The 57,671-nt window shown below is 41.3% G+C and carries 51 protein-coding genes, 1 other RNA gene and 1 pseudogene (2 of these 53 cut by a window edge); 25 read left to right on the forward strand and 28 right to left on the reverse strand.

Annotated features, from left to right (window positions below; all coding sequences use genetic code 11):
* Positions 1-396, forward strand: partial view of a PDC sensor domain-containing protein gene (locus tag ACSFVZ_RS13055; protein WP_435559020.1) — the end only. The gene continues 549 nt to the left of window position 1, outside the view; 396 of the gene's 945 nt are visible here — the last part of the coding sequence; the start codon falls outside the window, past its left edge; the stop codon is at positions 394-396.
* 22 nt (positions 397-418) lie between these two features.
* Here ACSFVZ_RS13055 and ACSFVZ_RS13060 read toward each other — a convergent pair whose 3' ends face one another.
* Together ACSFVZ_RS13060 and ACSFVZ_RS13065 are read right to left on the reverse strand one after the other, a co-directional pair.
* Complete coding sequence (locus ACSFVZ_RS13060) at positions 419-571, reverse strand: hypothetical protein (RefSeq protein WP_168246724.1); 153 nt, start codon at positions 569-571, stop codon at positions 419-421.
* The gene (locus ACSFVZ_RS13065) at positions 571-1,413 is read right to left on the reverse strand and encodes a VOC family protein (protein ID WP_435559021.1); all 843 of its coding nucleotides are present in this window, start codon (positions 1,411-1,413) and stop codon (positions 571-573) included. The genes ACSFVZ_RS13060 and ACSFVZ_RS13065 overlap by 1 nt, the downstream gene beginning before the upstream one ends.
* Positions 1,414-1,801: 388 nt before the next feature.
* Here ACSFVZ_RS13065 and ACSFVZ_RS13070 point away from each other — a divergent pair, with 388 nt between their 5' ends.
* Positions 1,802-4,024: a TonB-dependent receptor gene (locus tag ACSFVZ_RS13070; protein ID WP_199525955.1), complete on the forward strand. Its 2,223-nt coding sequence runs from the start codon at positions 1,802-1,804 to the stop codon at positions 4,022-4,024.
* 41 nt (positions 4,025-4,065) lie between these two features.
* Here ACSFVZ_RS13070 and ACSFVZ_RS13075 read toward each other — a convergent pair whose 3' ends face one another.
* A complete protein-coding gene (locus tag ACSFVZ_RS13075) occupies positions 4,066-4,434 on the reverse strand; it encodes a hypothetical protein (protein WP_138556968.1) in 369 nt (122 codons plus the stop codon).
* 44 nt (positions 4,435-4,478) lie between these two features.
* On the opposite strand from ACSFVZ_RS13075, the gene ACSFVZ_RS13080 reads away from it, so the two are divergent.
* Together ACSFVZ_RS13080 and ggt are read left to right on the forward strand one after the other, a co-directional pair.
* The gene (locus ACSFVZ_RS13080) at positions 4,479-5,045 is read left to right on the forward strand and encodes a GNAT family N-acetyltransferase (RefSeq protein WP_253038134.1); all 567 of its coding nucleotides are present in this window, start codon (positions 4,479-4,481) and stop codon (positions 5,043-5,045) included.
* A gap of 64 nt (positions 5,046-5,109) precedes the next feature.
* Positions 5,110-6,768, forward strand: coding sequence for a gamma-glutamyltransferase (gene ggt / locus ACSFVZ_RS13085; protein ID WP_435559022.1), 1,659 nt, complete (start codon positions 5,110-5,112; stop codon positions 6,766-6,768).
* A 62-nt stretch (positions 6,769-6,830) separates the two neighbouring features.
* Here ggt and ACSFVZ_RS13090 read toward each other — a convergent pair whose 3' ends face one another.
* Entirely contained in the window at positions 6,831-8,033 is a 1,203-nt protein-coding gene (locus ACSFVZ_RS13090) for an aromatic amino acid transport family protein (RefSeq protein WP_138556966.1), read from the reverse strand.
* A gap of 405 nt (positions 8,034-8,438) precedes the next feature.
* On the opposite strand from ACSFVZ_RS13090, the gene ACSFVZ_RS13095 reads away from it, so the two are divergent.
* Positions 8,439-9,344, forward strand: a complete 906-nt coding sequence (locus ACSFVZ_RS13095) for a DMT family transporter (RefSeq protein WP_135924091.1) — start codon at positions 8,439-8,441, stop codon at positions 9,342-9,344.
* 24 nt (positions 9,345-9,368) lie between these two features.
* On the opposite strand, the gene ACSFVZ_RS13100 is transcribed toward ACSFVZ_RS13095, so the two are convergent.
* Positions 9,369-10,247 (reverse strand): flagellar protein MotY, encoded by an 879-nt coding sequence (locus tag ACSFVZ_RS13100; RefSeq protein ID WP_199525985.1) that lies wholly within the window; start codon positions 10,245-10,247, stop codon positions 9,369-9,371.
* 216 nt (positions 10,248-10,463) lie between these two features.
* Between ACSFVZ_RS13100 and rnt the strand changes: the two genes are divergently transcribed.
* The gene (gene rnt / locus ACSFVZ_RS13105) at positions 10,464-11,144 is read left to right on the forward strand and encodes a ribonuclease T (protein ID WP_135924092.1); all 681 of its coding nucleotides are present in this window, start codon (positions 10,464-10,466) and stop codon (positions 11,142-11,144) included.
* On the opposite strand, the gene ACSFVZ_RS13110 is transcribed toward rnt, so the two are convergent.
* Positions 11,128-12,753, reverse strand: coding sequence for a flagellar assembly protein A (locus ACSFVZ_RS13110; RefSeq protein WP_435559023.1), 1,626 nt, complete (start codon positions 12,751-12,753; stop codon positions 11,128-11,130). The genes rnt and ACSFVZ_RS13110 overlap by 17 nt on opposite strands.
* 277 nt (positions 12,754-13,030) lie before the next feature.
* Here ACSFVZ_RS13110 and ssrA point away from each other — a divergent pair.
* From ssrA to ACSFVZ_RS13140, 6 genes are all read left to right on the forward strand, one after another.
* Positions 13,031-13,388, forward strand: a transfer-messenger RNA (tmRNA) gene (gene ssrA / locus ACSFVZ_RS13115).
* A 185-nt stretch (positions 13,389-13,573) separates the two neighbouring features.
* Positions 13,574-14,806 carry an integrase domain-containing protein gene (locus tag ACSFVZ_RS13120; protein ID WP_435559024.1) on the forward strand — a complete coding sequence of 411 codons (1,233 nt, stop codon included), beginning with the start codon at positions 13,574-13,576 and terminating at the stop codon, positions 14,804-14,806.
* A gap of 1 nt (position 14,807) precedes the next feature.
* Positions 14,808-15,581: a hypothetical protein gene (locus tag ACSFVZ_RS13125; RefSeq protein WP_435559025.1), complete on the forward strand. Its 774-nt coding sequence runs from the start codon at positions 14,808-14,810 to the stop codon at positions 15,579-15,581.
* A gap of 96 nt (positions 15,582-15,677) precedes the next feature.
* Positions 15,678-15,959 carry a helix-turn-helix transcriptional regulator gene (locus ACSFVZ_RS13130; RefSeq protein WP_435559026.1) on the forward strand — a complete coding sequence of 94 codons (282 nt, stop codon included), beginning with the start codon at positions 15,678-15,680 and terminating at the stop codon, positions 15,957-15,959.
* The gene (locus ACSFVZ_RS13135; RefSeq protein ID WP_435559027.1) at positions 15,952-16,452 is read left to right on the forward strand and encodes a hypothetical protein; all 501 of its coding nucleotides are present in this window, start codon (positions 15,952-15,954) and stop codon (positions 16,450-16,452) included. The genes ACSFVZ_RS13130 and ACSFVZ_RS13135 overlap by 8 nt, the downstream gene beginning before the upstream one ends.
* A 385-nt stretch (positions 16,453-16,837) precedes the next feature.
* Complete coding sequence (locus ACSFVZ_RS13140; protein ID WP_435559028.1) at positions 16,838-17,359, forward strand: YagK/YfjJ domain-containing protein; 522 nt, start codon at positions 16,838-16,840, stop codon at positions 17,357-17,359.
* Positions 17,360-17,674: 315 nt separating this feature from the next.
* On the opposite strand, the gene ACSFVZ_RS13145 is transcribed toward ACSFVZ_RS13140, so the two are convergent.
* Positions 17,675-17,887: a hypothetical protein gene (locus ACSFVZ_RS13145; protein WP_435559029.1), complete on the reverse strand. Its 213-nt coding sequence runs from the start codon at positions 17,885-17,887 to the stop codon at positions 17,675-17,677.
* 566 nt (positions 17,888-18,453) lie between these two features.
* Between ACSFVZ_RS13145 and ACSFVZ_RS13150 the strand changes: the two genes are divergently transcribed.
* The 3 genes and pseudogenes from ACSFVZ_RS13150 (at position 18,454) to ACSFVZ_RS13160 (ending at position 20,409) form a co-directional block, all read left to right on the forward strand.
* Complete coding sequence (locus ACSFVZ_RS13150; RefSeq protein ID WP_435559030.1) at positions 18,454-18,633, forward strand: phospholipase effector Tle1 domain-containing protein; 180 nt, start codon at positions 18,454-18,456, stop codon at positions 18,631-18,633.
* Positions 18,630-19,991: pseudogene (locus ACSFVZ_RS13155) on the forward strand (T6SS phospholipase effector Tle1-like catalytic domain-containing protein); the annotation flags it as partial. The gene ACSFVZ_RS13150 and the pseudogene ACSFVZ_RS13155, both read left to right, overlap by 4 nt.
* A 10-nt stretch (positions 19,992-20,001) precedes the next feature.
* Positions 20,002-20,409 carry a hypothetical protein gene (locus tag ACSFVZ_RS13160; RefSeq protein ID WP_435559031.1) on the forward strand — a complete coding sequence of 136 codons (408 nt, stop codon included), beginning with the start codon at positions 20,002-20,004 and terminating at the stop codon, positions 20,407-20,409.
* 85 nt (positions 20,410-20,494) lie between these two features.
* On the opposite strand, the gene ACSFVZ_RS13165 is transcribed toward ACSFVZ_RS13160, so the two are convergent.
* Complete coding sequence (locus tag ACSFVZ_RS13165; protein WP_435559032.1) at positions 20,495-21,211, reverse strand: enoyl-CoA hydratase/isomerase family protein; 717 nt, start codon at positions 21,209-21,211, stop codon at positions 20,495-20,497.
* A gap of 205 nt (positions 21,212-21,416) precedes the next feature.
* Here ACSFVZ_RS13165 and ACSFVZ_RS13170 point away from each other — a divergent pair, with 205 nt between their 5' ends.
* Positions 21,417-22,190 carry a sulfite exporter TauE/SafE family protein gene (locus ACSFVZ_RS13170; protein WP_435559033.1) on the forward strand — a complete coding sequence of 258 codons (774 nt, stop codon included), beginning with the start codon at positions 21,417-21,419 and terminating at the stop codon, positions 22,188-22,190.
* Here ACSFVZ_RS13170 and ACSFVZ_RS13175 read toward each other — a convergent pair.
* The 4 genes from ACSFVZ_RS13175 to mnmC form a co-directional block, all read right to left on the reverse strand.
* Positions 22,180-23,658 (reverse strand): methyl-accepting chemotaxis protein, encoded by a 1,479-nt coding sequence (locus ACSFVZ_RS13175; RefSeq protein WP_435559034.1) that lies wholly within the window; start codon positions 23,656-23,658, stop codon positions 22,180-22,182. The two genes, ACSFVZ_RS13170 and ACSFVZ_RS13175, sit on opposite strands and share 11 nt — an antisense overlap.
* A gap of 7 nt (positions 23,659-23,665) precedes the next feature.
* On the reverse strand, positions 23,666-24,502 hold the full coding sequence (locus tag ACSFVZ_RS13180; RefSeq protein WP_435559035.1) for a substrate-binding periplasmic protein: 837 nt from the start codon (positions 24,500-24,502) through the stop codon (positions 23,666-23,668).
* A 245-nt stretch (positions 24,503-24,747) separates the two neighbouring features.
* A complete protein-coding gene (locus ACSFVZ_RS13185) occupies positions 24,748-25,383 on the reverse strand; it encodes an SDR family oxidoreductase (protein ID WP_435559036.1) in 636 nt (211 codons plus the stop codon).
* Positions 25,384-25,509: 126 nt separating this feature from the next.
* On the reverse strand, positions 25,510-27,558 hold the full coding sequence (mnmC, locus tag ACSFVZ_RS13190; RefSeq protein ID WP_435559037.1) for a bifunctional tRNA (5-methylaminomethyl-2-thiouridine)(34)-methyltransferase MnmC2/FAD-dependent 5-carboxymethylaminomethyl-2-thiouridine(34) oxidoreductase MnmC1: 2,049 nt from the start codon (positions 27,556-27,558) through the stop codon (positions 25,510-25,512).
* A gap of 180 nt (positions 27,559-27,738) precedes the next feature.
* Here mnmC and fabB point away from each other — a divergent pair, with 180 nt between their 5' ends.
* The 5 genes from fabB to ACSFVZ_RS13215 all read left to right on the forward strand — a co-directional run bounded on the left by fabB (position 27,739) and on the right by ACSFVZ_RS13215 (position 36,336).
* Complete coding sequence (fabB, locus tag ACSFVZ_RS13195; RefSeq protein ID WP_135924110.1) at positions 27,739-28,953, forward strand: beta-ketoacyl-ACP synthase I; 1,215 nt, start codon at positions 27,739-27,741, stop codon at positions 28,951-28,953.
* A 188-nt stretch (positions 28,954-29,141) separates the two neighbouring features.
* Positions 29,142-30,263: a 4-phosphoerythronate dehydrogenase gene (locus tag ACSFVZ_RS13200; RefSeq protein WP_435559038.1), complete on the forward strand. Its 1,122-nt coding sequence runs from the start codon at positions 29,142-29,144 to the stop codon at positions 30,261-30,263.
* A 32-nt stretch (positions 30,264-30,295) separates the two neighbouring features.
* Positions 30,296-31,312 carry an aspartate-semialdehyde dehydrogenase gene (locus ACSFVZ_RS13205; RefSeq protein WP_135924112.1) on the forward strand — a complete coding sequence of 339 codons (1,017 nt, stop codon included), beginning with the start codon at positions 30,296-30,298 and terminating at the stop codon, positions 31,310-31,312.
* Positions 31,313-31,633: 321 nt separating this feature from the next.
* On the forward strand, positions 31,634-35,629 hold the full coding sequence (locus ACSFVZ_RS13210; protein WP_435559039.1) for a FimV/HubP family polar landmark protein: 3,996 nt from the start codon (positions 31,634-31,636) through the stop codon (positions 35,627-35,629).
* Positions 35,630-35,796: 167 nt separating this feature from the next.
* A complete protein-coding gene (locus ACSFVZ_RS13215; RefSeq protein WP_435559040.1) occupies positions 35,797-36,336 on the forward strand; it encodes a hypothetical protein in 540 nt (179 codons plus the stop codon).
* 85 nt (positions 36,337-36,421) lie between these two features.
* Here the strand turns inward: ACSFVZ_RS13215 and ACSFVZ_RS13220 are convergent, their stop codons facing one another.
* Entirely contained in the window at positions 36,422-38,047 is a 1,626-nt protein-coding gene (locus ACSFVZ_RS13220) for a M28 family metallopeptidase (RefSeq protein ID WP_435559049.1), read from the reverse strand.
* 126 nt (positions 38,048-38,173) lie between these two features.
* Positions 38,174-39,193, reverse strand: a complete 1,020-nt coding sequence (locus tag ACSFVZ_RS13225; RefSeq protein ID WP_435559041.1) for an MBL fold metallo-hydrolase — start codon at positions 39,191-39,193, stop codon at positions 38,174-38,176.
* Between the two features lie 175 nt (positions 39,194-39,368).
* Between ACSFVZ_RS13225 and ACSFVZ_RS13230 the strand changes: the two genes are divergently transcribed.
* Complete coding sequence (locus ACSFVZ_RS13230; protein WP_435559042.1) at positions 39,369-39,962, forward strand: TetR/AcrR family transcriptional regulator; 594 nt, start codon at positions 39,369-39,371, stop codon at positions 39,960-39,962.
* Between the two features lie 57 nt (positions 39,963-40,019).
* On the opposite strand, the gene lipA is transcribed toward ACSFVZ_RS13230, so the two are convergent.
* From lipA to leuS, 13 genes are all read right to left on the reverse strand, one after another.
* Complete coding sequence (lipA, locus tag ACSFVZ_RS13235) at positions 40,020-40,985, reverse strand: lipoyl synthase (RefSeq protein ID WP_130051157.1); 966 nt, start codon at positions 40,983-40,985, stop codon at positions 40,020-40,022.
* Positions 40,978-41,634 carry a lipoyl(octanoyl) transferase LipB gene (gene lipB / locus ACSFVZ_RS13240; protein ID WP_135924117.1) on the reverse strand — a complete coding sequence of 219 codons (657 nt, stop codon included), beginning with the start codon at positions 41,632-41,634 and terminating at the stop codon, positions 40,978-40,980. Before lipB ends, lipA begins: the two co-directional genes overlap by 8 nt.
* Positions 41,635-41,653: 19 nt before the next feature.
* On the reverse strand, positions 41,654-41,932 hold the full coding sequence (gene ybeD / locus ACSFVZ_RS13245) for a DUF493 family protein YbeD (RefSeq protein WP_135924118.1): 279 nt from the start codon (positions 41,930-41,932) through the stop codon (positions 41,654-41,656).
* Between the two features lie 184 nt (positions 41,933-42,116).
* Complete coding sequence (locus tag ACSFVZ_RS13250) at positions 42,117-43,277, reverse strand: serine hydrolase (RefSeq protein ID WP_435559043.1); 1,161 nt, start codon at positions 43,275-43,277, stop codon at positions 42,117-42,119.
* Positions 43,278-43,331: 54 nt separating this feature from the next.
* Positions 43,332-44,096 carry a septal ring lytic transglycosylase RlpA family protein gene (locus ACSFVZ_RS13255; protein WP_135924120.1) on the reverse strand — a complete coding sequence of 255 codons (765 nt, stop codon included), beginning with the start codon at positions 44,094-44,096 and terminating at the stop codon, positions 43,332-43,334.
* Positions 44,096-45,202: a rod shape-determining protein RodA gene (gene rodA / locus ACSFVZ_RS13260; protein WP_135924121.1), complete on the reverse strand. Its 1,107-nt coding sequence runs from the start codon at positions 45,200-45,202 to the stop codon at positions 44,096-44,098. Before rodA ends, ACSFVZ_RS13255 begins: the two co-directional genes overlap by 1 nt.
* Positions 45,199-47,079 carry a penicillin-binding protein 2 gene (mrdA, locus tag ACSFVZ_RS13265; RefSeq protein WP_435559044.1) on the reverse strand — a complete coding sequence of 627 codons (1,881 nt, stop codon included), beginning with the start codon at positions 47,077-47,079 and terminating at the stop codon, positions 45,199-45,201. The genes rodA and mrdA overlap by 4 nt, the downstream gene beginning before the upstream one ends.
* A 7-nt stretch (positions 47,080-47,086) precedes the next feature.
* Entirely contained in the window at positions 47,087-47,557 is a 471-nt protein-coding gene (gene rlmH, locus ACSFVZ_RS13270; protein WP_036967350.1) for a 23S rRNA (pseudouridine(1915)-N(3))-methyltransferase RlmH, read from the reverse strand.
* A gap of 27 nt (positions 47,558-47,584) precedes the next feature.
* Positions 47,585-47,902: a ribosome silencing factor gene (gene rsfS / locus ACSFVZ_RS13275; RefSeq protein WP_054551669.1), complete on the reverse strand. Its 318-nt coding sequence runs from the start codon at positions 47,900-47,902 to the stop codon at positions 47,585-47,587.
* A 55-nt stretch (positions 47,903-47,957) separates the two neighbouring features.
* Entirely contained in the window at positions 47,958-48,593 is a 636-nt protein-coding gene (gene nadD, locus ACSFVZ_RS13280) for a nicotinate-nucleotide adenylyltransferase (RefSeq protein WP_435559045.1), read from the reverse strand.
* 9 nt (positions 48,594-48,602) lie between these two features.
* A complete protein-coding gene (gene holA, locus ACSFVZ_RS13285; protein ID WP_138558625.1) occupies positions 48,603-49,643 on the reverse strand; it encodes a DNA polymerase III subunit delta in 1,041 nt (346 codons plus the stop codon).
* Positions 49,643-50,131, reverse strand: a complete 489-nt coding sequence (locus ACSFVZ_RS13290; RefSeq protein WP_138558626.1) for an LPS-assembly lipoprotein LptE — start codon at positions 50,129-50,131, stop codon at positions 49,643-49,645. Before ACSFVZ_RS13290 ends, holA begins: the two co-directional genes overlap by 1 nt.
* Position 50,132: 1 nt before the next feature.
* Positions 50,133-52,721: a leucine--tRNA ligase gene (leuS, locus tag ACSFVZ_RS13295; RefSeq protein WP_138558627.1), complete on the reverse strand. Its 2,589-nt coding sequence runs from the start codon at positions 52,719-52,721 to the stop codon at positions 50,133-50,135.
* 186 nt (positions 52,722-52,907) lie between these two features.
* Between leuS and ACSFVZ_RS13300 the strand changes: the two genes are divergently transcribed.
* From ACSFVZ_RS13300 to bamJ, 3 genes are all read left to right on the forward strand, one after another.
* Positions 52,908-53,366, forward strand: coding sequence for a zinc ribbon-containing protein (locus ACSFVZ_RS13300; protein ID WP_135924127.1), 459 nt, complete (start codon positions 52,908-52,910; stop codon positions 53,364-53,366).
* A 70-nt stretch (positions 53,367-53,436) separates the two neighbouring features.
* Positions 53,437-55,839, forward strand: a complete 2,403-nt coding sequence (locus tag ACSFVZ_RS13305; RefSeq protein WP_135924128.1) for a Lon protease family protein — start codon at positions 53,437-53,439, stop codon at positions 55,837-55,839.
* On the forward strand, positions 55,836-56,312 hold the full coding sequence (gene bamJ, locus ACSFVZ_RS13310) for a BamJ family beta-barrel-assembly machinery protein (protein ID WP_435559046.1): 477 nt from the start codon (positions 55,836-55,838) through the stop codon (positions 56,310-56,312). Before ACSFVZ_RS13305 ends, bamJ begins: the two co-directional genes overlap by 4 nt.
* A 38-nt stretch (positions 56,313-56,350) precedes the next feature.
* On the opposite strand, the gene lnt is transcribed toward bamJ, so the two are convergent.
* A protein-coding gene (gene lnt / locus ACSFVZ_RS13315; protein ID WP_435559047.1) for an apolipoprotein N-acyltransferase crosses the window boundary here: on the reverse strand, positions 56,351-57,671 show its 3' portion. The gene runs 227 nt beyond the window's last position; 1,321 of the gene's 1,548 nt are visible here — the last part of the coding sequence; its start codon lies beyond the right edge, outside the window; it ends in the stop codon at positions 56,351-56,353.

The following is a 57,671-nucleotide window of genomic DNA, read 5'->3' on the forward strand; positions in this document are numbered from 1 at the left end:
ATCGGTATGCTAGAACTGTTAATGAGTGAGCAGCCTCATTCTGATCCATTAAAACCTTTTACAATCATCATTTTCGTTACTCTTGCATTAGCCATTTTTGATTTAGGAAAAACAATTCTCGAGGAAGAAATTTTGATGCATAAAGATATCTTCCGCCATAGCTCGACTCGCCGCACTATCACGCGTTTTATTTCAACTATTCTGATTGCAGTATCGATTGAGGCATTATTAACTATGTTCAAGGCTGCGCTTGGTCAAACTGAGTATGTTATTCCTGCTGTGCTGATGATGTTTGCTGTGGCGGGGCTGTTATTGGCTTTAGCTATTTATGTTTATTTAGGTGCAAAAGCTGAAGACGTGCTTTCGCACGTCCAGCGTTTAAAGATAAAACATTAATTAAGGGCGGAGACTTTTATTTTTAAAGCGTCCCACCAATGCCAATACTTGGGTTTACATAGACAGGCCCAACTTTAAAAGGGGCATTAATATCAAGGCTAGCATAAGGTGTGCATGCATTTAGTAGCACTAAGGTGGCTGCTAGCGTGGCTATTTTTAGAATGCGTTTTTTCATTACATTTGCTCCTGAATTACAATACCTGCGCCAGCAGGATCACGAATAATGGCTACACTGCCATTTCGCACTTGTTGAGTCGGCGCCATAAGAACTACACCACCTGCGGCTTTTACTTTAAGGAGTATGTCGGAAATATTGGCAACTTTAATGTAGTTAACCCAGGTATTGCCAATGTTAGTGTCAGGCTTTTTAACAAAACCAATAGCCGGTTTATTATCGGCTGTTAGATATTTATAGTTATTCTCACCCAGTGTTTTAGTCTGAACAGAATAATTGCCAAGCGATTGATAAAAAGACTGACTTTGCTCAGGGTTGTCAGTCCAGACTTCTTGCCATATCCAACGATTATCACTGTATGTAGCAGCTGGGTCACCATTAACTGTGTTGATCAAAGAAAATACCGCGCCTTGCGGATCTTCTAATACTGCTATGCTGCCTCGTCCTTTAATTTCTGTACTAGCAATTAAAACTTTACCGCCAGCGGTGACTGTTTTTTCGCTTATTGCAGCGATATTGTCAGTACTTAACATGCTCAGCCAATGACTGGCATTTTGCTTATTATCAAGCTCAGCCATACCTGCAATTAATTGACCGTCTGAGGTAGCGAGTAAATAGCTGTCGTTAACCTGCTTAAACTGCCAACCAAACACATCGCCATAGAAGGCTTTAGATTGTGCTAAATCAGGGGTAATAAGATCGTGCCAAACTACATGACCAATATGCTTGGTACCTGTATCGCTAATAGCAGGTAGTTCGCTAGAGGTGAGTTGACAGCCTGTAAGTGAAATCGCAGTGGCTGCGGCTAAAATGGCAACACGCAAAGGGGTAGGTAATTTCAAAGTTTGCTCCTTGCAAAATGGGGTCAACTAAAAGCATAGACTATTTATTGTTTGTTATTCAATCAAAAGTAAGAGGAGTTAATGAAGATTTAATTGCTTTTAGCTAAGCGCTACAGGTTTACTTTCTAAAAATTTTAACCTTGTCTGTTTGCATGCAAATGAATGGTGAGATCAAGGAAGGAGTTGTTTTGGGTAAAATTATGCTATTTGTAATACATATTAAGGAGGATGTTATTTAAAATTAATAAAAAATAAAATAATTATACATGTTTTCACAAAACTGACATATAATGCCCTTCCAGAGGAAAGATGCTTATAGCTAAGCGTCTTTTTTTATGCCTGAAATTTATGGGCGAAAATACACACACGGTATCCTTTGGAGTTTTAATTGAAATTACGTCATCTCTCACAGTTAACTGTGGCCATTGTTGCTGCATTATCTACTTCAGCGTTTGCTGAGCAAGAAAAAACCTCTGCTAAACAAGATGCTTTCGAGAAAATCGAAGTAACAGCGCGTAAGCGTACAGAAAGCATTTTTGAGTCGCCAACAGCGGTGACATCAATCGGTGAAAACCTGATTGATAAAGCAAACATGAGCAACCTAGAAGACATTGGTAAATACGTACCTAACCTAAACATCACCCGTTATGGTGTAGGTAATGCGGCCCATGCATCCGTGTTTATTCGTGGTATTGGTTTACAAGACCACGTGATCACAACCGATCCGGGCGTGGGTGTTTACCTAGACGGTGTTTACCTTGGTCGCCAAATGGGCTCAAACTTATCATTACCAAATGTTGAGCGTGTAGAGGTGTTACGTGGTCCACAAGGTACTTTGTACGGTCGTAACACATTAGGTGGTGCAGTAAATATTATTACTAAGCAACCTGGTGATGATGGCATTGTAACGACAACGGCAAAAGTAGGTAGCCGTGGCCGTTTAGCGGGTGACGTTTACTTTAATAACAGCCTCACCGACACTGTAAGCATGTCTGCAAGCGTGTCTTATAAGCAACGCGATGGTGTAGGTGAAGCGATCAACCTTGCTAACCCAGAAAAAGAAATCGGTGAAGAGCAAGAGTTAAGCGGTCGTATGGCGCTTAAATGGCAAGCAAGCAGCGACTTATCTTTTGTGTTCTCAATTGATGGTGTTGATAACGAATCAGGCCAATCACCATACACAATTGAACTAACAGCGCCACTGGATCCGAATGACCCATTCAATGGTGATTTCCCATTACTAACAGAAGATATGTTACCAAGCGATCCTGATGATTTAGCATCAACCGTAGCAGGTATTGAGTCGACAGCTTACTCAGGCTGGGGCACGTCTTTAACCGCTGATTGGGACATCAATAATACGTATACAGCAAAGTTCATCACTAGCTACCGTAGCTCAGAATACGAAGGGGGTCTTGATGATGACGCTGTTGCCCTTAACTTATCTGAATTCCCTGAAGAAGGCGGCGCAGATCAATATTCATTCGAAATCCAGTTAAACGGTAGCTTCGATAACATGGACTTTGTATCAGGCTTATACTTCTTTAATGAAGATGGTTTCACAAGCTCTGGCCCGTTTGTATTTAGCCCATTCAACACACCTGATGGCCTTTTGAATGATGGTACTACAGCGTCTTTTGGTGATTACGGTTACTTTGATATCAACCAAGAGACTAACTCATACGCAGCTTATATCAATGCGAGCTATGACCTAAGCGACGATTTAACGGTGGGCGGTGGTCTACGTTATTCGAAAGATAAAAAAGAAGCCGATGCCTTATTCCCAACGTTTGCGACACGTAAATACGTAAGTGCTGATTTTGATGCAGTAACATGGGATTTAAACGCGTCGTACCAGCTTAGCAATAACATGAATGTGTATGGCCAAATCCAAAAAGGTTATCAAACAGGTGGTTTCCCACCGCGTCCATTTGGTGGTCCTGATCAATTTGTTTCTTTCGATGAAACCAAAGCTATTAACTACGAACTAGGCCTTAAAGGTCAGGTACATGAAGATGTATCTATGATGCTTGCTGTGTTTGTTACTGACTACACAGACCTTGCATTACCATTCTCAGATCCAACTGCAGGTGGCGGTTTCGTTACTATCGTAGAAAATGCGGGTGAATCTAAAGCACAAGGTATCGAGCTTGAGACAACAATTGCATTTACTGATGACTTTACGCTACGTAGTGCTATTGGTTACCTAGATTCAGAAATCACAGAAGTAGATGACGGTGTATTAGGTATTGGTAAAGGTGATTCACCAGCACTAACACCACGTTGGACTGTGATGGTCGCACCTTCTTATTTCATTGATTTAAGTAACGGTGGCACAGTGGCAGTAAACGCAAACTACTCTTACCGTAGCGATATGCAAGGTCAATCAGTTTTCAACCAAAGTGAACACATTGATTCACGTGAATTAGTTGGCTTTAACATCTCTTACTTAAACCCGAACGGTGACTTTGAAGTGACTCTTTACGGTGAGAACGTGTTAAACGAAGTTTATGATGTAGGTCGCTTACAACAATCTGGCTTTGTTGGCGTGATGCGCAGCAACGACCGCAGCGAATTTGGCTTAAAATTCAAAAAAGAATTTGAGCTTTAATTACTAACAAAAAAGGGCAAGTAAATACTTGCCCTTTCTTTTTAATTATTTTTCTCTTGTTCGCGCTTTTCGCGCGCTTCTCTTAATTCTTCAGCCAGTTCTTTTGCTTTTTGCTTGGTTTTTTCGGTAAGTTCACCTGCTGCTTCTTTGCTTTCAATCCATGCGTCTAAGGCAATCTCTTTACCGTCGTCATACATGTTTAAGCCCATTTTTTTACTCTCTTCGAGTAATTCTTGCAGCGAGTCATCATTAAACTCATTGGTGGCGTCTTTTACGTCGCCCCAAGCGTCATTAAGAGCTTGCTTTACTTCTTCTTTTGCTTCGCTAGCATCTTTCTTTGCTTGCTCGGCATCGTCACATCCTGTTAAGGCTATACAGCCTAATAAAACTAAGCTTGCTAATTTTTTCATAATTTTCTCTAATGGTTATCCAACTCCACAAGCAGTATAAACAAATAAAAATGAACATAGCTAGAACAACACGTTTAAGTTTTCGATTAATGGATGGCAATGATGCCGAGCTTTTATATGAGCTCGATAACGACCCAGAGGTAATGAAATATCTAACTCGTGGCAAAATATCCAGTATGCAGACCATCAAAGAGGTATTTATTCCACGCTTGAATGCATATCGTAATGAGCAAAAAGGGTGGGGGCTTTGGCAGGTAAATATCATCGAGAGCAATACATTTATCGGCTGGGTATTAGTACGGCCTATGGGCTTTTTTGAACAGCCTGATTACAGTGATTTAGAAATTGGTTGGCGCTTTAAACAAATGAGCTGGGGTAAAGGTTATGCGTCTGAGGCAGCATTAGCTGTTGCCCATGCGGTATGTCAGGATCCAACAGTTAAATCGCTCTCAGCAACAGCACTGAAGGATAACATCGGCTCTATTAAAGTGATGGAAAAGCTGGGGCTTAAATTTATTAAAAACTATAACCATACAGATGAGCACGGCCAATTACCTGCGGTGCTCTACTCTTGTCCAAAAGAGCAATTAACACCATTTGAACACAACTGATTGACCCAACCAGCTTTAACATGCGTAAATGGGTGAAAGTTTCATCAATAAAAAAGGAAGTTCTATGACTCATATAGTTAAGTATGCAGCGCGATTATGTTTCGTAGCCGTATTATTTTGTCATCAGTCACTACTTGCTAAGCAAGCAGCTGTGGCTATGCCTGATAGTTACAGCAGCGACACCGCTCGTGCCATTTTAGAGCAGGGGGGTAATGCAGTTGATGCAGCAATTGCTGCACAATTCGTATTAGCAGTTACTTTACCTGAAGCCGGTAATATTGGCGGTGGCGGTTTTATGCTGATCCAAAAAGATGGCAAGGGTGATTTTATTGATTACCGTGAGACGGCTCCAGCTGCTGCACACAGAGATATGTATCTTGATGAAAAAGGAAATGTCATCGATAACATGTCGGTATACGGTATTCACGCAAGTGGTGTACCGGGCAGTGTTGCAGGTATGTGGCTTGCGCATCAAAAGCATGGCAGTTTAGAGTGGAAGACTCTGCTAGAGCCTGCAGTTAAGTTAGCAGAGCAAGGTTTTGTGGTTCATCCAAAATTAGCCGCTAGTATTGAGCGTTACATTGCGCGAATGGCTAAGAAGTCGGTTAACATTAACTTTTCAGATTACTTTGCTGATGCCAAAGCAAAAAAGGTTTTCAAGCAGCCTGAACTTGCCGCCACATTAAAGCGTATTCGTGACCAAGGTAAAGCAGGCTTTTACGAAGGTGAGACTGCGAAAATCATTGCGACGTTTATGAAGCAACATGGTGGTATTATTACTGAGCAAGACTTAAAAGCTTATGAAGCTAAATCGCGTACACCAATTAAAGGTAACTGGCGTGGTTACGAAGTGCTCACATCGCCACCGCCAAGTTCAGGTGGTATTGCTATTTTACAGTGGCTAAAAATGTACGACCTTGCAAAGCCAAAAGGAACACTTGAGCACAATTCAACAACCTATGTCCATATTTTGGCTGAAGTAGGTAAACGCGTATTCGCCGACAGAGCTGAATATTTAGGCGACCCAGATTTTTATGAAGTGCCAAAAACTGCATTGCTTGCAGATGATTATCTCGCCAAGCGAGCAAGTACAATTCGTCCAGATGCCATTTCAACTACCGAGAACATCAAACCTGGTTTACACGAAAGTGAACAAACAACGCACTTTTCTATTCTAGATAAGTGGGGCAATGCGGTAGCGAATACCACGACGATAAACTTGAGCTTTGGTAGTGGCGTTGTTGTTTCTGGTGCAGGATTTATTTTAAATGATGAAATGGATGACTTTAGTGCCAAGCCAGGTGTGATGAATGTATTTGGTGCAATTGGTGGTAAAGCTAACGAAATTCAACCACATAAACGCATGCTAAGCTCAATGACACCGACCATTCTACTTCAAGATAACAAAGTTAAAATGGTAACTGGTTCGCCGGGTGGCACCACGATTATTAGCTCTGTGTATGAGTCTATTTTAAATGCCATTGAATTTGATATGACTGCAGAGCAAGTGGTAGACAGCCCACGTTTTCATCACCAATTATGGCCTAAAAATGTGATTCGATACCACACAGGTCTTGAACCAAAAGTTGTCAAAGCCCTTGAGAAAATGGGTTATACACTTGATGAGCGCCATTTTGGTGATATGCATGTGATCATCAATAAAGACGGTAAATTAGATGCAGCCTCTGAAGCATCTGGCCGCGGTAAGGCGATGGTGTTTTAATTTCACCTTAACCCAGGCACAAAAAAAGCACCCTCGGGTGCTTTTTTGATTTGATTAGTTGTTTAACCAATCGCTGGAATAAGCCCCGCCATTTGTAAACCTTGAGCACTAATAATAAGCACACCAAACAAGGCGGCCAGTGCTAAACCAATATTACCGCCTTTGACTTGATAACCCGCGTCAGGCTTGCTGCTTCGTTGCTTATAGACCATAGCAACCGGTAAAAACACCGCTAAAATAACCAGCGCGATGGCGGCGTAGCCAAGCGCCATAATAAACCCTTGCGGGTAGAATAGCGCAAAACCAAGCGGTGGAATAAAGGTGATCAAGGCTGTTTTGATACGATCTTTACTGCCATCACCTTTTTTAAATGCATCAGCAAAAAAGTCGAATAAGCCTAAACTCACCCCTAAGAAAGACGTGGCCAACGCTAAATCAGCAAAAATGTTTACTGCTGTGGCAACATGCGGGCTGTGAGCAATGCTAGCGACACTGCTTACGAATCCAGGTAACCCTTGGCTTTGTAGCAAGTCGCTTTGACTCATCATGCCTTGGCTAAGTAACTGCCAAAAAATGTAAATCACTAAAGGCAGGGCTGCACCAGCCACCATCACTTTACGAAGTGTTTTGATATCTAAACCCACGTATTTCACGATCGACGGAATAGAGCCATGAAAACCAAATGAAGTAAATACCACCGGGATTGCAGATAAAATCAGACCTTGTTCAATCGGCATTTCAAGTAAGTGTTGGCCGTGAACATATGGTGTCAGCATATAAAATAAGCTCGCTAGTACGCATACCTTTATAGTGAAAAGTACGCGGTTAAGTTTATCAACTTTACTAGTGCCGAGCGTAACCACCGTACCAATTACCACAGCCAGAATGACTGAACCAACTTGCGGCGCTAAAGACAGAGATAAACCAGAGTTAAGCTTTTCTTGTAATTGTGCACCGCCACCTGCGATATACGCCGCGCATAATGCGTAAAACAAAAACATCACTGAAAAGTTAGCCACCCATTGTCCACGTTTACCCAACCATGATTTAGCTAAGGTATTGAGGGTTGCGTCTCTGTCGGCATATTGATGTAGCTCTAGCATCAATAATGCTGTGTAGGTCATTAAAATCCATGTAAGTAAGATAAGTGATAACGCTGTTGTGAAACCAAGCCCTGCTGAGGCGATAGGCAATGCCAGCATCCCTGCACCTATGGTGGTGCCAGCAACAATTAACATGCTACCTATTGTTTTATTTTTAAGCACTTTTTGCCCCTTAAACTTCGTGAGAGGCAAGCAAGATATAACTTGTTTAACAAAACTTAAATAGTTTTGTTATAAATCAAAGAAATTAAATGTAACTTATGATTTACATGTGCAAACAGGCCGTTGAAAACGCCTAGAAACTTTATGGAAAATTGTCTGAGTTTTAGTGTTGACAAAATCACCATTTGGGTGGATTCTTAAGCTTCTTCAACTTACTTTTTAAATACCATGATGCAGCTAAACCAACGACCAACAAACAATTGTATGCGCCTGACCTCATCAGTCGTATGGTCTGTTATGTGCTGCGGTTAATTAAGTAAGTTTTACTAACCGCGTTCTAAGCGGTTGGTTATTTCTCTTTTAAATTCTCTTCCGCTTTTTTCGCCTTTTTAAAGGAATAAGCTTGTGCCTGTTAAAGCCTCATATTTTTTAATGGTGGTGATTTGGTCAACAACACCACTGGGTATTGTTTGGAGTAGTGAAACGGTAGCGCCGACCCTAGCCGTGTTTTTACGCATGCTGGTGGGACTGGTGTTGGCTGCCTTTGTCGTTGCTGTGGCTAATATCCGAGTGCCTTGGCATCGCCGCGCTTTGTTCCTCTATGGCTATTCGAGCATTGGTATTTTTGGTGGCATGTTATTAAGCTACATGGCCGCTAAAACGGTGCCTTCAGGGTTAATCTCGTTGATGTTTGGCCTTGCGCCAATTTTGTCGGGCTTACTTGCGCAAAAGATCTTGAACGAACCTAAGTTCAGTGCGGTTAAGCTTGCGGCACTTGGTTGCGCCTTAATTGGCTTATTTTTAGTGAGTCAGCGCCATATTCAAGGTGGGGTAGAGCAGCTTAGTGGTCTGCTATATGTATTTATGGCAGTGTGCTTTTTTAGTTTAAGTGGCGTGATGATCAAACGGGTAAGAATTGCTATTCACCCAATGGCCACCACATTCGGTGCTTTAGTATTTGTAACGCCACTGTTTTTTATTACTTGGTTGCTGGTAGATGGCCAACTTAATAGCCAGATGTGGAGTGCAAAATCACTGTACTCAATTGTTTACTTAGGCGTGTTTGGCTCACTAATTGGTGCGCTGGCGTATTTTCATGTATTGCAAAAATTGAACGCGAGTACAGTAGCATTAACAACGTTGATCACACCGAGCTTTGCAATTGCCATAGGCGGCTTATTAAACGATGAACCAATTGATCAAGAGCTGGTAATTGGTGCAACGGTTATTATGATAAGCCTAGCGTTCTTCCAGTTTGGCGATAAATGGATAAAACGTTTTAAAGGTATCAAGCCATTAGAAATGGGTTAAAGCGAGTAGCCGCAATAGCGGCTACTACATTTTAGCAATTTGAATCACTAAACGGCGGTTTGTGTTCCGGCCAAGAATGTTGTCGTTACTGGCAACATGGCGTTTTTCACCGTATCCTTCAGTATCAATTTTATTTTCATCAATACCTAAGCTAACTATATAGTCTTTAATCGCTTTTGCGCGCTTTTTAGATAATTCGAGGTTATTCCAGCGGCCGCCGTAACTATCGGTGTAAGACGAGATTGATATAGAGGCAATACTCGTATCGTACTTTAAGTATTCAGCTATTTTCTCCAAGCGCTTTTGCGATGTCTTAGTTAAGTTGCTGCTGTTTGGTTCGTAATTCATTACAGTGAACGAAATATCTTCGAAACTGTAGGGCAACATGGCATCGCGACATTGTAAAAATGCCCAGTAGGCTTGCTTGAAGTTAACACTTGATAAGCCAACGGCAATTTTATCGGCACTGTTTTGCCAGTCTTGGTAATAAAATGTCGGTTGGTAACCTTTTTCAAGTTCTGTGAGCATCTCCCACGCAGTTTTATTACCCAGTTCGCCGTCAAACTTTCTTAACAGCTTCATATTAGCTAAATCACGGGCTGGGATGCCTGCACGCCAGTGTGGTGGCACTGCTTTTAAGCCTGCAATGCTGTAGTTATCTGGCCTAACAACCATATCAAGATTAAAGTTAACGTCTTTATTTTTACTGGCCGTGGTGCTAAAAATAGCCTCACCATAGTAAGGAACTTCATGATTTAATTGGCATTCTAAGCGAGATGTTTTAACCATATTCCAGTTAGAAGTATCTGCTGTTGCAGTGTACTCACGCATAGCTGCGCTTGTATGTGTGGCAGCAAATAGCGACATAAGGCTTAAACTTAAAGGGAGTAATGAAAACTTCATCACGGTAAATCTCCAACAAATCATCAATGCCAATTAATTGGCAAGTTTGTGTGCTAAATAGTTAAAACTGCATAGCACAGCGCTAGCTGATTAGTTTAAAGCAAATAATGTGCCTAAAAACTTGTTAAGAATATACGATTTCAGTGTATTACCCCTAGCAGAGCAGCCGTGGTTTTTGACATAATAGCCAGCTTACACTGGCAAACCAAGAAGACTATGGAAAATACTGAACAAACTCTTTTCGCAAAACGCTTTCGTGGCTTTTTTCCTGTTGTGATTGATGTTGAAACTGCAGGCTTTAATAAAGACACCGATGCGCTATTAGAAATTGCCGCATCTGTATTAAAAATGGATGAACACGGTGTGTTAAGTATTGATCACACAGTTCATTTTCATGTTGAGCCATTTGAAGGCGCGAATATCGAGCAAGCGGCTATTGAGTTTAATGGTATTGATCCGTTTTCAGCTTTACGTGGTGCTGTACCAGAAGAAGAAGCGATTAAAGAGATCTGTAAAGTTGTGCGCAAGGCACAAAAAGCAGCAGGTTGTCAGCGTTCAGTGGTTGTAGCACATAACGCAGCGTTTGATCACGGCTTTCTAAATGCAGCGATTGAGCGTTGTAAAATTAAGCGTACACCATTTCATCCATTTGTTAGCTTTGATACCACTTCACTTGCAGGGCTTGCGTTAGGGCAAACCGTTTTAGCCAAAGCATGTAGAGCTGCTGGCATTGAGTTTGATAACAAACAAGCTCACTCAGCGCTTTATGATACCGAACGCACCGCCGAGCTATTTTGTTTGATCGTTAATCGCTGGCAGCAACTTGGTGGTTGGCCACTACCAGAAACCGAAGTAACTGAAGAAGAACAAGACTCAGCCGCTAAAACGACTGAGTAATTTTTCCTTCAACATAGCGCAGCATATTAGGAGGGTAGATACGTGAAAACTGTTTACTCTCTTGCGCAATCTTAAGCTCCACCCCTGGGTGCATCAACTCATTTACTTTAAGCCTGCTTGTTGCTAGTAATCGTGAAATTTTTAGTTTGACCAAATGCTTTTTCTTTTTCGTACTGGCCGTTTTTAACTTAATTTGCTGCTCACTTGCAGTAATCTTATTAATGTAATGAGCCCGTTGTGTTGCATCTGGGATCTTGTTGGCTTTTTTGCGTGCTTGCTGAAGGGCAGCGGCTTTTGTTGCTAATAACTTTTCAAAGTCATTAATTTGTTGCTGCTTTTGGCGTAAATCATGCCAGTACTGCGCTATAAAAACACGAGTTTTGGTGCCTGATGGCGCACCAAGCTCGCCTGTTTCAATTCGCATAGCATCTAAAATATTGCCACCAATAATTTTGCCGCGAGGATTGTTCGCTTTGCCCACACGAATAAGTCGTCTAGCACTTAAATCACAGTGCAATGCTTGGCGCTCTATAAACAGATCTTGCTGTGTTTTAATGTGGCAATATTGTGCATAACCAACAGAAATAGTGCGCTCGGCAGTAATATTGCAAGTAAAGGAATCTGCATTATCACGTTTACGACCAATCGCACCTAGCATAATTGTCACTTCGCTCTTGCTTTCAATAGTCGCTGATTCGACAAAACCTAAGACTGTAATATCGCCCGTTGCTTTAACGAACATACCATCTTTAACATCACCACTGATAATAACACTGCCATCAAACTCAACATGACCTGTACTTACATCAACATGATGAAAACACAATACATCATCAACACGCATACCACGGGGTAGGGCAACAGGCACCCCTTTAGCATCCGCGATCAGCATATTGCTATTAGCTGGGTCAATTCGTGTGCCTTCGAATGGTTCAAGAGGGAGATCTTTTCCGGGTTTAGCGGGTAAAACATCACCAAATACAGTAAAGCCATCTTCTCCACCGGTTGCAGGAACTCGTTGCATTAACGGCGTCCCAGGCTTAACTGTGATAATGGCACCTAAGTTGCGCATATCCACTTTACCGCCAGTGGTTTCTTGTGGGCTTAATACACGGTCTTGTGCTGTTGAGCATAAACGCACGAATTTAGCATCAGTGCCTTCTTTGGGCATTCTGCCATGTGCAATAATAGCGGAGTAATGGGCGCCGGGAGGCTGTTTAAATTGTTGCCCTAAAAATGTATCAAGCGCACGGATACTAACACCTTTTACAACACCGGCTTCAGCCAGCATTGCTTTAGCACAATCCATGCTGATAATTTTTCCACCGCGGGCAGTTGTTATACTTGCTTCAACCACCATGTTTTTTTCATCAATGCTAATTTTTAACTGTGCATCTACAGCTTTAGCAACAATCAAAGACTGAGTTTGGTAATGGCTACTTGGCGTGAATAGCTTGCCGATATTGGCATCTACTAACTCAAAATTAGCATAAGGCGATTGTTCAATCGCTTCTATCAATTGTGCACTATTGATAGGAAAACCCGCATCTCGTGGGTGTTTTTGCAAAGAGACATCACCACTTTGCTTATCGAAGGTAAACATCGACATTTAGTAAGTCCTGTAAAATACGGCTTGTTATTATAGTTATGTGTTGCTACAGGATTTTTATAGTAGAAGTAACAACAACGCCCATTTCAGCACAACTTTTGTACTATGTTAAGATAATGTATGCATTAAATGTAAAAATATGTATAAAAACTGATATTTCCTGTTTGAAATTTCAGCACTCAAAGGGACTTAGCAAAAATAACCTCATTAATGCCTTGAGTAAAAACGACTTACTCAGTTATACTGCTTGCACACTCTGAATGAGATACCAAATTCAGGGGCTGATTAGGATTCGACGGAATTCAAGACGCCCGAGGTGCATGTCGAGGTGCGGTTGGCCTCGTAAAAAAGCCGCAATTTAAAGTAATCGCAAACGACGATAACTACGCTCTAGCGGCATAATAGCCCGCTAGCACTTCTCCGGTGTATGTCTGTGGACCCGGTTCTGAAGTGTCACCCTACACAGACTCGCTGCGGAAACCCTGGCCGGGGTTGAAGGGCTAAAACTAAGCGGCCTCGCCTTTGCAGATCGTGTTCGTCCGAGCTGTAAAGGTTAACTAAAAGACGATACTAAGCATGTAGTACCAAAGGTCGAGGCTTTTCGGACGGGGGTTCAAATCCCCCCAGCTCCACCAATACAGGTTTTTAGATACGTTGCTAAAAACCATTAAAGACCCGCAGAGCTAGTTAATTCAAGCCTTGCGGGTTTTTTTATGCCCATCGTATAACCATTAATGACCGTTTAAAACTTGTAACAACCGCGATTTGTTGTAACACTAAACGTAACAACTGAAAAATAACGTAGGGATCGTTGTTACAAATGGCTATTCACAAACTCAATGCAAAACAAGTTGAAGCAGCTAAAGCAAGAGCCGAGGAATACCACCTTTCTGATGGTGGTGGCTTAAGGTTACGGATAAAACCCAGCGGTGGTAAATTTTGGATATATAACTACACCGTACCCGTGATAAAAAAGCGTAGCAATATGGGGCTTGGCTCATATCCAGATGTTAGTCTTGCTAAAGCTCGCGAAAGTCATAAAAAATATAAAGCCTTAGTGCTTGATAATATCGATCCTATCCACCAGCGCCGGCTAGAAGAAAAGCAAGAAAAAGAAGCTCACTTGCAAACATTTAAAGCGGTTGCTTTAATGTGGTACGAAAAAAAGAAAACAGAAATAAAACCACAAACAGCACAAGCGGCTTTAAATTTATTAACTAATCATGCTTTTCCTGCATTTGGTAATGAGCCAATAAGCCAATTAAAAGCGTTTCAAGTAATAGAGCTAGTGCGCCCCATAGAGGCTAAGGGCAGCTTAGAAACGGTTAAGCGCTTATGCCAACGTATCAACGAAGTAATGGTATATGCGGTGAACTGTGGGCTTATTGAGGCTAATCCACTTACAAACATTCGACAAGCATTTCAAGCACCGAAAAAAACAGCTATGCCGTCTATTAACCCTGATAGGCTACCCGAGCTAATGAGTGCGTTAAACCGCGCTAGCATCAAGCTACCAACACGTTGTTTAATAGAATGGCAGTTACACACCATGACGCGCCCAAATGAGGCTGCAACGGCTAAATGGCAAGATATAGACTTTAATACAGGCGTTTGGGTTATCCCCGCCGAGCAAATGAAAAAGGGCATTGAACAACGTATACCGCTGACCCCGCAGGTACTCGCCTTACTCGATGTAATGAAACCTATTAGCCAACATCGCGAATATGTATTTCCCGCTGATAGAAACCCCCGCAGCCATGTAAATGTGCAAACCGCAAACGCAGCAATTAAGCGCATGGGCTTTAAAGGTGAGCTGGTGGCGCATGGTTTACGCTCACTTGCTAGTACAACCTTGAACGAACAAGGCTTTGATCCTGATGTAATCGAGTCAGCACTGGCGCATGTTGATACAAACGAAGTTAGACGCGCATACAACCGTACAGACTACTTTGAGCGTAGAAAAAAAATGATGTGTTGGTGGTCTGAACACATTGAAAGTGCAGCGCAGGGCAGTAGCTCTCTGGCAGGAATTAAGGGATTAAAGGTGGTTTGATATGTATGAGGATAAGCTACTAATAGAAGCAAACTCTTTGATTAATACCATTAAGGCATCTAGAAATAAGGCTTTATCTGAAAAAGACTTTAGAAAGAAACTATTTGATTTAGATATATATTGCACTATGCATGGTAAAGCTAGCTACAAAGAAATAACTGATCATGAAATGCTCGGTTTGTTACTCATGGAGTTGAGTGAGTATGTTTCTGATGGAACTATAACATTTAAAGAGTTTAACTATGTTCTCGCTAATGTCAGGGTTTGGGTTAACGCTAAAAGTGCTAGTAAAAATCCTATTAACATTGATTTGGCTAGAGAAGTGTTTGATTCAAAATACTTTCCGCCTCCAAGGGCTTTTAGTAGGTTCAGTAACCAAGCAAACCAGTTGAGATTAAAGGGATTACAATTTAATAGTATTAAAATTTATAAGAAACAAGCTGAGAGTTTAGCTTTTAAATTTATGGATGGGTTTCTTGCTGTTGGCGCAACTAAAAAAGATGCTTCTATTTTTAGTGCGTATTTAGTCAGTAAGATTTGGGGTGGTAAATGTGGTCTAAAACAAATACCTTACAAAGCAGCTGTGATAAAGAGAAATTATAGTAAGACAGCTAAAGTTATGATCATTGAGGGCAAAAGTAGAACAGATTACATGAAAGCATTAATTGATAGTGAGCCAGAATATAAAAAAGGGTGGCTTTATGAGTTGGATAGTTTAAGAGAGAACGTTGATATAAATAGCCTTCATGAAGACTTGGTCGGTGATGATTACTGATGTAGGAATTTTTTTTTTTTTTTATTCCTCCAAAATAAAACCAAACACCTTGAAAATTGACCTCGAACTTTAACGAACCGCAACAAACGAGGTTATATGAAAAACTCACTTAGATTAATCCGTAAATCACAAGTTCAAGAACGCTATTCATGTGGCAAAACCCTTTGCCAGAATAAAATCAATGAGGGTTTAATCCCACCACCTCTAAAACTAGGTAGTCGTGGTGTAGCGTTTTACGAAAGTGAAATAAACGCAACACTCGCTGTCACAATCGCCGGCTACACCGATGAGCAAATTAAACAGTTTGTTCGTGACCTAGTAGCCAAGCGCAAAGACCTACTTAAACAATACACTCACTTGGAGGCAGCTAATGATTAATTTAAACGAGCTACCAACACCAATTACATTAGATGATTTAGAAAAATTAGCGCCAGCGGCTTTTGAGGAGTTAGTTAGAATGAACATTATTCACCGTTCTATTGTGCTTTCTTGGCTTAATGGGCTTTCAACAAGTCCAGTTGGTAGAGGCTATGCAGATGTTGAAATTGATAAAGAAGATGCAAAACATAGCCACCTTAAAATGAAATGCTTTATTGACTATAAAAGTAAGCGTGAAGTAGGGCGCAAAGTGTCACACTCTATGACTGAGTTACAACGATATGAGTTTTTTAACAATCGTGAAGAGCAGCGCGAAAAGGTGAAGCGTAAAGTGAAAAGGGAGAGAGAGCAAAGGGCAAAGAAGAGCCTAATCAAAATCCTTGAGCAACTAGGCATTGAACAAGTGCAAACCATTATTGTGACCGAGCATTTAAAGATTACTGGTGCGGCTAATGATTCAATATTTGATATAGAAAAGCCGACTAAGGACTAGTTAGACGGCTTAAAATTTTTGTTATATCAACTAGGCTGGTGCATGGCTAAATATGCACCAGCATTTACACAATACATTAAACGATACTGAATTGCTAATGAGCATTTTTTAAGTTATGTAAGTATGCACTATCGCTGGTTTGATTGCTCTACAAAGGCTCTTTTGGTTGCTGAATAACTTGCGGTCGCTAACGGCATTGAAAAATAGGTTTAGAAAGTCAGTATGTTAGTCATTGCAAACCTTACTTACCATAACAGCACTGAGATCTAATTGTTCGCTAATGCCTTTTTAGTATCGGTTATTTATATTATCTAAGGTCTATCTTTTGACAAGCTACCAATACAAGAGCTATTCACCAGTAATCAATCATAATGGAAATATGTGGATGGTTAATGCAGAGCCAAGCGGCATATACACCAACCAAATGAAAAGCATTTTAAATCAACTTGAAGCTGTTTTAACACACTATACCCAAGTCTTAATTATACGATTTGATATTGGCGTTCCTTATCAAACAAATGACAATCAATTTATCTTATTAGTATTTGAACGGTTGAATAAATACATAAAAAAGAACTATCAGATGCCAGTTTTCGGCTATCACTGGACAAGAGAGCAGGAGAAATCAAAGAAACAACATTATCATGCGGCTTTAATGCTAGATGCAAATAAAATCCGTCACCCTAAGAAGTTAAATAATTTTATTTTAGAGCTGGGCAACATTTTAAACGTTCGCCCATGGATACCCAAAAACTGCTTTTATAGATTTAAACGAATTGAGCATGACAAAAAGCAAGGTGCTATATATCGTTTGTCCTACTTAGCAAAAGCGCGTGGGAAAGGCTACAAGCCATTACAAACTAAAAATCATGGTAGCAGTCGAATAAAGAACAAAGTTAGCGCCTAGGCTTATAAAAAGCTCTAAAATTGTACTTCCCGTCTATAAAAGAACCTATCAAAACCTAACATTGAAAAGAGTTTTCTGACTCTTAAAAAGTAATCAAAACTTAATTTATAAACACCTTTATTATTTAATATAGACTTAGCAAAACTTAGCTTTGTGTTAAGTTCTGTTAAGATTAAGACAGTTTTGCGACTAATACGCATTAGTGAATGTACCTTTGCAACATTGTTACTAGGCTTTTGATGCATCACTTGCGCCCCTTAATCCTAAATTTTCCTAGCTTACGAACCTGATATTTTTTTCAATTGCATGAATGAATTACTCGCAGATTGAACATTTCCAGCCACCAATGGGTTTATTTATTATTTTCCAAACTATTACAAGGAGAAGCCATATCCCAGCAGTGGCAATAGTTAAAATAAGGTGAATGAGCAGCATAAAACCACTTGATTTAGAGCTGTTACGATGATGTTTTGTCGTTTTTCTACATCTACTACATTTCATTAATTTTTCTTCAATGATTACTGGCATATTAGTTCCTTTAAGTTAGTAAGTGCCATATAGTGATTAAAAAGTTCATAGTTGTAAGAGTAAAGCAAGGGTTTTAATAGTATCACTAATGCTTGTATTAGAATGACAAATGTTTAATTTTTTAGCAATGTAAATAGTTGGTATTTATTAAGCGTAAGATATTAAGTGACTAATGGGGTAAAATCATAACTACGTTAATGATTAACTTGTGATATTGGTTCAGAGGCAAAACAGGAAGTTGAACCTACGCAAAAATAAAAAGTAACAACAATCGTAACAACTCACACTGAGAATGTGGTGGATTGTATTGTTTTTCAATGGGTTAATGGTTGGGTTAAGACTCCCCCAGCTCCACCAAATATGAAAAAGGCTGCTCTCAGAGCGGCCTTTTTTATTTCAAAAAAACCAAACGGTTACAAAAGTTTATCAAAAAATATTAAACTGTTTCTTCTTAAAAGTACCTTCTCAGAAAATTCCTAAATTACATTATTGAAGTGGTTAAATTTTGACTTTATAGAAGCCGTTGCCTAGATAAGTTAGACAAATGAACACACAAGGATGTACTTATGGCTAATTTAATTATTTGTTGTGACGGAACCTGGAATAACCCAAGTCAAGAAGATAACGGCATACCCGCGCCCACAAATGTTGTAAAGCTTTACCATGCTCTAGCAAAAAAGGATGGTATGGGGAGTTACAAAAAGCATATTACCACCCAGGGCTTGGTGGTGAAGAAACAGGTTTAAAAGATTCGATTGTTGATGGAGCTTTAGGAAAAAGCATTAAGCGTCATATTTGTAGTGCCTATTACTGGTTGGCAAATAACTATTGCGATGGTGATAAGGTTTATATATTTGGTTTTAGTCGCGGCGCATTTACAGCAAGAAGTTTAGGCGGGCTACTTAATCTAGGCTTGCTTGATTTTAGCAAAATAGATAAAAGTGAGGAACAATGGGAGCATGTTCATAAGCATTTTGATAACTATAAATCAGGTGTTAAAACCATCAAACCCAGCCAGTTTTTAAATCAGAAAGCTGCTCTACCGATTCATTTTATTGGTGTATGGGATACCGTAGGGGCGCTAGGTATTCCTAATGATATGGAGCTTTTTAACTTATTAGATAACCCTGCCTCATGGCGTTTCCACGATACCACGCTTGGCAAACATATAAATATTGCTAGGCATGCAATGGCTATGGATGAAAAAAGGAGTAGCTTTTGTGTAACTCGCTGGACTGAGTATGCAAGTGATCGTGACGTTAAAGAAAAATGGTTTCCGGGCGTGCATTCTGATGTGGGCGGTGGATACAGCGATACTGACTTATCAGATATAACACTTGAATGGATGTTAAAAGAAGCAGCCGAAGCTGGATTAGTTTTTAGAGACGGAATATTTGAGCAATTGAAGCCAAATCCCGCAGGTGTGTTACACAACTCTTATAAAGGCATTTTTGCTAAGTTTAGATCACGACCTCGAAATATAGACTGTGTTGTTGCTGAAAACCAAGCGCACTTCCATGAAAGTGTGTTTCAACGACAAGCAGTCTCGCCTATAGAGCATCCTGAATATTGGCCAACAATAAAATTAGCAAAAAATGAATCTTCACAAGTAAATATCTTTGCAAAGCAGCATTGGACTCCTACCTATATTTATATGGAAAAAGGGGAGAGATATATTTTTGAATCTGAAGGATGTTGGCAAGATAGCAAAGATGTGTGCGACTGGTTAGGGACAGAAGATGGTAAGTTAACAGCTGGCGATATTATTAGATTTGCATCGTCTATTTGGGGGATGACAGAGCGCAAATTTAAGCAAGCAACAGAAAATAGATCTACAGATTTTTGGGGAACCAAGCGTGTAGAGCATATGCCTTGGTTTATCGCCGTGGGTTGCATTGCTAATGACTCAAACCAAGAAAAAGCAGTACCAAATGATGGTAGTCCTCATCCGCATCAGTATGTTGCGCTTCCTAGGCATCAAAATAAACCTAACGCTTTAAAAGTTGAATCTTCAGGGTATTTTTATGCTTTTCCAAATGATGTTTGGTCTCTGTACCGTAATAACCAAGGAAGTATTCAACTTAAAGTAACGCGTGTTGCTTAGGGGGCTATAAATGGATAATTCAGTTAATATGGTAGAAATTTTCCAAATGTTTCAGGCTCAATACTCACAAGTTGATAAGTTATGGAACTACTTCGGGGTCGTCAGCCTAGCTGTTGCAGGGTTTACCATAGGTAATGAGAAAGCGACTCGAACAATCAAAGAGCCTATAGCCATTGTTATTGGTTATTTAGCTTTTTGTGTGGGTAACTATACAGCATTGATTTATAGTCACAAATTCCTAGTTGTTTTAGCCAATAGATATAATGAAAAGGCATGCTCTAATGCGCTGAACCATTTAAAAGTAATTACCGTTGAGCGTGTTTCTGTGTTTTATATTTTAGTTGTAATTACATTTACTTTGACTATTTTAGTAGTCTCGTATTCGAGGCTCAAACTTAAGCAACATGGTGAAGGCTAAATATCAATTAGGCCTTATAAGAGTAATTTAATGTAAAAGATTAAGATAAGAACCCTTAAGTTGTAACTTAAGGGTTTTTTATTTATCAAACAACCAACTGAACGGCATCAATAATCGGTTTGTTTTCGATATCTATGGTGTCGATGATGTGTTTGTGTAGGCGCTTTTTGTGCTCGGCGAAAATAGCGCGTTTTTTATCGAACTGGCTGGCAAATTCGAGGGCGGTATTTAACAAGGCATCACTGTTTGGGCAGGCTTGTTCGATAACATGATCAGCGGCAAGTTCGTCTGCAGTAACACGGCGGCCCGTTAGCATCATCTCGTTAAAACGATAGTCTGGAATGGCTTTTTTAATGAAGGCGAGCATGCCCGGTAAAAACGGAATTGATAAGTCCACTTCGGGGAAGCAGAAGAAACCACGATCGCTTTGCATAAACCTAAAATCGCAAGCGCACGATAAAATTGCGCCATTACCAAATGCATGGCCGTTTATCGCTGCGATTACTGGCATTGGGAACAGTAATAGGCGTTTAAATACCGCGTCCATTGAGTGCATAAAGCCACTTACTTCTGCAAATTTCTGTGTTTTTAATGCGGGCATAAGCCAATCGGTGTCTATGCCTAAACTCCATGATTTTTCGCTGCTTGAAGTGATCACTAGAGCTTTGTGTTCAGGGTTACGTTCGATTTCGTCAAGGCAATTTAAAAAAGCCTCTGCAAAAGCAGGGTTATGGCGATTTTCAGCTGTTGTCATAGTTAAGATAGCAACAGATCCTTGTGTACTTACATTCATCAGTGTCATGCTGTGCCTTTAATTTTATTGTGTTGTGGGCATAGTTATAACCCATAGGTTTAACAAAATAAACCACAAGTCTGACCAGTTGTGAATTTAGGGGCACTTCTCTTTTGGTTGATATGGTCTTTTAGTCGAAAGGTTTTTTCGAATTGTCGCTAATAGTGGTGAGTCATGGTAGCGTTAGATCAAACACACTATTTAAAGCATAACAATGGATTTGATCAGTTGGCAGTTTTTGGGTGGAGATTTATTAAGTCCGATCAGCACAATAATGCTCATTGTGGTTGCGGGCTTTACTTCAATGATTTCAGCAGCTTTTGGTGCGGGTGGCGGATTAATGCTGCTGGTGATCATGGCATCTATACTTCCTATGAGTGTGGTTATTCCTGTTCATGGCTTAGTGCAGTTAGGCTCTAATGCAAACCGCTTTATGTTCACGTTTAAACATATTGATGGTGCTATGTTTGTGTACTTCTCTTTAGGGGGAGTCATCGGAGCATTGGTTGCTTCAACGATTGTCACATCAATTCCGCTTGAATTAATGAAAATAGTGGTCGCTGCATTTGTGCTTTATTTACTGTGGGGAGTTACGCCAAAGCTTAGAGAAACCTCAAAGTTATGGCGTGTTCTCGCTGGGCTTTGGACCACGTTTATCTCGATGTTTGTGGGGGCAAGTGGGCCTTTGGTTGGCAGCTGCTTATATGTAAATAATTATAATAAGCTTAAATTTACCGCCACATTCTCAAGCTGCATGACAGTGCAACATACCTTAAAAGCGATTTTATATGGGGCTGTCGGGTTTGCATTTTGGCAGTGGTTGCCGCTGGTTATGCTCATGATAGTGAGCGGTGCTTTAGGCACTTGGCTTGGCCTTAAGTTATTGCACCGCATTTCGTCAGATAAATTTAAAAAGATTTTTCGTTTAGTGTTAACGGTGCTTTCCCTGCAACTTGCGTGGCAGGGGATCATGGCTTTTAATATTTAAATAAACCTAGTTTAGCAACGATGCCGCGCTCTAATTCGTTGAGCTGGCCTATGGTGTTATCAAGGTGTTGAGCTTCTTGCGATAGGCTCTTAGCGCCTTGGTTAATGAGTTGCATGGTATTTAAGATATCAGCGGTCACACTGGTTTGCTCTTCAGAACTTGCTGCAACGCTCTCGTTCATTTGATTAATGGTATTGATTTGTTTAGCAATATCTTTAAACACTGCTTGGCTTTTTTGATTTGCTTGGCTTACTTTATCGCTCAGTGACTTGCTTTGCTCCGTAGCGGTTACGCAATCAGAGGTATTATTGTGTAGCGATACAATAATCGACTCAATCTCAGACGTTGAATCATAGGTTTTACTAGCAAGCGCTCTTACTTCATCGGCAACCACAGCAAAGCCACGGCCTGATTCACCAGCACGAGCCGCTTCAATAGCAGCATTTAGAGCCAGTAAATTGGTTTGCTCGGCGATACTTTTTATAACATCGAGCACTTGGCTAATTTCATTACTGCTGGCGTTTAGTTGTTTAACTACGTTTGATGTATGGTCAAGTTGTGCAGCTAACTCATCTACCATGTTGCCATTGGCATTCATATTTTGTTCGCCTTGTTGGCATAAGCGATGAACGTCGGTGGTTTGCTGCGCGGTTTGATTAGCTCCTTGGGCAATCTCTTTGGTTGCTTCACTTAACTGACTAAGCGCATTGGTTGCTGAATCAGTGCGGTTGTATTCAAGCTCCGCTTCGTTTTTAGAGCGCACTGAGGCTTCGTTTACAGTGCTGGCAATCATTTCAAGCTCGCTGGCTGTACTGCCTAACTCTGTAATTATTTCTTGTACTTGCGCTATAAAGCGATTGAAACCATCAACTAAATAGCCAATTTCATCATTCGATTGGTAGCTAATGCGTTTTGTAAGGTCGCCTTCACCTTTGACAATTTCATCAACAAGGCTATTTACGCTATCGATTGGTTTTATCACTAAAAGCCGCACGATATAAATAATCACCGCACCCAAGGCGATAAAAGAGACAAGTAAAGTAATAAACATGGTACGTGTTGATTCAGAAATAGTGCTATGCAGTGCTTGTTGTGAGTAACCAATTTTTATATGACCTATTAAATTATCTAAATAGTGTAAATCAATAGTTTTGCTAACCGATGCACTATTGCTTTGTTTAGCGATAGCGGCAAGTGGCTTATTGCGATGATCTGTCACTGAAATACTATGTACATGTTTGTTTTGCGAAAAAGCTTTAATAATCTGATTGATTAACGGCTCATCATAAGAGAATACCGGCTCAGCTAAAATAACCTGCATTTGCTCATTAAGGGCAGTGATGTCATCTTGCCATTGCTGTGTCTGATTCGACTTTGCCAGCAGGTAGTTTGCGCTGATCACGAAGATCACGCTTAGTAAAAGGCACAAAGACAGTGCCAAAGTCATTTTGTATTTTAATGATTTCATTGTGCGCTCATTGAAATGGGTTAAACCACAAAGGGCTATTTTTATTAGGTGTGTTCGACGATAACGTTGGGTTATCTAGCTCAATAACGCGACGCGAGCTTAAATTGGCTTTTGATAAAACCGTTTGTACTTGGCTGTCTGCCAAAAACATGGCGTTAAATGTGCCATCGGCAATCATCTCGTTTAGGGCATCATTTAGCTGTTTATGTAGTGTGTGATTGTTTTTGTTGACGAAAAAGTAAAGTGGTGCGGTGTACTTAATAACTAAGTATGGCTCAACAGTGAGGTTAAGCTCTGAGTGATTGGCAATTTCATCCCAAGGTTCATTCACCCCACGTGGGAAGTAGTCAAAGCGCTCGCCTTCAAGCATTGGAAATAAGTTAGGGTATTTTAATGTGGTAACAACGGGCAGTTGATTCGCTTTTAATATTTTCGTGTCTGGCCAAGTTTTACCTTGCCCAGCGGTGAAGCGTTTTAAATCTTGTAAACTAGTTACCGAGCTAAACAGCTCGCGATTTTGTGCTTTCACAATCGAGACTCGCATGCCAAGTAAGCCACGAAACAAGGGAATATAAACAGCTTGATAATCTTGCTCTAACTGAGTAGATGTCATGCTCCACATCACATCCAGTTGGTTGTTTTTTACATCGTTTAAGATACGTGCATTAGAGATATCTTTATTGGTTTCGTAAGGATGAACATACTCTAAGCCAGCACGTTCAATGGCGCTGATCAGTAATTTGTGGGGAAGGGAGGTATCGCCACTGTAGCTTTGTACTTTTACCGGTGCGGCAAAACAAGCCGACGTAAAAGCAAAGCAAAAAAGAAAAGCAAAATGACGCATAAAGCACCTTTGTTATTATTATGTAAACAATAAACTAAAGTGCTTTACGCGCTTTCTCAATCTTATTTCTTATGCATACGTATTCATACCAATCAGCAATAATACTTTGTCATTTTGAGGGATTAAACCTGTCGCTATCTACGTTAAAAATTTCTGATTTAAACAACTAAATAACGAAATTTTTGCCTTGCTATCAACAAGGTTTTCTTGCCTCAAAATAGATCACTTAATTAAGCAAATTGGTATCAATCGTTCAGAAGGCTGTCGATTGACTTATCACCATTAAACAATTCAAACACTCTTGGCTTTTTCGGTGTATGTTCAGCAAGGTATAGCAGGGTATCGGCCACATCTTCACGGTTGATCACCGCATCTTGGCGGGTTGCAGGGCGTGTGGTGGTTAATAATCCCGTTGCTGCATCATTTAACAGAGTGCCAGGTCTGACTATGCTGTAATTTAATTCGCTATTGATTAAATGTTGGTCAGCCATGTGCTTAGCAACTAAATACGGTTTTATACTGCTTTCAATGTTGTCTGGGGCATCAGCACCAATAGAGCTGACCATAATAAAGTGCTTAACCTTGGCATCTGCCGCATAATTAATTGCTTTAACAGCGGCCCATAAATCTATCAGTAAGGTTTTATCTGCACCTGTTGAACCACCAGAACCAGCACTAAAAATTACTTGTTCAACGCCCTCGAATGCGCGACTAAAATCGTTTTCGAGGTCTTGCTCAACAATCATTAAATTATTATTTTCAAGCGTACTCAGTTTGCTTTTGTCTCGAACTAAAGCCACTACATCATGACCGCTTGCCAGCATTTTTTCGGTGGTCATTTTACCTATTTGACCTGTTGCGCCAATGATTAAGGTCTTCATATCAAACTCCTTCTAATTACTGTGTAAGTAAAGACCTTGGGGTGAGGAATTATTTTTAAAGGGGAAACTAAAAACGAAATTGTAATCAAGAACAATAATGGGGCTAATTAAAGCCCCATCCAGCCGCTAAATTTTATTGCGAATTAAATCGCGTACAATAAAGCGGGCGGGGTGAATGGCTTGGCTCACACGTTCACTAAATGGTCTTGGTTCATTGTTTAAACAAGCAATTAAATGCTCAGCACATAAAGGGGCGCTACACAGGCCTCTTGCGCCAAAGCCAGTAAGCACATGTAATCCTTGCTGAGGTTTCGTTAAAGCTTGGTATTGATAACGCTTACCCAAGCGTAGATTGGCAAACGCGTTTACATAATCACTTTGTTCAGCCCACTCACCAGCCATAGGAAGGTGGTCGATGAAGGTACATCTAACCGCTGCTTTCGCTGCCGTTATTTCACCTAAGCTATTGGCAAACTCGCAGTTGGGGTAAAAGTTTAGTAATTGCTCGCGATTAGTGTGGTTGTCTTGCTCTTTAACTTCACGGCTTTTTGAGTTTTTTTCAAAGGTCGCGCCCATACAATGATGACCCTGATATTCAGGAGTAAAATAGCCTTTATGGCAAAGCACGGTTTTCAGGCGTTTTGACTGCTCGCTTGCTTGTACATGAGAGACTTGGCCGCGCACACCGACAACGGGGAGTGTGTGAGTTTGGCTAAACTGATCACTGTGTTCACCAGCACAGTTAATTACATCGCTAAAAGGCCCAAATGTTTGCTCTTTGCTATGTAACAGCCAGCCGTCAGCGGTTTTTTCGAGTTTTTCAATATGGCAATTAAAGTGGCTATCTATTTTACTATTGTTACACGCACTTAAGGAGTCTGCTGCTTTAAATAATGCTGTAACAAGTGCTGGTGGATTTACCCAACCGCCTTTTGCAAAGAACACACCTGAGTAACCAGTATCTACACCGGCAATTTTATCACCTTCTTCGGCACTTACATTGCGCATTAACTCAGTTGGCCAAAGTTCTTTATCGGCAAGGTTTTGATGTTTATCTGCTAGGCCTTGTTTAACCGCATGTTGCAATACACCACACCACTGGTGAGGGTAGTCAAAACCATCATCAAGCAATTGCTGATAAAGACGCATCGCATATAAAAAACTATGGGCAAACATTTCACTGTGCGGTGAATTCTTCGCTTGTAAATGCGGATAAACAGCCCCTTGTACATTGTGTGAAGCGCCCATGGCAAGGGCTTTATCTTGGCAAAAAAGTGTGGCATTCAGGCCTCTTTTAGCCAGTGAATACAGTACGCAGCTACTGGCAATACCGCCGCCGATAACAGCTACATTACTCAGTTCACTTTGTTGGTGAGCAAAATACGCAGGTCCTGATTGTTGCTGATTAGGCTCGGTTAGCTTACCAATCAGCATTTCGCGCTTTTTACCGTAGCCTTTTGCTTTACTAATGCTAAAGCCTGCTTCGATTAGCCCTCTTCTTACAAAGCCTGCTGCAGTGAAAGTGGCGAGTGTGGCGTTTGCTCTTGAAATAGTTCGCATTTTGTTAAACAAACTTTGCTGCCACATATCAGGATTTTTGCTTGGAGCAAAACCATCTAAATACCAGGCATCGATAACCCCTTCACCTGGGTAGCTCATGGTATCGATGCTGTCTTGTACGTCACCAAAATAAAGGTCGAGTATTAGCTTGCCGCCAGCAAATTCAAGACGATGACAACCGGCCAAATTAATAGGGTATTGAGCAATCAGTTGCTCACTATAATCGCTTAAATTAGGCCAGGCTTTAAGTGCTTGTGCGAGGTCATCACGCTTAATAGGGTATTTCTCGAATGAGATAAAGTGCAGTCTATTTACGCATTTATTGCCACTAAGGTCGTGTTGATTTTGAACTTCTAGCTCTGCATGCTGCCTATCAAGGTGAGCAGCAAAATGTTGCCAGGTATTTAAAAAGTTAAGCCCAGTACCAAAGCCTGTTTCAGCAATGGCAAAGTGGTTACGGTCATGATTTTGTAATCGTTGCGGGATATTGTTTTGTTGGTAAAAAACATAATGTGATTCGGCTAAGCCATCGTCGTTAGAGAAATAAACATCGTCAAACTGATCGGCGACAGGGGTACCAAGGTGATTAAAATGAATATGTGCGTTTTTGATCATGGTTTAACTAATTAACTACAAACTTTTTTTAATTATTTTACGTGTTTTCTTTGAAATAGTCTGGCGTTATTTATAAGCTAGACATTCAGAGTACAAGTGTACGCTAGAAAGCTGACCACTTCGAAAGTAATTTCAGCGTAAAATAGAACACAATTTAGTATAGAGCTAAGGTAATTACCCATGAGAAGAGCCGTTATTACGGGCATCGGTGTTGTTTCAAGCATCGGTAACAACAAAGAAGAAGTATTAGAATCATTAAAACAAGGCCGCAGTGGTATTGCATTCAACCAAGAGTTTGCCGACTACAACCTACGTAGTAACGTTTCGGGCAAAATCGATATTGATGTTAAAGAGTTTGTTGATCGTAAAGCAATGCGTTTTATGGGCGATGCAGCTGCATACGCTTATATCTCAATGGCACAAGCAATTGAAGATGCAGGCCTTAGTGAAGAGCAAGTTTCAAACGAGCGCACTGGTTTATTAGTGGGTTCAGGTGGTGGTTCATCTAAGTGGCAAGTTGAGGCAGCTGACATTTTACGTGAAAAAGGCGTAAAACGTGTTGGTCCTTACATGGTACCACGTACTATGGCGAGCACGACTTCTGCGTGTCTTGCAACACCTTTCAAAATTAAAGGTGTTAACTACTCAATCAGTTCTGCGTGTGCGACATCGGCACACTGTATTGGTCATGCGGTTGAGCAAATTCAGCTAGGTAAGCAAGACGTTATTTTTGCAGGTGGTGGTGAAGAGCTTCACTGGACACTTGCAATGGAATTCGATGCAATGGGTGCATTGTCTACTAAGTACAATGAAACACCAGAGAAAGCATCACGTACATACGATGCAAACCGTGACGGTTTTGTTATCTCTGGCGGTGGCGGTATCGTTGTTGTTGAAGAATTAGAGCATGCACTTGCTCGTGGTGCGCACATCTATGCAGAAATCACAGGCTACGGTGCAACTTCTGACGGTTACGACATGGTAGCTCCATCAGGTGAGGGCGCTGTACGTTGTATGAAGCAAGCAATGCAAGGCCTTGAAGGTGGTATTGATTACTTAAATACTCACGGTACTTCAACACCAGTTGGCGATGTTAAAGAGCTTGGCGCTATCCAAGAAGTATTTGGTGGTAACTCTCCAATGATCAGTGCAACTAAGGCGATGACAGGTCATGCTCTAGGTGCAGCAGGCGTACACGAAGCAATTTTCTCGCTATTAATGCTTGAGCATAACTTTGTTGCTCCATCAATCAACATAGATGAACTGGATGAGCAAGCACAAGGTCTAAATATCGTAACTGAGCGTAAAGACGTTGAACTAAATACAGTTATGTCTAACAGCTTTGGTTTTGGTGGCACGAACGCCACTCTCGTAATGAGCAAATATAAAGGTTAAACCTCTCCAGTATTTGCTTAAAGCCGAGCAATAGCTCGGCTTTTTCATTATCGCATTTAATTCCAACTGAAACTCGCACCTTGAGGTAGTTTGGGTATAAATAACCCCAAAATCGTCTTAGTTGTTACCTATCCGAATACCGATAAATTCGCTACAATAGCGCCACTTTCTGCCTCTCGGACACACAAATGAAAATTCTTGCAGATCAAAATATGCCATTGGTTGAGCAGTACTTTGCCGATTTTGGTGATGTTGAGCGATTTGATGGCCGTAATCTACAACCAGAGCAGCTAGTTGGAGTCGACATTTTGTTAACCCGCTCGGTGACCAATGTAGATAAAGCCCTAATAACTCAAGCAGATAAATTAAAATTTGTGGGCACAGCAACCATAGGTGTTGATCACATTGATACCGAATTACTTGATGAGCGAAATATCGCATTTAGCAGCGCCCCTGGTTGTAATGCCGTGGCGGTAGCTGAATATGTTATTAGTAGCTTATATGCCTTGAGCCAAGAAAATGCCAGCTCATTACAAGGTAAAACCATTGGGATAGTTGGTGTTGGCAGTATAGGAAGCTGCTTACGTGATAAGTTAAGCCTGCTCGGTATGAATGTGTTGCTATGTGACCCACCAAAGCATGAAGCTGGTGAACTTGCAGAACACATTGAGTTAGACACATTACTAGCTCAAGCTGATATTGTGACTTTTCACGTGCCATTAGTTAAGCAGGGGCCACATAAAACCTTGCACATGCTTAATGAAACACGCTTAAAGGCACTTAAGCCTGGAATGACAATTATCAACGCAAGTCGTGGTGATGTAATTGATAACCAAGCATTACTAGCATTGTTTGAACAAGGTGCCCAATTAGATTGCGTGCTTGATGTTTGGGAAAATGAACCCAATATACTGACTCCTTTGCTTGATTATGTGCGTTATGCCAGTGTGCATATTGCAGGGCATACACTCGAAGGCAAAGCTCGCGGCACACAAATGCTGTATCAGCAAGTGTGTGAGCTTGAAGGTATCGCAGCGCTTAAGTCTCTGGACGATTTTTTGCCGGAGCCAATCAGCCACTGTGTCACACTAGGTGAAACCTTTAACCTAGACGATATAGGTCGCTTAGTGCATCTAATTTATGATGTGCGTCGTGACGATGGCATTTTACGAAGTAAATTAGCAAGCGAAGGCTTTGATAGTTTACGCAAGAATTACCCGCCACGACGAGAGTTTAGTACTTTATCGGTGGCTGCCAACAGTGCATGTGAAGGCGCATTAGCTGCACTGGGATTTAGAATTAACGAATAAAGCCATTTGCTTTATTCAACAGAGGAAAACACATGTCGCAAAAATTTAATGTAGCCGTATTAGGTGCCACTGGTTTAGTGGGTCGTCAAATTATCGAAACCCTAGAAGATCGTAAGTTTCCAGTTGACCAATTATTTTTACTCGCAAGCAGCCGCAGTGCTGGTGAAGAAATTCAATTTCGCGGTGAAAGCATTGAAGTAATCGATGTTGAAGAATTTGATTTTAGCCAAGCTCACATTGGTTTATTTTCAGCAGGCGGTAGTGTCTCTGAAAAATACGCACCGATTGCGGCAGATGCTGGCTGTGTGGTAATTGATAATACCTCACACTTTCGTAATGACTTCGATGTGCCATTAATCATTCCTGAAGTGAATGCATCGAGTTTAGCTGATTTCAGAAACCGCAATATTATTGCAAACCCTAACTGCTCAACTATTCAAATGCTGGTGGCGTTAAAGCCAATTTATGATGCTTATGGTATTGACCGCATTAATGTTTCAACTTATCAAGCAGTATCAGGTGCAGGCAAAGAAGCGGTTGATGAACTTGCTAAGCAAACAGCAAACTTAATGAATGCGCGCCCGATGGATAATGCTGTTTTCCCTAAACAAATCGCTTTTAACGTGATCCCGCAAATCGACAGCTTTGAAGATAACGGTTATACACGTGAAGAAATGAAAATGGTGAACGAAACACAAAAAATCCTAGGTGATAACAGCGTAGTGGTTAACCCTACCTGTGTTCGCGTACCTGTGTTCTTTGGTCACAGTGAAGCGATTAATATTGAAACGCGTATGCCGGTAGATATCGAACATGTGAAGCAGCTATTAAACGATGCACCAGGTGTTGAGTTTATTGAAGACTTAGCGGATTACCCAACAGCAGTGTCTGACGCTAGCGGCAACGATACTGTGTATGTAGGGCGTTTACGTGCCGATATTTCGCATCCACATGGTTTAAATATGTGGGTTGTTAGTGATAACACACGTAAAGGTGCGGCTACAAATAGTGTGCAGATTGCTGAAGAGCTAATCGCAAATTATTTGTAAATCTGATGATTTTGGCTGAGCTATAAGTGAAAGAGAGCGGCAATTTGCCGCTTTTTTTGTGAATTCACTGCCAAATTATTGCCGCATACGCTGTAAAAGCGTATAAACTTAACAATAACAATAAATAAAACTCTCAGCCGTAGATATTTAAGCTATTTACTTTCAAAGTGTTGCGATGGATATTGCCTAGCATCTGGTTTATAGTCTGCAGCTGGAATAGAGCTTGCAAGAAAGCATAATTAAGAATCAATTCTGCAAGAATTACTTGATGTTTAAGCAACCAAGGTTGCTGCGTTAACATTTAAAACATAAAGGATCAGCATGCGCGGTTTAGCAACACTCTTCATATTAGCGTCTGCATTGGTGGTTACACCGACATACTCTGATGAAGGCTCCACACTTAAAGGCCCTAAAGGGGTCGACTATGGTGAGCAAGGGCGATCAATTGGCCCAATAAAGCCAACTGATACGTTATGGCGTATTGCCGCAAAAATTCGTCCTGATAATTCAGTTTCTATCTATCAAGTCATGCAAGCATTGTATGACAAAAATCCGTCGTCTTTTTTAGACCAAAACCTTAATCATATGCGCGATGGCGCATACCTTAAAATCCCAACAATTGCAGAGATGCGTGCGGTCAATCCCACGTTAGCAAAAGCGCGCTCAGAGCAAGATGATGAATTATGGGAAAAAAAGAAAAACGGCACGTTAACGACTGCTGAAATAAATGAATCACAAAAGAATGTAACGCAGGCTCGTAAAGTCGATGTAGACGAAGCAAAACAAGAGCTTAAACAAGAAATAAATACGATCAAAGCAGAGCAAGGCACTCAGCTTGTTGAGTTGCAAAAGCAATTTAAATCGTCGGTCGAGAATGTAGAAGAAATTTTAGAAGAGAATAACAAACTAAAAAAACAGTTAACGGGTATATCTAAGGAGCTTGAGACTGTTCGTGATCAACTTGGTCAAGACAGTGAAATCCAAAAGCAGCTTAAAGAGCTGATAGCCAAACAAAACGAAATTATAGAGCAGCAAAGAGCAAAAAAGATTGAAGAGGACAGTGGGTTTAATTTTTCGTCTATTCTGAGTAACCCATTTGTTCTCGGTGCTTTAATGTTTCTACCGGCTTTGCTGATAATTGCAGCCGTTGTGATGTTCTTGAAAAAACGCAATAGCAGCGAAACCGATAATATTGATGACGATGAGTTTTTACCGCAAAGCCCTGTCCATACGCCAGATGATGATCTTGATCCAATTGTAGAAACTGATCCACTTGTCCCTGAGCCTTCAGACGATGATGACGAACTAAGTGTCCGATTAGATGACGATCAAGATATGCTGCCAGACGATGATATTATTTTCGACGACAGTATTGATGATAGTTTCGATGACGACGATAGCGTATTAAATCAAGATGAACTAAACGGTTTGCTTAGCGATGATATTGAGTTTGCTGATGAGTCGACAGCGGGCGTTGACGACGATGATTTGGATGCATTTTTACAGCAAGATTTTGACCAAACAGACGATAGTTTAGGTGATGAAATAGATCTGGATAGTGAACAGTCAGATACTGACATATCTGGCGATATTTTAAGTGCGGACGATATTGATGACTTGTTCGACAATGATGCAGATGATTCACTTGATGATACAAATGAAGATATGGCGGCTCTAAGTGAAGAGCTTGCTGAAGATGATTTTGATATTGATAGTTTAATTGATGAGCAAAATGCGAGTGCAGATGATAACCAAGACGTTGATTTAGATGATATTGATGACTTACTCGATGCTGCCGATGAGCAACCAACAGCAGGCAATGTTGAAGCAGAACTCATTGATGAAGACGATTTCGATATTGATAGTCTAATTGATGATACACAAGCAGAAGACGACTCTGATGATATTGATTCGTTAATAGAAGAAACTAAAAACGAACAGCCTGCACAGCAAAGTAATATTGATGACTTAATTGACGAAGATGAGTTAGATGAAGACGACCTTGATGCGTCAATAGATGATACCGCAGAGGAAGTTAGGGCTAATGATTTAGCCGATGAGCAAGACGATGACGATACGTTTGATCTCGATGATATTGATTCTTTAATCGACGATGTAGCCGAGCAAGAGGCACCAGCAGAAGAGCCTGCGGTTGATGAGTTAGTCGATGAGCAAGACGATGATGATACGTTTAATCTCGATGATATTGACTCTTTAATCGACGATGTAGCCGAGCAAGACGCACCAGCTGAAGAGCCGGCAGTAGATGAGTTAGTCGATGAGCAAGACGATTCAGATACTCTTGATATCAATGACATTGACTCTTTAATCGACGATGTAGCCGAGCAAGAGGCTCCAGCTGAAGAGCCTGCGGTTGATGAGCTAGTCGACGAGCAAGACGATGACGATAGCCTTGATAGCGATGACATTGACTCTTTAATCGACGATGTAGCCGAGCAAGACGCACCAGCAGATGAGCCTGCGGTTGATGAGCTAGTCGATGAGCAAGACGATGAGGATAGCCTTGATAGCGATGACATTGACTCTTTAATTGACGATGTAGCCGAGCAAGAGGCACCAGCTGAAGAGCCTGCGGTTGATGAGCTAGTCGACGAGCAAGACGATGAAGATAGCCTTGATAGCGATGACATTGACTCTTTAATCGACGAAGGTGATCTTGAAGAAAGTGATTCAGAAGATGCACTTGAAGAAGACGATATAGATTCTTTACTTGATGAAGTTGAACAAGCACAGCCAAGCAGTTCTGAGGACGAGTTAGCTGACTCTTTAGATATGGGCGACTTAGACTCACTACTGGAAGAAGAAGATGATGATGAAGCTGTTTCAGATGATGAGCTTGAACAGTTAATTCAAGAGGCTAATGAACTTAAAGAGGACACACAAGCTCAGATAGATGACTTAAGTCATGATGATGCCCAAAGCCAAGAACACGATGAGAGTTTACAAGAGTCACTAGAAGATCTAGCTGATGCAGACCAAGCAATAGACGACTTGAATGTTGAGTCAGTGGCTTCTGATTTAGTCGATATTGATGAAGCGCTTAATCACGAGTTTAACGAAGACACCGATGATCTACTAGATGACGAAGATTCACTGGATGAATTTGATGATCCATCACTAAAAAGTGTTGATGAATTATTAAGTGAAATAGGTGAAGACGAAGATGATTATATAGCAGCTCCAGACTGGTCTATTGATGATGAACCTCAAGAAGATATTGAAGAAGTTGAAATAGATTTAGGTGACGATCCTCTTGCCGATGATCAACTAACAGATGAATTTGACCTAGGCGTTGAAGATGAGCCTCTCGTTCAAGACACAGTTACACCGAGTCAAGAACTTGATGAATACCCTGAACTTGAGTTAGATGATGCTGGTTTTGAGTCAGAAGACTCAATTGATGAGTTCCAAGATGATTTATCTTTACAGCCAAGTCAGGCAGAGCAAGATCTTGCAAATTCACTGGCGGGCGGTAATGAACTTAATCAGTTAGAGGATGACTTTGACGATGAGTTGTTGCTAGATAATGAGTTTACTGAGCAAGATGCTCTAGAATCTGAAGATGACTTAACAGAGTCAAATGATGCAGTGGTTACAAGTGCAGAGTCTGAGCTGCCGACAGCTGCAGATAATAGCGATAACCTTGAGAGCGAAGCAGAGTTTGAGCTAGACCTTGACGATATTGAGCTTGAACATGAAGACGAAGCTGACACCATCGCAGACATTGAATCAGAAATTGTAGGCAGTGATGACTTAACTACGCTATCTGATGATGAAATCGACGATGATTTCATGGCTGATTTAACTCAAACAGACTTTGATGCGCTGCTAAATGAGCTAGCAGAGCCAGATGAAGCCGACATTGTAGATGCCAGTGAGTTTGATGTTGATTTTAACGCACTGTTAAATGAAGACTTGCAGATTGAAAACGACGCACAGCCAGACCCTGAGGATAATGTATCAGCAGCTCAAGAGCCTGAGTCTACAGGCGATGAGTTTGTTGATATTGACTCGTTACTTGAGCAAAGCGACGATGAAGCATTAGACCATGAACCTTACGATGAGGTTGATATGGATGTAGGGCTTAGTGATTTTAATGAATTACTCGCAGGTGACAACCCAACAGATGTTGATGCCGAAAGTGGCGGATACTCAGCAAAACTAGACCTTGCAAGGGCATATATTGAAATCGACGACTTTGATGCTGCATTACAAGCCATTGAAGATGTAATCGAAAATGGCCCAGAAGAAGTTCAAGAAGAAGCACTTTCGTTAAAGGCTAAGATTAAAGAGTAATACTATCCAATAATAAACCGAGCCAACGAGCTCGGTTTTTTTATGTCTGCTGCACAGCATTCTGTACTCAAGCCATGTAATAATCTGTAATACACAAGTGAATTTCTCCATCTTACTATTTAACTGAACCATGAGGGTTTAGCTAAAAATTTACTAGGAGAAGGAAAATGAGTTCACTTTATGTATCAATCGATGGAAGACCAGTATCCGATGTATTTACTCAATTAGCCGATACAGCGTTTGAAATACTAAAAAATGAAGGGAATGCCTCAACGCAGATAGTGCCTGAAATTGTGAATAACACCAACAAAACATGGCGTTATAAAACAAGTGGTACTATGCAAGGGACAATGCAATACCCTCAAAGTGGAGGCATTGAGCCACATTTTGCTCGTGCATGGACTCAGCGTTCAATGGGGCTAGACGGCTCATTTGGTTGGGTTATTTATACTGATGATGATAATAACCAGTTATTTGTAGGATATTGCGTATATTATGATGGAGCACAAGCTAAGTATCTTGTTAAGTATGAGAATACTAACTTTGCAGGTAAAGACAATAACGCCCTATTAGCTATGATAGATTCAGAAGGCAAAACGGGGGGTTATGCATTTGAATTTAGCGGTGTAAATGTGGATTATTCTGGATTTGAGCATCGGCAGGAAGGGGTTGCTCAATCAAGAGAGCTGCGGGTAACGTTAGAATAATTAAGTTGGTTTAATCAATTAGCAAGTTGGCATATTGTACATAAAAAACCGAGCAATGAAGCTCGGTTTTGTATCTAAGCGAAGGTTATTGCTTGTCTTGCAAACGACGCGCTTTGAAATCAGACTCAGCTTTCCATTTTGGCCAGTCACCGTTATTAGCAAGTTTGGCTGCAATATCAACGATCAGTTCGATATCTTGCTTAACACCACCCATAGACCATTGGGGTGAATAGTCGTCAGCTTCTTTGTGATATTTATGGGCGATATAATCAGGATCAGTATCACCTAAGCTCATAAATAATAAACTTGGCACGCCTTGTTTAGCCAGTGAGAAGTGATCAGAGCGGAAGAACAATCCATTTTGAGGACGAGGGTCCATTTTTACATGGCGCCCTTGAGCTTTAGCTGCATCTGCAAGGTAGTCTTCCATTTCAGACATGCCTTTGCCGTACTGCAATATGTAGTCAACGCCATCTAGCACGTTCATACCGTCAATATTAAGCAACGCGACCATTTGTTTGGTTGGTACAATTTCGCCAGTAGCGAATTGCTCAGAACCAATAAGCCCAGTTTCTTCAGCCGTAAAGTTGGCAAAGATAATAGAGCGTTTAAATGGCTTTTTCTTATGCATTTCAGTAAGGATACGGGCTATTTCAACTGTTGCCGCGGTACCAGAAGCATTATCAACAGCACCATTGTAGATTTTCAGACCATCATCAGTTTGCTTCGTACCAAAGTGATCCCAGTGCGCACCAATTACTATGTACTCATCTTGAGTTTCGCTGCCTTTTAGTGTTGCCACAACGTTATGTGATTGTGCTTGAGAGATATCACTTTTTAGAGTCAGCGCTGCTTTTGCTTTTAAGTCGACAGGTTTGAAATCTGCTTTTAATGCATTTGCTTTCTCTGTTTGATAATCAAGACCCGCTTGAGCAAAGATCTCATTTGCAGCTTGCTCATCAATCCAACCCATTACAGGGATGTCAGAAGCATTTTTATCTTGGTCAATTAAAGTGTATTTACTACCCGTGTTCGAGCTTTCTACTACACTCCAAGGATAAGCAGCAGGGGCTGTTTCGTGAACGATAAATACCGCTTTTGCGCCTTGGCGTGTACCTTCTTCATATTTGTAAGTCCAACGACCATAGTAGGTCATGGCATTTCCAGTGAAAAGTGATTCGTCTTGGGTGGCAAAACCTGGATCATTAACAAGCACGATAATTGTTTTGTCTTTTACATCAATATCGGCAAAGTCATCCCAGTTGTATTCAGGTGCATTAATGCCATAGCCAACAAACACAACATCAGAGCCATCAATGTTGATCTCAGGGTTAATCTGTTGAGTACGAGCGGTAAAATCACTGCCAGCGTTAAAGCTTAAATCGCCCACTTTTAGGGTCATGTTTTGATCTGGAGTGAGTTTTGCCATGGTAACTGGCTGTAAAAATTCGCCATTAAAACTGCCAGTTAATCCGATTTTTTTATATTCATCTGATAAGTAGTTAATGGTGAGTGTTTCGCCTTCGGTTAAAGGACCGCGGCCTAAGAATTCATCTGAGGCGAGGGTTTTAATATGTGAGCGTACATTCTCAATATTAACGGCTTCAAGGTTTTTTTCGCTTGGCTCATCAGCGCTTGATGTTGATTGCTCGGAGCAACCGAATAAACCAATGGCAAGCGCTAAACTTGCGTATTTTAAGTGAGTTGTCATAGTTTTTCTGGTTGATTGCACAGAGTTCCACTATATGGGACGAGAAGGGGGCTGTCTAGGAAGAGTCTATAAGTAACTAATTATTCAGGATGAAAGGATAATAATGCACCTTTCATCCTGTCAATTTTACCACCACGCTTTATCAACTGCGTTATCTTGAATTTTAAATACTTCACCAACAAGTGGGGTACTTAGCGATACGTGCTCCTGTTGTGCTTTTTTGGTGACACGCTTGAGGGGGTCATACCAAGCATGAAATGCTAAATCGAAAGTACCATTATGCACTGGCACCATGATATCACCTTGTAAATCGAGATGAGCTTGTACAGATTGCTCTGGTGTCATGTGAATATCAGCCCAATCTTTGTCATAAGCACCGGTTTCTATAAAAGTAATATCAAACGGCCCATAACGATTACCAATTTCTTTAAAGCCAGCAAAATATCCCGAGTCACCGCTAAAATAAAAGCGCTTGTCATTTACTTTAATAGCCCATGAACCCCAAAGGGTTTTATTGCCGTCTGTTAAACCTCGACCAGAGAAGTGCTGGGTTGGTGTAAATACAATTTGGCTATTTGCCATATTTTGCTCTTGCCACCAATCAAAACTATGGACTTTTTGTTCATCAACGCCCCATTTTTTAAGGTCGTTTTCGACTCCCAATGGCACATAAAAAGAGGCTGTTTTATCAACAAGCTGTTTAATTGCCGCTTTATCTAAGTGATCATAATGGTTGTGTGAGATAAACACTTTCGCGATGCTTGGTAATTCTGCAATACTAATTGGTGATGGTTGAAAGCGCTTTGGACCCATGAATGAAAAAGGCGAAGCGCGCTCTGAAAATACCGGATCAAATAGCCAGTATTCGCCATACACTTTCGCTAAAATAGAGGAGTGACCTAGCTTTACAAAATGCACTGTGTCATTTGATAAACGCTCAAGCTGAGCATGAGAAACAGAATGCATAGGCAGCTCGCCCTTTGGCTCTGCATCAATTTTCTTTTCAGTAATGAAGCGTTTGAAGATAGCTAACGTTTTCTTAAAGCTGGGTCTTTCTACTTCAGCACTATTGTGGAACTTGCCATCAGCCAGTTGCGCAGAGTGGCTGTTATCACTCACGCCTTCAGCGGCTAATTGATTATTCATAATAAACACTCCTATCACGATGCATAGAGTGGCGATTGCGAGCCATTTTAGAAATTTCATATCGTCACCATAAGTAAACTACACGGTGTAGTTTTTCATGGTTTGCTATAAAAGTAAACTATCTAGTGCATTTTTTATTTTTGCGTTACACTAGTAACCCTTATCGGAGGGGTCCATGAAATTATCACAGAGAAAACGATTAGATATTTTGAATGCAGCTGAAACATTGTTTTTTCAGCAGGGTGTTGAGCATACAAGTATGGATCAGGTTGCAAGCTTAGCGGGTGCCTCAAAGCGCACCGTATACAATCACTTTGAAAATAAAGATGTGTTGTTTCAAGCCATTCTAGTGTTTATGTTTGAAAAAGTTCGCCAAGAGCAAGCGGTTGTATTTGATGCTACTTTACCAATTGCAGAGCAGTTAACACGTATTGCCGAGCAAGAAGTGGCACTTTTGACCTCTGAAGAGTTTTTAAAAGTAGCGAAAGTCGCCTTTATGCAAATGTTACAGCAGCCCGATTTAGCAAAATCATTAGCGAGTAACAACATGGGCTGTATGCACGACCTAGTGACGTTTTTAGAAGCAGGTGTGCAAGCACAGGTTTTAGCTATTGATGATGTTGAGTTTGCAGCAAAACAGTTTGTGTATCAGTTAAAGTCTCTGATCTTTTATCCGTTGCTGTATGGCTTTGAGCGCCAAGAAGGTGACTCAGATAGTAAAGTAATAAGCGAAACAGTAAAAATGTTCTTAGCGCGTTATGGGCGCTGATATTTTGGCACATAAAAAAGCCCGCTTAATGCGGGCTTTTAAACAGTTGTAAAACTATTATTTTACTTCTTTACCAGCTGCTTGTTGGTCAGCATGGTAGCTTGAGCGAACAAATGGGCCACAGGCTGCATGTGTAAAGCCAATTTCGTCTGCATAGTCTTTTAATGCATCAAACTCGGCTGGCGGCACGTAGCGTTTAACAGGTAAGTGGTGTTTTGAAGGTTGTAAGTATTGGCCTACTGTTAGCATATCAACGTTATGCTCGCGTAAGTCACGTAACACTTCTTCGATTTCGCTAATTTCTTCACCTAGACCTACCATCAAGCCAGACTTCGTTTTCACATTCGGATGTGCTTCTTTAAAGCGACGTAATAGCTCAAGTGACCACTTATAGTCAGCACCTGGACGCGCCAATTTGTATAAACGCGGTGCTGTTTCTAGGTTGTGGTTAAATACATCTGGCGGTGTCTCGATTAAGATATCAAGGGCTCTGTCCATGCGACCACGGAAGTCCGGTACTAGAATTTCAATCGTGATCTCTGGGTTGTGTTTACGAATTTCACGAATACAGTCAGCAAAGTGTTGTGCACCACCATCACGTAAATCATCACGGTCTACAGAGGTGATTACCACATAGCTTAGCTTCATGTCTTTAATAGTAAGCGCTAGCTTTTCAGGCTCTGCTGCATCAGGCTTTAATGGACGACCATGAGCAACATCACAGAACGGACAACGACGAGTACAAATAGCCCCTAAGATCATGAAGGTTGCTGTACCGTGATTGAAACATTCAGATAGGTTAGGGCACGAAGCCTCTTCACAAACTGAGTGCAAACCATGTTTACGCATCGCTTGTTTAATACCATCAATACGTTCGGTTGATTTTGGTAAGCGAATTTTTAGCCACTCTGGCTTACGCAACATTTCGTTTTTTTCAGTCGGTAAAACTTTAACTGGGATCAGCGCCATTTTTTCTGCATCACGCAGTTTTACGCCTGGTTCCATTTTGACTGGTTTATTCATTCGTTTCAAACCCTTCAGTGTGCTTAACCACAGTAGCATTAAGCTTTTTAATCATGTGTTTTACAAGCCCTGCACCTGCTTGCTCGAGGTTTTGCGGACCATTAAGGTCAGTTGTTTGCACCATGTTCATGCCTGCATAGCCGCATGGGTTGATACGTAAAAACGGACTCAAGTCCATATTTACATTCAGTGCTAAACCATGGAATGAGCAGCCGCGACGAACTCGTAAGCCCAATGAGGCAACTTTACTATCGTTAACATAGACACCCGGTGCATCCGCTTTGGCGTAAGCGTCAATGTCGTAGTCTTTTAACGTGTCGATAATGCACTCTTCAAGCCAAGTTACCAGCTCTCTTACACCAATGTTTAAACGACGTAAGTTGAACAGTACATACATCATTTGCTGACCTGGCCCGTGGTAGGTTACTTGACCACCGCGGTCTACTTGGATCACTTCGATATCACCGGTATTTAATAAGTGCTCAGCTTTACCAGCTTGACCTTGAGTAAATACAGGCTCGTGCTCTACAAGCCAAATTTCATCGGCTGTGTGCTCATCACGGGTGTCGGTAAAAGATTGCATTTTTTGCCAAATTGGCATGTAACGCTGACGACCTAATTGACGAACGATTAATTCTCTTTCGCTCACGACTTACTCCGTAATCAGCCTATAGCATGTGACGTACGTCATCGATGTTGCTGATCACGTTATAGATTTCTTCAATGTGCTCTTTACTTGTAACGGTTGCCACAAGCGTGACTGACTCGTAATTACCTTTGCTGCTTGGTTTTACCTTTGGCGCATAATCGCCTGGTGCAATTGGTTGCAGCTTTTCTAGGATCTGGTCTGTTAGATTTACGTTTGCTAAGCCCATGATTTTAAAAGTAAATGGGCAAGGGAAATCTAAATACTCATCAAACTTAGTATCTTTTACAGGTTGAACCACGACGGTGACTCCTCAAAACAGTGAGTGTGCTTAATCGAGACTTTCTCGGCCAGTTCTTGGCAGTAAGCAGACTTAAATTACGACGCACTCGACCCAGCGCGACTGATATGGGGCGCATTCTATCATTTTTCAGACAAAAAAAAACGCCTTGCAGTGCAAGGCGTTTATAAACTTTTATCTGAGATTACATGATCTGTAAACGTAAGTAATCGTAGATCTTGCTGAAGAAGCTGCCTTCTTCTACTTCTTCAAGTGTAACTAACGGATATTGAGCGATTTCTTCCCCATCCAGTTGCAAGAATAAGGTGCCAACTTTACTACCTTTAGCAAGTGGAGCTTTTAGAGTTTTATCAAGCTCAAAGTTCGCTTTTAAGTTTTTACGCTGACCACGTGGGATGGTGATTGGCGTATCTTCTAAAATACCCAGTGAAACATTTTCTTTGTTACCCATCCAAATGCGTTGCTCTGCGAAGCTGTCACCTGCTTGATATGGTGTAATCGTTTCAAAGAAACGGAAACCGTAGTTTAGTAATTTTTTACTTTCAACTTTACGAGCACGTTCGCTTTCGGCGCCCATTACTACAGCGATTAAACGCATATCGTCTTTAGTCGCTGAGCTCACTAGACTATAACCCGCCTCTGACGTGTGACCGGTTTTGATACCGTCTACGTTCATGCTTTCATCCCATAATAGAGAGTTGCGGTTATATTGTTTAATACCGTTAAAAGTGAATGACTTTTTAGCGTATACTTCGTATTCATCTGGTACATCGCGAATAAGTGCAGCACCAAGAGTGGCCATATCACGTGGCGTTGTGAAGTGCTCGTTAGTATCTAATCCGTGACTGTTTACGAAATGGCTGTTTGTCATGCCTAACTTTTCAGCGTGAGCATTCATTAAATCAGCAAATGCACTTTCGCTACCAGCAATGTGTTCAGCCATTGCTACGCACGCATCATTGCCTGATTGAATAATGATACCGTGGTTAAGGTCGTCAACACTGATTTGTTTACCCACTTCGATGAACATTTTTGATGATTCAGGAAAGTTTTTTGCCCACGCTTTTTCACTCACGGTGACCATGTCTGTTGGTGAGATATTGCCGGCTTTAATTTCAGTACCGATGACGTAACTGGTCATCATCTTGGTTAGACTGGCAGGTGCCAGCTTAGTATCGGCTTCGCCTTCAGCAATGACCTTACCTGTGGTGAAATCAACCAAGAAATAACCTTTCGCATTAACTTGTGGTGGGGCAGGAATGATTTGGGCTGTTGCTGAAAATACACTCGCTGTGCAAACAAGGCCACAAACGCCACTTAAGATTTTATATTTTATAGATTTCATCGTACTCATTAATGGTTAAAGTTAAACATGTCGCGTTAACCTATTCTAAAGGTCTTACTCACTGTAAAGCAAGAACGCGTTCTGAAATTGGTTTTGTTTTAGCTTTTCTAAAACAGTTTGTGCTTCTGCGGCATCTTTTATTGGACCAAGACGTAATCGATAGATTCCATCTTTTTCAACAATGTTTGTTGGCACATGATATTGCTGACGAAGTTGAAACGCGAGCGCTTCAACATTGGCAAGAGTACTTCCCGCTGCAACCTGTATGTAACTTAAACGAGGGGCAGAATTGCTAAGGGTAATGGCTTCAACCTTAACACGCGCTGTACCTTGGCGATAATAATCTAGTTTATAGGCCGCAGAATAAGATAAATCGATGATACGGTCGTCATGGAATGGGCCGCGGTCATTAACGCGAACAATGACAGATTTACCGTTATCTAAATTAGTGACTCGTGCAAAGCTGGGTAATGGCAAAGTTTTATGCGCTGCAGTCATCGCGAACATGTCATATATTTCACCATTAGATGTATGGTAGTTATGAAATTTTCTACCGTACCATGAGGCAATCCCTTCTTCAGAGTAGCCTGTTTCATCTAACATGGGAGTGTAGCGTTTTCCACGAACTTCATAAGGGCGACTCGCACTGGCACTCTTAACTACAGCCGTTACTACTGCATCTTGCATTTCAAGTTCGGTAGGCTTTCGAAGCGGGGCTGCATCATGCTCCATAGCATAACGACCTTGCTGCGACGAGCTACAAGCAGTGAGCATTACAGAAAATAATGCAACAAATAGAAAACTAACGCGATGTGTCATTATTTTAAAAGCATCCTTTTATCTGTGGCGATAGACATAATAATGCCAAATCCTGCCATCAAGGTCACCATAGAGGTGCCGCCATAACTGATCAAGGGTAAAGGGACACCGACCACAGGCAGTAAACCTGACACCATGCCAATATTTACAAATACATAAACGAAAAACGTTAAAGTTAATGCACCTGCAAGCAGTTTACCAAACGCATCTTGGGCATTGACCGCTATGTATAAACCACGACCAATGATGAATAAATACATGCACAGTAATAAACACACTCCAAATAAGCCAAACTCTTCGCTTAAAACAGAGAAGATAAAGTCAGTGTGTCGCTCGGGTAAAAACTCAAGTTGTGATTGCGTACCTTGCAGCCAGCCTTTTCCTTCAATTCCGCCTGAGCCAATTGCTATTTTCGATTGAATAATGTGATAACCAGAGCCAAGAGGATCACTTTCAGGGTCTAAAAATGTTAATACGCGTTGTTTTTGATAGTCGAGCATAACGTAATGCCAAAATGGCCAAGCAGCAATGGCTACTGTAGCGGTAAAAAAGCCGATTAATCGCCAACTTAGGCCTGACAAAAACAATACAAAAATACCTGAACTGGCGATCAATATTGATGTTCCTAAGTCAGGCTGCTCTTTGATTAGGATGGTAGGCACCATCACAATCGCAAAACCAATGATTAGATGAATAATGCGGGGTGGTAAATGGTTGCGACCGATATACCATGCGACCATCATAGGTACGGCAATTTTCATTAATTCAGATGGCTGAAATCGAGTAATACCAAGATCTAGCCAACGTTGCGCACCTTTAGAGCTAACACCAAATAGCAGTACCCCGATGAGCATTAATAGGCCCACGCAATAAAGTGGAATAACCATTCTTTTTAGCGTGTTTGGCGAAAATTGCGCAAGAATAAACATGCCTAGTATCGCCCCAAACATCCGTGTGGCATGGCGGATCATCATCGCTGGGTCTTGACCACTGGCACTGTAAACAATGGTTAGGCTGCCTACCATCATGAGCATTAACGCTATCAGGAGCGGTAAATCAAGGTGAAGGCGTTGCCAGATAGAGCGTTTTTTATTTAATGGGATCATGGCGCATCACTTTGTGCAACAGGCAGAGGGTTAGCTGAAAAATAATAGTCCATCAATTGACGAGCAATAGGCGCACCTACGGTACTGCCGCCACCGGTATTTTCTACAACCACAGAAACCACAATTTGTGGGTCATTATAAGGTGCAAAGCCAACATAAATTGCGTTATCGCGTTGACGCTCTTTAAGTGATTTAGCGTCATAACGTTCACCTTGGGCAATGCTAACTACTTGCGCGGTACCGGTTTTACCTGCAGGGTCATAATTGGCACCTTTAAATGCTTTATGGGCGGTGCCGGTGACTTTGTGTACTGTGTTGTGCATTGCATCAAGCGCTATTTGCCAATGGTGAGGGTTTTTTAGCACCACGGGTGGCTTTTCATCGTTGTTTATTTGAGTGACTTCATTCTCTTTTTTAGCCACTTGCACTAAGTGGGGTGGGTGATCAATCCCGCGATTAACTAAAATATTCGTCGCATTGGCTATTTGCATCGGTGTTGCGGTCCAATAACCTTGGCCAATACCCACTGAAATTGTATCACCACGCCACCACGATTCTCTAAAGCGGCCTTCTTTCCATTCTTTTGATGGCATAATCGCAGAGGTTTCTTCATGAATATCAATACCTGAAAGTTCGCCAAAACCAAATTGAGACATAAAATCACTGATTTTAGTAATGCCTAAGCGATACGCCACGTCATAAAAATAAGTATCGCATGACTCTTCAATAGCACGATAAACGTCAACATGGCCATGACCCCAACGTTTCCAGTCACGCCATTTATGTTCAACGTTTGGAATTTGAAAAAAGCCCGGATCCCACATTTGTGTTTGCTCGGTTACAAGTCCTTCCTCTAGCGCTAAAATAGCCATATGTGGTTTAACCGTAGAAGCTGGTGCGTAACGACCTTGTGTGGTTCTATTTATGAGGGGGCGATCTGGGTTCAATAACTTTTTGTAGTCGCTACTACTGATGCCATGAACAAATAAGTTTGGGTCGTAACTTGGGTTAGAGTAAAGAGCCAGTACGCCACCATCTTTTGCGTCGAGCACAACGACAGCGCCGCGCATATCTTTTAAAGCATGCTGTGCAATTTGTTGTAAGCCTATATCCAGAGTAAGTACCAAGTCATGGCCTGGCTCTGGTGGGGTCATGCTTAAAGTGCGAATGATACGACCCCTGTTGTTAACTTCTACACTTTGTGAGCCAACTACACCATGAAGTAATTGCTCATAGTATTTTTCGATACCTAGCTTACCTATATCATGTGTAGCACGGTAATTTGTTGCTTGATCATCAGCTTCTAATTTTGCCAGCTCTTTTTTATTGAGCTTGGCAACATAACCTAATGCGTGAGTTAAAGTATCACCATAAGGGTAGTAACGAGCTAGTCGTGCTTCAATACTAAAACCTGGGAATTTGTGCTGATTAACTGAAAACTTGGCAACTTCAGTTTCGTTTAATCGTGCTTTAAGGACTTGGCTCTTAAAACGGCGATTATGTTTGATATCATCTAAAAACTCTGCTTTTTGTTGTTCACTGATATCGATAATTTGTTGAACATCTTCTAATGCTTGATCTAGGTTATCTGTTTCTTCTGGAATGACTTCAAGGTTATATACAGGTTTGTTTTCAGCAAGTAAAACGCCATTTCTGTCATAAATTAAACCCCGATTCGGGGCAATTGGGATAACTTTGATCCGATTATCATTAGAGCGTGTCTGGTAGTCTTGGTGGTCGATAACTTGAATGTTATATAAGTTTGATAATAAGACACCAATTAATAATGTAACAAACACAAAGCCCACAAACGCGCGGCGAGCAAATAAATTAGCTTCAGCCGAGTGGTCTCGAATTGTGGGTCTGTGTTTTCGCATTGACTAACTACTCGCGGTGGTATGGGTGATTATTATTTAAGCTCCAGCCACGATAAAGGCTTTCGGCAACAATAATACGCACTAAAGGATGCGGTAGTGTTAGATTTGATAAAGACCATTTTTGCTCAGAAGCTGCAATGCATTCTGGTGCAAGGCCTTCAGGGCCACCAATGAGTAAGCTAACATCACGGCCATCAAGCTGCCATTTTTCCATGCTTTTAGCCAGTTGATGAGTATCCATTGGCTTACCTGTTACTTCTAAAGTAACAATGCGATTGCCTTTGGGTATTGCTGCTAAGGTTTTTTCGCCTTCAAGTTGCAAAATACGTTTTATATCCGCATTTTTTCCGCGTTTACCGGCAGGAATTTCAATAAGCTCAAGCGGCATATCACGCGGAAAACGGCGCTGATATTCTGTGAATCCAGTTTCAACCCATGCTGGCATCTTAGTACCAACGGCAATCAATTGTATCTTCAAAATGGTTTACCTATGTCCTTGCAAGGGTTAACCCCAAAGTTTCTCTAGATCATAGAAGTCGCGAGTTTGGTCTTGCATGACATGTACTACTACATCACCTAGGTCAACAAGCACCCATTCACCTTCATTTTGGCCTTCGTAACCAAGGGGCTCTTCACCTGCATGGCGTGCTTCTTTTGCAACGTGATCAGCAATCGATTGAACATGGCGTTTAGAGTTACCAGAGCATACTAACATATAGTCGGTAATATCTGACTTTCCACGAACATCAAGTTGCACCACATCACGGGCTTTCATGTCGTCGACTTTATCAAGGGCAAATGCGAGTAGTTGTTTAGAATCCAAAGTGTTTTCTCAAAAATAAATAATCTTAATTGTTATTTTATCACGCAGGCAGCATTTATTCATCTGTTTGATAAAGATGATGCTGTGCGATGTATTGACTGACTGAAGTTGGTAAAAGTTCAGTTATTTCACTATTTGAATGCAGTTTTTTTCTGATTTCTCTTGATGCGGCATCTATTTGTAAGCCATTTAAAAAGAATAACTTACCTGCAGGTTGTTGCTTTAGTTCAGCAAGGTTATCAGTGTATGCCTTTTCCTTGTAATGAGCCAATTCACCAGCGACATTACAGGTTTGCCCCGGTCTTTGATACACGACTATGTGGCAAAGTGTGACAATTTCTTGCCATTTAAACCATTTGTCGAGGCTAATGAATGAGTCCATACCGATTAAAAAAATAATGGGCGTAGTAGGGTGCTCAGCTCTTAATTCTTGCAAGCTAAGTAATGAATAAGAGGCACCTGAACGATTAAGTTCTCTGTAATCAATCGTGAAATAAGGGATGTCTTCAATTGCAAGTTTGAGCATGTTGATACGGTGTTCATCACTGATCCCCGGTTTAGCTTTATGTGCAGGAATAGCGCAGGGCATAAAATACAGCGTATCAAGCTGACACTGTTTAACGCATTGCTCGGCCATATTGATGTGGCCTAAGTGAATTGGGTCAAATGTTCCACCAAATATAGCAATCATTATACAACTCTAATCTAAAACAGGGTGGCAAGGTAATGGCATTGCCAGTGGTTGGCAAAATACTAAGCAAAGGTGTGTTAAGGCTTGATAAGGCGCAACAAGGTTGCCTTGTTTGTAGGCAGCATCAAACTCGGCTAATTGTTTGATGATTTGCTCAAGAGTACTAATTTGCAGGCGGTTTAATGCCTGCTGTACTGTTGCTTGCTGGTTTTTCCAAATATTAAACTGCCGATATAAATCAGTCATATTGGCACCGTTTAGGCGAGCGTGTTGCATTGCAAGTAAGTTAGTGGCTTCTTTATTAATGGCCCAAAAGATACTCATTGCTTCTGTGTTATCAGTAGCGAGTTTACTCATTACTTTGACTGCTTGACCTGCATTGCCGGTTAATAAAGCATCACTCAAATCGAAGATATCAAATTTTGATTGATTAAGAAGACCTTGCATTACGGCCTGCTGGTCTACTAACTCACTGCCATATAATAGAGATAATTTTTCAAGTTCTTGGTGGCATGCAAGTAAGTTACCTTCAGTGGCATCAATCAGGCTTTGTTTTGCATTATTGTGCAAGTTTAAATTTAAACGATAACATTGCTCGTCTAGCCAACGGCTTAAATGGTTACCTGTTAGGGGATAACAAGGTACAAATAAGCCTTGCTTATCTAAAGCTTTAAACCATGCACTGCGTTGAACATCTTGACCAGCTTTGGCACCTTTCAATACCAAAATAGTGTCTGGATTAGTAAGTTCTACAAGTTGTTTAAATATTTGGCTACCTTGAGTACCTGGTTTTTGCTCGTTTAAGTCAAATTCAATTAAGGTACGAGCGCTAAACAGTGACATACTTTGGTATTGAGCTACAATTTCTTGCCAATCAAACCCTGGCATTAGGGTAAATTTGATTACCTCGTCAAAACCTTGCTGTTTGGCGGCTTGACGAATTTGCATGACACATTGTGTAATTTGATAGGGCTCTTCACCAAACACCATGTAAAAAGGCGCAAGGCCTTTTTTCAATTGGCTAGGTAGTTGATTTGCATAACAACGCATTACAGTTGTGATAGCTCACGAACAATTCGACGACTGGCTTGCTTACGAATTTCGCTTAATAGCAGCTCAAGCTCTTTTGCTTTTGCAAGAGCATTATCTGGGTCGTCTTGATAGTTACGATACAATTCAAAGCGCTGGTTAATGGCTTTTTGTCCAGGGCGCTTAAGGGTATAGCTTACACTGTAGGCAAGTTCATACTCGGCAACCTGACCATTATCAAATAATGACAAGATTTGACGCTCTAAACGGTCTTTGTGGATCGTTAACTCTGGGTGTTTACCACCTTGGCTAAGTTCAACTTTACTCGCAATAAGCTCTTTTTCGACTAACTCGAATAATGCTGACTTTTCATCATCCCCGACCAGGGTGATCACTTTCAAGTCGTCAGGCAAGTTTGAGGCTTTCTTTAAATGAAAGCCACAACTTGTTAGCAGTAAACAGACTAGCGCAAGGGCTAGTCCGTTTTTCAGTGCTTGAAGCGCTGCCATCTTAGTTAGCAACCACGTTAAGTAGTTTGCCAGGTACGTAAATCACTTTGCGGATGGTTGCGCCATCAGTGAACTTAGTTACGTTTTCTTCAGCAAATGCTAATGCTTCAACTTGCTCTTTAGTTGCATCAGCAGGCACTGTTAACTTAGCACGAAGCTTACCATTAACTTGTACGATGATTAGCTTCTCATCTTCAACAAGTGCTGATTCGTCAACTTTTGGCCATGCTGCATCTAAGATGTCGCCTTCTTTGCCAAGGTCTTGCCATAATTGATGACACATATGCGGCGTGATAGGCGCAAGCATGATAAGTAATGCTTCAAGCGCTTCGTTAGCAATTGCCACATCTTGTTTATCGGCAAGCGGTGCTTTAAGTAACTTGTTCGAGATTTCCATAATTGCAGCGATTGCAGTGTTGAATGTTTGACGACGTTCTACGTCATCAGTCACTTTTGCAATTGCTTTATGAAGTTCACGACGAAGTACTTTTTGGTCGTTATTTAATGCTGACTTATCAAGCGCTTGATAGCCTACTGTTTCTACATCAACAGCGTATTTCCAAATACGTTTTAAGAAACGCATTGCACCTTCAACACCTGAATCAGACCATTCAAGGGTTTGCTCTGGTGGCGCCGTGAACATCATGAATAAACGCACTGTATCTGCACCGTACTGGGCGATAACTTGTTGTGGGTCGATACCGTTATTTTTCGATTTCGACATTTTGCTCATGCCCGCAGAGAATACCGGCTCGCCATCTTCTTTGTGCCACGCTTTAACAACACGGCCTTTGTCGTCTGTTTCAGTTTGTACGTCTGTTGGCGAAATCCAGATATCACCGCCTTTCTCATCTTTACGGTAGAAAGTATCTGCTAATACCATGCCTTGACATAGTAAGCGCTCAAATGGCTCATCTGAAGTTACTAAACCAAAGTCACGTAATAACTTGTGGAAGAAACGCGAGTAAAGTAAGTGCAAGATCGCATGCTCAATACCACCGATATATTGGTTTACTGGTAACCAGTAATTTGCAGCACCTGGCTCAATCATGCCTTCGTCAAAACGAGGGCTACAGTAACGCGCGTAGTACCATGATGATTCCATGAAGGTATCGAAAGTATCTGTTTCGTGGAATGCAGGTGCGCCATTTACCGTTGTTTTAGCCCACTCAGGGTCAGCTTTGATTGGTGAAGTTACACCATTCATTACCACGTCTTCAGGTAAGCGAACTGGCAGCATGTCTTCTGTTGCAGCAAGCTCATTACCGTTCTCGTCGCTTAACATAGGAATTGGAGAGCCCCAGTAACGCTGACGGCTAACACCCCAGTCACGTAGACGGAAGTTCACTTTACGCTCACCTACACCCAGTGCTTCTAGTTTATCTGCAACTGCATTAAACGCCGCTTCAAACTCAAGACCGTCGAACTCACCTGAGTTAACTAACACGCCTTTTTCAGTGTATGCTTGGTTGTCTAAATCAACTGTTTCTTCAGAGTCAGCTGCTGGTGCAATAACTTGAGCAATCTCAAGGCCATATGCTGTTGCGAACTCGTAGTCACGTTGGTCGTGTGCAGGTACTGCCATTACAGCGCCTGAGCCGTAATCCATTAATACAAAGTTAGCGACCCAAATTGGTACTTGTTTACCTGTTAATGGGTGAATTGCGTAAAAACCAGTGGCAATACCTTTTTTGTCCATGGTTGCCATGTCTGCTTCAGCGATTTTCGTGTTTTTACACTCATCAACAAACATAGCTACAGCGTCGCTGTTTTTAGCTGCTTCTTGTGCAATTGGGTGACCAGCTGCAACAGCAACGTATGTCACACCCATGAAGGTATCTGGGCGCGTTGTATAAACACTGAATGTATCGTCGTTATCAGCACGCTTAAATTCGATTTCTAAACCTTCAGAGCGACCAATCCAGTTGCGCTGCATGGTTTTAACTTGCTCAGGCCAGTGATCAAGTTTATCTAAATCATCTAATAGCTCTTGTGCGTAATCAGTGATTTTGATGAACCATTGTGGAATCTCTTTTTGTTCAACAATGGCACCTGAACGCCAACCACGACCATCAATAACTTGCTCGTTGGCAAGTACTGTTTGGTCAACTGGATCCCAGTTAACTGTTGACATCTTTTTGTAAACCAAGCCTTTTTCATAAAGCTTAGTGAAGAACCACTGTTCCCATTTGTAATATTCTGGATGACATGTCGCAATTTCACGATCCCAGTCGTAACCAAAACCCAGTTGCTTTAACTGGTTGCGCATGTAATCGATGTTTTCGTATGTCCACTTAGCAGGTGCAGTGTTGTTTTTGATTGCTGCATTTTCCGCAGGTAGACCAAACGCATCCCAACCCATAGGTTGCATTACGTTTTTGCCTTGCAAGCGTTGGAAGCGTGATACTACGTCACCAATGGTGTAGTTACGAACGTGACCCATGTGGAGTCGGCCGCTTGGGTATGGGAACATAGAAAGGCAGTAATACTTTTCTTTGCTCTCATCTTCAGTGACTTTAAATACTTGGTTTTCTTCCCAGTAGGCTTGTACTTTTGACTCTATGTCTTGCGGGTTATATTGCTCTTGCATCTACGATTCCAGACTTCTTGCAAATTAATAAAAAATTGTCGATAAGGATAACTCAAAATACACGCTAATCACAGCGGCAAATAGGCGCTTTTATTAATTTTGTCTGGAAATATATTTTCAGGGCAGGTTAACCTATACTCAACTAGAATAACGATTGATTTTTCATCATTTTTGAAGGAGTAACCGATGGCAGACTATAAATCTTGGCTCACTGATTTAACTAAATGGATTAAAGATGTAAAAGACAATGAATTAAAGGATGCAATAGATAAATTTGTTGAATCAGAGCAAGCACTTAAAGATTTAGGACAAGAAAAGCTTAGCCAATATCGAGAGTATCTTAAGCGCGATATTGATCACATCAAAGAAAATGATGAGCATTATGACTCGTTGGCTTGGCTTGAACTTAAGGAGTCGCTTTGGTACGAGTTATCGCATATTGAAGATAAAACCCAGTTAGAATGGCATGCCCTTAATCAAGATTTTAAACACGATGGTGTCTATCAAGAAGGAGAATGGATAGCCATGGGCACATTAGTATGTAAAAATTGCCAACATAGTTACGATGTTTACCATGCTACGCAAATTACTCCTTGTACTGAATGTGGCGGTATTTATTTTCGCCGTAAGGCATTACAACCTTAAATCAGTGACGCAGGCTTTTGCTGGGCGTTACCTATAATGCCCAGTCAAGACTGGGAAATAAGAAGTTAGAATGACAAAAAAACTAATCCCATTACCTGTTTCTGCGCTAGCGCCAGAGATTTCTGCAAGCCATGTTGCCACTTGCATGCAAAACCCGTATCCAGAAGCACTCCCTTTTATCGGCCAGCAACGAGCACAAAGCGCTCTCGACTTTTCTCTGGGAATGGAACTTCCGGGTTATAATGTATATGTGATGGGTGAAGCGGCACACGGTCGCTACACGTTAGTGAAAGATAAACTCACAGCCCATTCTAAAGGCCGTCCAACTCCCAATGAATGGTTGTATGTAAATAACTACGACGATCACCGTGAGCCAATTGCGCTGTTTATGCAAGCAGGGCAATCGAAGCAGCTTGCCGATGATATCGACTCGTTTATTGATGAAGTGCTTGATACTTTTCCTGCGGCATTTGATAACCCTGGGTATCAGCGTAAGAAAAAATCAATTGATCGCGAGTTTACCGACACCTACGATGCAGCTATAACTGCAGTAGAAATTGCTGCACTTGAGCAAAGCGTGGCTCTCATTGAAGAAAATGGTGTGGTTGGCTTTGCTCCACTTATTGACGGTAAGCAACTGAGTGATAGTGAATTTGCAGCTCTTGAAGAGCCGCTTCGTATAGAGTTTTATGAGGTCATTGAAAAGCTTGAAGATGCGTTAATCGAAGCGCTGATTGAGCTACCACGTTGGAAGCGTGAATCATCAGAAAAACTGCGTAACCTTAAAAAATCAACAGCAGAACTTGCTACTAAACCACTTCTTAAAGCGCTTGAGCATAAATATGCAACGCATATTGGGGTTCTTCGTTATCTAAAAGATATTCGTGAAGAAATCATTGATGCGGTACTGGAGTGGCTCGACGATGATGACAACGACGAAAATAAAGAAGATTTTGACCGCAAAGGTATGCTCACAGATTTCTTTGCGCCAAATATTTTAGTGGAATACAAAGAAGGCGATGCTGCGCCTGTAGTCTATGAGCCGAACCCAACCTTTGGCAATATCTTTGGCAAGATTGAATATGCAACGTCGCAAGGGTCACTTATCACCAGCTATCGCTCAATTCAGCCAGGTGCATTACACCGTGCTAATGGTGGTTATTTGATCATGGATGCAGAGAAAGTTATGTCTAACCCGCAAGTGTGGGATGGCTTAAAACTGTCTTTGAAAACCCATCAAATCAAAAATGACTTACCCTACCAAGACAGCTCAGTAGGAAGTAGCTTTACATTACGCCCGCAGCTTATTCCACTTGATGTAAAAATAGTACTTTTAGGGTCGCGAGAGCTTTATTACACCATAGGTGAATATGACGAAGAGTTTGCTGAGTTATTTCGTGTACTCGCTGACTTTGATTACTACTTACCAAGTAGTGATAAGCTGCAGTATCAGTTTATTACCAAGGTAACTGAATATTGTCAGCAAACACTTAATTGTACTGTGAATGAAGCGGCGATGGCGAGATTATTAAAGTTTAGTTATCGCCAAGCTGAGCATCATAATAAACTCTCAGCTCGTTTTGCTGATGTATTAGAGTTAGTGGCAGAAGCTAGTTTTTATGCCAAACAAGATGAGCAAACAGTGATTGATGCTCATCACATAGACGAGGCCATTGTTGGTAAGCAGTATCGAACAGGGCAAATCTCTGAAACCATGCTCAGTGACATCAAAGAGGGGCAAATTTTAATTGCTACTGAAGGTCACGCTGTGGGTAAGGTGAATGGCTTAACCGTGCTGCACATTGGCGATACCTCATTTGGTACACCAGCACGCATTACTGCCACTGTGTACGCAGGTGCTGATGGCGTTATTGACGTTGAACGTGAAGCTGAGCTGGGTAAAGCCATTCACTCAAAAGGGGTGATGCTATTAACCGGTTACTTAGGTAATAAATACGCTCAGCAATTTAGCCTGACACTCAGTGCGAATATCGCAATTGAACAAAGCTATGGCTATATCGATGGTGATAGCGCTTCACTGGCTGAGTTGTGTGCGCTTATATCAGCCATTACTAACTTACCTATTAGCCAATCTATCGCGCTGACAGGGTCAATTAACCAGCATGGTGATGTACAATCAATTGGTGGTGTAAACGAGAAAATAGAGGGTTTCTTTAAGCTTTGTAAAATGCGTGGCTTAACCGGTGAGCAAGGGGTGATTATTCCTAAATCTAATCAAGTGAACTTGGTGCTTGATGATGAAGTGCTCGATGCCGTTGAAAAAGGCCGCTTTAACATTTATGCCGTTGAAACCGTTGATCAAGCATTGAGCTTATTAATGGATAAAGACGCAGGTGAAATGACCCCACAAGGCTATCCTGATGGCTCTATTAACGCGCTAGCCTTAGCAAGGCTTGCCAATATTGCTGATATCGTAAATGGCGACAATGATGATGAGAAGGACGCAGAATGATTAATTTATTACTTTTACTGATCATCGGTATTTTTTGCTTTTTAATTTTTAAAAATAGCAAAAAGGCGAAGCTACAAGCCCTTGAAAATGAAAAACTAGCGGCGGATTTTTTAGCGAACAATAGTAAAGCCGACGATGTTTATGAAACAGCATCTGGGCTGCAGTACAAAATTGAGCATCGCGGCGATAATGAGGCAAAACCAAGTGCCACCAGTAAAGTCAAGGTTCACTATCATGGTACGCTGTTAGACGGCAGCGTATTTGATAGTTCAGTGGTCAGAAACTCGCCAATCAGCTTTGGTTTAAATCAAGTCATTGCTGGTTGGACCGAAGGCTTACAGCTAATGAGTGAAGGAGATAAGTTTACCTTTTATATCCCTCCGCAGCTTGCATACGGCAGTAAACGGGTAGGCAGCATTCCAGCAGGTTCATTGCTAATATTTGATGTCGAATTGATAAAGATAGAATCTTAAAATTTTAAAAGGCTTCATATTGAAGCCTTTTTTATTTGTTATTTCTTAACCCTGATAAACACACCCACAGCACTGAGTAATATCACTACAATCCATACTGGCCAATTACCATATTGACTATAAAGACTATCGCCTTTGATTAAGGTGATATTGGCTTCAAGTACATCAGCTTTAAATTGCGGCATGCTCAACTGTGATTTAGCAATAGGGTCGTAAACGGCGCTGATACCATTATTCGTTACGCGAATTAGCGGGCGTTGTAATTCTAGAGCACGCATACGGGCTATTTGCATATGCTGATGCGGGCCATGGGAGTCGCCAAACCACGCATCATTACTAACGGTGAATAAAATGTCTGAATCACTGCGATAATTACCACGCACTAAATCAGCAAAAGCAATTTCATAACAAATAGCGGGTAAAATATGTAAGCCGTTCGCCTGAAGATTGTTTTGAACTTCATCGCCTCGAGTAAATGACGACATAGGTAAATCAAACAGTGGGGCGATTGGACGCAGTAATTCTTGAAATGGCACGAACTCACCGATAGGCAATAATTGGTGCTTTTGATAGCGATTTTTACCTAAATACTGATAATGACCTTCGCTATCATCTTGCTCTTTTTTACCTAAGACAATGAGGGTATTAAAAATATTACGGGTGTCGTATTGATAATCCACGATACCGGTGATCAGGGCTGTGTTGTTAAAAGCTGCTGCACTATCAAGACCGGTTAGGTATTGTGTTGATAGGGCTTCAAGCTCAGGGACAGCAGCTTCTGGCCAAACAATGAGATCAGCATTCCAATGTAGGCGCGTCATGTCTTGGTATTTACTCATAGTATTCCAAAACTCTGACGGTTCAAATCGTAAATGCTGTTTAATGTTCCCTTGTACTAAAACTGTTTTAATTGTTTTATCTTGATACTGTAAAGCACTATTACTCGCAATTACGTATAAGCCTGCCAACAAGGCTACAGAGCCGATTAACGGCTTTATGTCTTTACCTAGCAAACGAAAGAGTGAAAACGCGATGAGCACGCAAACAAGTGTTATACCAAACTCGCCAATCACAGGGGCTAAAAAGTTCAGTGGGCTGTCGGTTTGTGTATAACCAAAGCTCAACCAAGGAAAGCCTGTTAGCAAAGTGCCACGTAAGTACTCTGTAACCGCAAAGTTGGCAAGCAACAGGCAGATAAAGCTATAGGGCCCTTTAGCAAGGCGGGTTGTCAACCAAGCTGCTAGTGCAGGATACAAGGCTAAGTAAGCGCAAAGTAGCACCATCAATGAAATCGATGCAATTAATGGCATACCGCCAAAGGTGGCTATCGATACATGCACCCAACTAATACCTGCACCA

Source organism: Pseudoalteromonas nanhaiensis (assembly GCF_051235485.1).
Classification (GTDB): domain Bacteria; phylum Pseudomonadota; class Gammaproteobacteria; order Enterobacterales; family Alteromonadaceae; genus Pseudoalteromonas; species Pseudoalteromonas lipolytica_C.

Bases quoted from the DNA above. Each gene is read 5' to 3' on its own strand.
- ACSFVZ_RS13140 (WP_435559028.1), top strand. From the start codon at position 16,838: ATGGTTAATGCAGAGCCAAGCGGCATATACACCAACCAAATGAAAAGC.
- ACSFVZ_RS13230 (WP_435559042.1), top strand. From the start codon at position 39,369: ATGAAATTATCACAGAGAAAACGATTAGATATTTTGAATGCAGCTGAA.
- fabB (WP_135924110.1), top strand. From the start codon at position 27,739: ATGAGAAGAGCCGTTATTACGGGCATCGGTGTTGTTTCAAGCATCGGT.
- ACSFVZ_RS13300 (WP_135924127.1), top strand. From the start codon at position 52,908: ATGGCAGACTATAAATCTTGGCTCACTGATTTAACTAAATGGATTAAA.
- ACSFVZ_RS13305 (WP_135924128.1), top strand. From the start codon at position 53,437: ATGACAAAAAAACTAATCCCATTACCTGTTTCTGCGCTAGCGCCAGAG.
- ACSFVZ_RS13075 (WP_138556968.1), bottom strand. From the start codon at position 4,434: ATGAAAAAATTAGCAAGCTTAGTTTTATTAGGCTGTATAGCCTTAACA.
- mrdA (WP_435559044.1), bottom strand. From the start codon at position 47,079: ATGCGAAAACACAGACCCACAATTCGAGACCACTCGGCTGAAGCTAAT.
- ACSFVZ_RS13255 (WP_135924120.1), bottom strand. From the start codon at position 44,096: ATGACACATCGCGTTAGTTTTCTATTTGTTGCATTATTTTCTGTAATG.
- ACSFVZ_RS13110 (WP_435559023.1), bottom strand. From the start codon at position 12,753: ATGTCGATGTTTACCTTCGATAAGCAAAGTGGTGATGTCTCTTTGCAA.
- ACSFVZ_RS13165 (WP_435559032.1), bottom strand. From the start codon at position 21,211: ATGACACTGATGAATGTAAGTACACAAGGATCTGTTGCTATCTTAACT.
- ACSFVZ_RS13225 (WP_435559041.1), bottom strand. From the start codon at position 39,193: ATGAATAATCAATTAGCCGCTGAAGGCGTGAGTGATAACAGCCACTCT.
- ACSFVZ_RS13175 (WP_435559034.1), bottom strand. From the start codon at position 23,658: ATGAAATCATTAAAATACAAAATGACTTTGGCACTGTCTTTGTGCCTT.
- ggt (WP_435559022.1), top strand. From the start codon at position 5,110: ATGACTCATATAGTTAAGTATGCAGCGCGATTATGTTTCGTAGCCGTA.
- ACSFVZ_RS13060 (WP_168246724.1), bottom strand. From the start codon at position 571: ATGAAAAAACGCATTCTAAAAATAGCCACGCTAGCAGCCACCTTAGTG.
- ACSFVZ_RS13130 (WP_435559026.1), top strand. From the start codon at position 15,678: ATGAAAAACTCACTTAGATTAATCCGTAAATCACAAGTTCAAGAACGC.
- ACSFVZ_RS13125 (WP_435559025.1), top strand. From the start codon at position 14,808: ATGTATGAGGATAAGCTACTAATAGAAGCAAACTCTTTGATTAATACC.
- lipA (WP_130051157.1), bottom strand. From the start codon at position 40,985: ATGAATAAACCAGTCAAAATGGAACCAGGCGTAAAACTGCGTGATGCA.
- ACSFVZ_RS13205 (WP_135924112.1), top strand. From the start codon at position 30,296: ATGTCGCAAAAATTTAATGTAGCCGTATTAGGTGCCACTGGTTTAGTG.
- ACSFVZ_RS13185 (WP_435559036.1), bottom strand. From the start codon at position 25,383: ATGAAGACCTTAATCATTGGCGCAACAGGTCAAATAGGTAAAATGACC.
- leuS (WP_138558627.1), bottom strand. From the start codon at position 52,721: ATGCAAGAGCAATATAACCCGCAAGACATAGAGTCAAAAGTACAAGCC.
- rnt (WP_135924092.1), top strand. From the start codon at position 10,464: ATGGAAAATACTGAACAAACTCTTTTCGCAAAACGCTTTCGTGGCTTT.
- ACSFVZ_RS13220 (WP_435559049.1), bottom strand. From the start codon at position 38,047: ATGACAACTCACTTAAAATACGCAAGTTTAGCGCTTGCCATTGGTTTA.
- rodA (WP_135924121.1), bottom strand. From the start codon at position 45,202: ATGATCCCATTAAATAAAAAACGCTCTATCTGGCAACGCCTTCACCTT.
- mnmC (WP_435559037.1), bottom strand. From the start codon at position 27,558: ATGATCAAAAACGCACATATTCATTTTAATCACCTTGGTACCCCTGTC.
- ACSFVZ_RS13120 (WP_435559024.1), top strand. From the start codon at position 13,574: ATGGCTATTCACAAACTCAATGCAAAACAAGTTGAAGCAGCTAAAGCA.
- ACSFVZ_RS13210 (WP_435559039.1), top strand. From the start codon at position 31,634: ATGCGCGGTTTAGCAACACTCTTCATATTAGCGTCTGCATTGGTGGTT.
- ACSFVZ_RS13250 (WP_435559043.1), bottom strand. From the start codon at position 43,277: ATGAAATCTATAAAATATAAAATCTTAAGTGGCGTTTGTGGCCTTGTT.
- ACSFVZ_RS13135 (WP_435559027.1), top strand. From the start codon at position 15,952: ATGATTAATTTAAACGAGCTACCAACACCAATTACATTAGATGATTTA.
- ACSFVZ_RS13215 (WP_435559040.1), top strand. From the start codon at position 35,797: ATGAGTTCACTTTATGTATCAATCGATGGAAGACCAGTATCCGATGTA.
- ACSFVZ_RS13290 (WP_138558626.1), bottom strand. From the start codon at position 50,131: ATGGCAGCGCTTCAAGCACTGAAAAACGGACTAGCCCTTGCGCTAGTC.
- ACSFVZ_RS13200 (WP_435559038.1), top strand. From the start codon at position 29,142: ATGAAAATTCTTGCAGATCAAAATATGCCATTGGTTGAGCAGTACTTT.
- ACSFVZ_RS13100 (WP_199525985.1), bottom strand. From the start codon at position 10,247: ATGAAGTTTTCATTACTCCCTTTAAGTTTAAGCCTTATGTCGCTATTT.
- ACSFVZ_RS13170 (WP_435559033.1), top strand. From the start codon at position 21,417: ATGGATTTGATCAGTTGGCAGTTTTTGGGTGGAGATTTATTAAGTCCG.
- ACSFVZ_RS13180 (WP_435559035.1), bottom strand. From the start codon at position 24,502: ATGCGTCATTTTGCTTTTCTTTTTTGCTTTGCTTTTACGTCGGCTTGT.
- ACSFVZ_RS13145 (WP_435559029.1), bottom strand. From the start codon at position 17,887: ATGCCAGTAATCATTGAAGAAAAATTAATGAAATGTAGTAGATGTAGA.
- nadD (WP_435559045.1), bottom strand. From the start codon at position 48,593: ATGATTGCTATATTTGGTGGAACATTTGACCCAATTCACTTAGGCCAC.
- holA (WP_138558625.1), bottom strand. From the start codon at position 49,643: ATGCGTTGTTATGCAAATCAACTACCTAGCCAATTGAAAAAAGGCCTT.
- bamJ (WP_435559046.1), top strand. From the start codon at position 55,836: ATGATTAATTTATTACTTTTACTGATCATCGGTATTTTTTGCTTTTTA.
- ACSFVZ_RS13150 (WP_435559030.1), top strand. From the start codon at position 18,454: ATGGCTAATTTAATTATTTGTTGTGACGGAACCTGGAATAACCCAAGT.
- ACSFVZ_RS13160 (WP_435559031.1), top strand. From the start codon at position 20,002: ATGGATAATTCAGTTAATATGGTAGAAATTTTCCAAATGTTTCAGGCT.